The sequence below is a fragment of the Paenibacillus sp. JNUCC 35 genome, from assembly GCF_058269095.1.
The window spans coordinates 57,672-115,342 of sequence record NZ_CM177771.1; the positions used below are offsets into that span (position 1 = coordinate 57,672).

Genomic DNA, 57,671 nt, shown 5'->3' on the forward strand with positions numbered 1-57,671 from the left:
CAACGAAACCACGGACGGGCCGAACTCGCCTATCCAAGCTCTATCTAAGGAGGATTTTATGCAGTTAGATGGACACCATTTTTTTGTCATCACAGGGGGCCCTGGCTCAGGGAAGAGTACGCTCCTCGATTATCTCGAACAGCAAGGCTTCATGCGGTCGGTTGAAGCGGGACGAAGCATCATCCAGGAGCAAACGATGATTGGCGGTGCCGCTCTGCCTTGGAAAGACAGAATACTCTTCGCAGAGCTCATGCTATCTTGGGAAATGCGTTCATACCGACAAGGACTGAAGCAAGGAAATACCGCCCCCGTGCTGTTTGATCGAGGTGTGCCTGACGTCATCGGGTATCTTCGACTGGAGGGTTTAGATGTTCCGTTTCATATCCAGCGCGCTGGCGAATTATTTCGCTACAATAAACGCGTCTTTATCGCCCCGCCCTGGCCGGACATTTATCGAAATGACGCCGAACGAAAACAGGATCTGAAGACAGCCTGCCGAACCTTTGACACGATGGCAGCCGTTTACACCGAACTTGGATACGAATTAGTCGAGCTTCCGCGTTGCAGCATCGAAGACCGCGTCGAATACATCCGGTCGAGCATACGCTGACGAAGAGTGTCGGAGTGTTAGGCATTAGCAATGAAATGTAAGTAGAATAGTACGGGATCAAAAAAGTGAGCATCGGATTAATTGTACACGGGAACGTTAGTTCTGATATACTGAGAAAAAAGGAGAAATGTAGCATGGGAATTTCTGTTTATTACACTTGTATGAGAAACTATAACCTTACCAACAGTGAGGAGCAAGAGATAACGGCCATCATTGATAAATACGATGCGGGTTTTGAAATGAAGGATATTGGAGAAACGTTTTGTGTTTATGACTATGATCAGGATGAACCGACAGTGATCTTTGCAGGTTCAACAAAGCTACCCTTTTCAGATGATTTTGAAGATACATTGCATGCGCTGTTTTATTGGTTGACCTGTTTGACGGATATTAGAAGAAGTATTTCTAATGGGGATTGGCATGTGCATCTAGATGATACGGATGCCATTTGGGATGAGGAAACGGGTTGGCAAATGCCGGAAGATTAGTAATCGTATTCCCAACAAAGTAATGGAGGGATCTTATTTAATTGCATGTGCGAGGCAAATCGAGAATGCTCCAAATAGGGGCAATACCAGCGTAGCTGTCACCAAGAACGTTACCGCATGGCTCGTGAGCTGCATGATACGATTGGCCATACTTTTACTTCCTTGGGTGACAAGGCGCTCAAAATTCAGAAACTTCATAAAGGTGTTGGCATAGCGGTTTCTGGGTTCGGTGGTTTAAGTGATTCCTGTGTAATAGCTGCAAGAAGTATTCTTACAGCCCAAAACAAAGTATCAGTTAATGAATTGAAGAGTTGTTGTTGAATTATTTCAAAGGAACGACATACGAACGGAGTGGTAGGGGAGAATGGAGAACGAACGCGTGCTTCAGCAAAATTTAAATGAAAAAAGTGAGTTTCAGCGGTTGTTTCAAATGTATCTGTTGTTTGAGGAGAAAGCGGAACGTCCGAATGCGGAAGCCGTTCGGAACGCGTTAGTAACCCGATGCGGGAAAACGGATACCGTGTCGGCAGCCGACGCATTGTCGTCGTTTGCCGTAGAGGCTTATAAAGTAGCCTACCAGGAAGGGGAACTGCCGGCTCAGGTGGTGATGGCAGACGTTACTCCTTTTCAACCGGAGACGATTACCGACTTGGAGCGCACCCAGTTTTGGACGATGCCGGATGCGGAGGAAGTTCTGCAAAAATGCCGCTATAAGCTGCTGATCAGCGACTTCATGGCAGCGGGGCTGGACTATAAATCGCGCAGCGCCTTATTGGCGGATTGGCTGGAGGCTGCTGTAAGCCTGTTCCCGACCTGCAAAGCGATCTGGATTCCATCGAGCGGGAAATTGCTGCATACGGCCGAAATTGCGGATAATCCGTACGAAGGAGCCGCGCGGTTCTTGCAGTTCGGCATGAATATCCGCTATTTTACCATTCATGGGACCGAAGACAGCTTGATCGATTCACTCGGACTCTTTGCGATTGGACTTCCGGATGTCCAGTACCACTTTCATACATTGGATCCGAACGACGTGTCACGGCATGCATTCAATGTCGCGGCCTACTTGTTTGAAGCGGATGTGCCGGTAAGCGACGGTGAGACGATCGCCGGTTTGCTGAACGGGGAGATGGCGCCGGACGCGCATTGGCCTTGCAGGTTCGAAATGGCGCTGATCCAGCCTTCCAGAGAAGTGATGGACGTCAGCCCGGGTGAATATTCGGCAGGAGAACGAGAATAAATCTACGGCACAAAAATGAGCTGGCGGTACGTTTCCGCTAGCTCATTTTTAATGCCTTTATTTTCCCGGACATGGCCGCCGCTCCGGCATAAACGTCCCCGCTCCCGGCCGAAAAGGCCGTATCCATGTAGCAGCTAGCCGAAGGGAACCGTTCGGGCGCTGCCCGTATGCACATCGTGACAAAGGCCAAAGCCAATGCGGTCGTCTACGAGAAGCCCGTGAGTCATCCGGACGAGGTTGCCGGCATGTAACGGCAGCCTTGTTGAGCCAACGGGTAGTACCAGACGACGGATTGCTTCTGTAGCCTTTTGTGTTTGTCATGAAAGTTTGGTCATAGTCCTTGAATCGGGTAAAATGTTGATAACACAATACATTGCGGCGAATTTTTCGCCGTTATATCCGTTAAGCTGAACCGTACCATAAGTGACGGCGAAATTTTGTTGGTGGGACGTTTGGAAATCCATTATTTTTCATTTTTGTGGTACGGATGATCTTTCAATGCCTCTCTGCTACTTGCAGCGCATTGGAATACCGAGCGAGCGCCCAATTTGTCCTGCGTTAAAAATGGTGAAGCGAAGCTTTAGCTCCGTGTTGCCTTGAACTCCTTATAACCATGTTGCATCAGGGCCGTAAAATCAACCGTCCGACGGGGCGTACTTACCCACGTCCGGCTCGAATGCCGCTCCACTCACCAGGTCCAGCTCCACGTGGGTGGTTCCGCGATCGTCGGTCAGCACGATCATTCGCGACCCGACGACGGGAACGCGGTCGGCGCTGGTGCGCATGTGTGCTGAGACGACACGAGGAGCACCGTCAATGATATAATTTACCTCAACTGTTAACATCGGGAAATTAAAGAGCCAACTGTTAGTAAAATTCACGGCGGTCAACGTCCCGGTGCATGACGAACCCTCCACGCGGAGTCGCTCGATGTCCGCCTGACGCCGCCGGGCGTGGGCGATAGAGCCGGGCAACCGCAGGAGCGCGATGGCGGCCCAGAGGGCGAAGCTAGCTCCGACGACGGCGCCGAGCTCTGGCGGGATCGTCGGCGATGTCACTATGGCCTCGAGGTCAAAGGGGCGCGACAGGTCGCTTGTCAGCGTCCAGAGCAGGAGGACTCCCGCGACTGCTGCGAGCCCTCCTGCTACCGATAGCGTCGCGAACAGGCCGGCCACCCTGGTCTGTCCGAACTGCTCAATCGATTGCGAGTACACTCCGCCGGTCGCACCGATCGCGACGAACAGCAGCAAAACGGCGACCCCCACTGTGACCGGATGACCTAGGAGCATGCTGATCGCCAGTGTCGGCGCCATGCCGAGCAGTGCGCCGAACGGCACGGAGCCTGTCAGCGCCCACAGTGCAGCGGCTGTAAGCAACCACGGCATCAGCGGAGCCGCGCGTCCGTCGCGACGTCCCGGCAGGAGCATAGTCATCCGTCCGTTCTTATCCGTGGTGGAGAACAGCGGCAGTGTCTCAATATGTGCTTGTTGCTCGTGCTTCTGCTGGCCCTCCGCAGCATCCCTCATTGGCATCGCCCTCCCGTGGAAGATGCTCGCACCCTGAGCGGCGGAGGGGGATTCCCCGCGACGCGGCCGGGACGATCAACTATAAAATGGAGGAGCTTCTTCACTTTTTCTTCCTCATTATTGAACGTTTTTTTGTAGGTGTTATGATATTCTAGGTGCGGTAATAGAAAGTTCAACTTACTATTATCTTTGTACTCAGCCATACACAACTTCACCCCCAATATTCCATATCTATATTTTACCATTATAAGGTTGTCCGCTGTAAATACCCCCAAAGTCACATGCATTTCAGCATGGCGTGAGCAACTAACAGGTACGATAGTTGAACGGAACAAGCAGATCACCGCGCAGCAGCAGTTCCTTTCGTATTTTTCGCCGATAGTATCGTTAAGCTGAACCTTATCATAAGTAGGGCGAAATTCGCCCTTAATTCCAATGACGGTAGTTTTAACGGTTTACAGTGAAGGTCTTCATAATTTGGTATCGGAATAGACACAGAAGAAGCTATTCGTGAACGTGACTGGTAGTGACTTAACTGTCTGTGAACAGCTTGGAGCAAATGTACATTAGGATATAGGGGGATTCATTATGAATTCTTTTATTGCAGAACATTGGAATCATGAAAAGCATGAACTTCCCGGCATTAATTGCATCATCTTTCCGAACGGCATTATAACAATTTTAAATTGTTACAGCATATATAACCCCAACACAATAGAAAGAAAATTGTTCTGCTCTCCCTTGTGTGACACAACCATTGAAAGCATAGCAAAGTATAATGATGATTATTGGACGGTCGTTGATGAATGGGTCAGTATTGATTATCAAGACGGGAAAATCTGCGGCGGTGATGGTCAAATGGGGAATGAAGGATTTATTGCTTGTACGGATGCTGAAAACCGTTTGGTATGGGGAATGTTTTTTGAAAATTCAAACCCTATAAAAAGCTTAGAAATTAAAGATAAAATCCTAATCGCTATTAATGAGCATACCGAATTACAAATTGAAATCAACTTAGAAAACCTCACCCAAATTAAAATGACTTCCTTAAAATCCTAATTGAAAAGAAAGATTACTATAGTTCCAGTGAAATGGTCACGCCTTCAGTCACATTTCACCTTGCAGTTTGACGCCTAGATACCAAGATTGTACTGGTTGCAACAGAAGGAAAAGGCAAAGATACGCTCGGTTCTGAATGATGTAAAGCGGCAGTTTATGGAGGCAGGGTTTAATCCAAGTGAAGCACGGCTTTGCCGGAGAATTTCCGCTCCATCAGAGCTCGAGAGACGGTGTCAATTTCGGTCCAAGGTGCCTCCACTGCTCACTAGATTCATTATATCGATCGTTGCTGTATTTGAAGAGGAAAATCCCGCCGCAACGCAAATGCCTTGAGGCGCAAGTTGCGGCAGTAACGCCGCCAGTGTATCGCCGCCTACCGAATCGATGATCAGATCGTACGGACCGAATTGGCCGTTACGACGCGTGGTATCAAGAACTATTGCTTAAATTCCAGAAATATAACGCGGGCGAATATTTAAATGCGCGGGATGCAGGGGAAGAAATTGATCATACGCAAACCATATTGGCCAAAATCGAAAGCTCCGGCGAGCTAGTTCCCATTGGCTACAGACAGGTATCTATTTCCGCAGGCAGCCGTATATATCCGCAAATTACGGTTTTCTTGCCGGTCGATGCTGCCGCGCGTAAAGTTTTCGAGAGCCTGGGATGTCCTACTGATCGTGAATTCGTTTATTGATGGAATAACTTACCCCATTCATATTAAAGTTAATGCCCCGCCTCGCTTCTATGTATGAAAGGATTGAGATCGGTTGTAAACAGTGTTACTCTAACAAAGGAAAAATTAAAACCTATGTTCTGCAAAACATCCAATAATAGTCACTATTTTGGTTATAAAGAAAGGTAATACTATGATAAAAGTCGAAAACTTATCCTTCTCATTTCCGCAAAAAGAACTATATACAAACATTTCATTTACGTTAGAAGAAGCACAACATTGCGCTTTTATAGGAACAAGCGGCAGTGGGAAAAGTACATTCATCGATATACTGATGGACCCAGAGAGATATCTTTTCGATGGCAAATTAGAGATGGACCCCGATTGCACAATTGGGTATGTAAGTCAGTTCTCTCCACTAGACAGAACGAAAGAAACAACCGTTTTTGAATATATCGGAGATAAATTTATTAAGATACAAAATGAAATAACATCTATTTGCACTGAAATGGAAACATCATCGGATATCGAGCCGCTACTCGAAAAGTATCAATTAGCTTTAGACGCATTTGATTCGATCGGTGGGGAAGATTTTGAAAGCAACATTAATAAGAAACTAAATCTAGCAAACCTCATGAAGTTAAAAGATGTTAGAGTATCCGACCTGAGCGGTGGGGAATTCAAACTCATTCAAGTGATGAAGGAAATGCTTAATAGCCCAGACTTAATGATTATGGACGAACCCGATGTATTTTTAGACTTTGAAAACCTATATGCGCTTAAAAATCTTATTAATGCTCACAAAGGAATACTGCTCGTTGTTACGCACAACCGATATCTATTGAATCATTGTTTCAACAAAATCATACACCTTGAAAACACGGAGATCCAAGAGTTTGATGGGCGATATATGGAGTATAACTTCTCATTACTTCAGACTAAAATTGAGTTACAAGAACTCGCAGTCGCTGAAAAGGAAGAGATTGAGAGAAACGAGAAAATCATAGATCATCTAAGAGCTATTGCAACTTATAATGCAGAAGCCTCTAGAGGTAGGGCGCTAAAAGCTAGAGTTAGTTTTCAAGCGAGATTGGAAGCACGTAAAATTAAAGCGCCATTTGTTGAGATTAAGCAGCCTCATATTCGTTTTGGTATCGATAATGAAATTGAAGATACCACTGTTATACATGTCAGAAATTATAGTGTTGCCTTTGATGAGTTGCTTTTAGACAATGTTAACTTTGAGATAAAATCTACGGATAAAGTGGCTATTATCGGTCCGAACGGTACCGGAAAAACGACTTTACTTCGAGAAATCTTTAACAACAATCATGATTCAATCGAAATAAATGCGGATGCTAAAGTGGCTTATTTATCACAGCTTCAAGGTGAAATGCTAAATGATTCTAATACCATATTAGAAGAATTCATCGATGCTGGGTTTAACACTTATGATGAGGTCAGATCGTATATTTCAAACTATGGCTTTGAAGGAGAAATCGTTAATCAAAAGATAGAATCTTTATCCGGTGGAGAAAAAAATATGCTTCAATTGGCTAAAGTTTCTGCCAGTAAAGCAAACGTATTGCTTCTTGATGAACCGACAAGTCATTTAGACACCTATACACAAATCGCGCTGGAAAAAGCCATTGAAGACTATAAGGGTGCGATTCTTATGATATCTCATGATTTCTATTCTGTTGTGAATGGTATGGATTATGTATTAATCATTGACGATAAGACGATTAGAAAAATGAGTATTCGAAAATTTAGACAGATGATTTATGCTAGTCATTTTGATAAAGACTATTTAGAAACGGAACAGAGTAAAAAATCAGTTGAAATGAAAATAGAATTGGCTTTAAAAGATACTGATTTTGAACTTGCAAAAGGATTGGTTCATGAGCTAGAAGAGCTGATTAAGTTACTTTAGATAATATTAACGCAACGACCGCTTCCCGATATTTTACTGGGGAACGGTCGTTTCATTTTGGGTACATGGTAATTTCGTCGTTAGAGTGATACGGAGAACCGTACCATAAGTAACGGCGTAATAACTGGGATGTAGGAAGATGGCCGACAATAATGTTATTTGGCCCTATAAAACCGATAGCTAATAAAAGTAAGAATCGATGCAGCCAATGCCAGCACGCTCCCCATCCATCCGGTGTGGAGAAGCCCAATGTTGGTCACAACCAGTCCACCAAAGGCAGATCCTGCAGCAATGCCTAAATTAACGGATACAGGAAACAAAGAAGCGGCGAACACCTTGGCTGCGGGAGAGTATTCCCTGGCCAAATCGATCAAGTACAGTTGAAATGTCACGTTAAATAAGTAAACGACAAGACCGATGATTAAGATATTTATCAATCCGAGAACGGCAAAATGTATTGTGAAATAAAGAGAGGCAAGAATTATGGCTTGAATGATAAAAACAAATCGTAATTTGCTCAATCCGTTGCGAATAGCAATTTTACCGGCTAACAATGTGCTGATTATTGAGGCGACTCCATAGATCAGCAAGATAAGGCTTGTATATCTGGCGGGGAAAAGCAACACATTTTCCAATAGAGGCGTGATATAAGTATACACGACATAAGTGGCGGCAATGGTTAGCGTTGGGACGAAAAAAGCCAATACTATTCGGGATTGTGTCAATAATTCGAATTGGCTTTTGAATGAGTTTTGGGTGCCCTTCAGATTTCTTGGAAGTGTAATCGAGAGCATCGCCAAGGCAACGACACCTAGACAAGCTGTGAACCAGAAAGCCATGTTCCAACCGCCTGCTTGCCCGATCCAGGTTCCCAGCGGAACTCCCAGCACACTTGCAATAGTAAAACCAGCGAATATGAGCGAAACGACCGTACTTCTTTTCTCGGCAGGCATTGTCTCGCTGGCAACCGTCATTGCTATCGTCTGCATCAGTCCGCACGCAACGGCGGTAACCACCCTTGCGCCCATAAGCAAAGGATAAACCGAGGAAAGCGCACTGGTTATATTGCCCGCAATAAAGATCAACATGCACGTCAGCATTAGCGGATAAGCGGGATAACGGCTGACAAGAACAGTCACAATAGGCGTGCCGACGGCAACCGCAAAGGCAAACCCGGATACAAGCGCTCCTGCCGCCGAGATTGTTACTTCCAAATCGGATGCAACGTTGGACAGCAATCCGACAATAACAAATTCGCTTGTTCCCGTGACGAATGTCAGTAGAACTAAAGCAAAAACCAGAAGCTTCTGTTGTATGCTCAAAGGTACTCCGGTTGATTTTCCCATCCCCATAACTTACTCCCCCCTAATTGAGATTCATATCTTAACTTTGCAGCTTTCATTGGCTTGTGGTTGCTATTATGAATTAAAAATGTCAATAATAGAAGTACAGACTTTTTAGTGATATAGTCACCAAAAAGAAATAATTGTACCAACAAAGGGGAGTTGAGGAATGAGAACGTACTATTGTACTCTTGAAGTCGCGATGAGTATCATTGGGGGGAAATGGAAACCGCTCATTGTTTATCATTTAACAAAGGAACCCAGAAGAACAAGCGAGCTAAAGCGGATGATTCAGGGGATAACACAGAAAATGCTGATCCAGCAATTAAGAGAACTTGAAGAGGACGGAATCATTATCCGGAAAATGTACAATCAAGTCCCGCCCAAAGTTGAGTATTCAGCTACAGAACTTGGAATGTCAATGGCACCGATCTTACTTGCATTGTGCGAATGGGGAGAGAATTATTTAGAGGAAACCTTCGACAAAGGTGAATACCAAATTTTGAATAAATATTAATTGAACAGGTGATAAAGGAGCAGGAATAGGAGAAGTAGAATGTAAAAACCGCTTATTCGGTTATCGAATGGGCGGTTCGATGGGGTTACGCTTTTTGTTACATGTTCAGCAAATGATGAACAAGGTGTTATCGATCTCATCACGCTCCACATGCTCGTCTTATGATCTTGTGCCCCGAAGCCTTTCTGAATTACTTCGTCCAGGAATCATTGCTTTGAATTGAGTTTTATTTCATTTCATGAGCAGAAACTGTCGATAATCCTGTGATGCGGCAGCTCCTTTCGTATTTTTCGCCGTTAGAGGTGTTAAGCTGAACCTTATCATAAGTGACGGCGAAAAATTGGGGTGTAGAGGGTGAAGAGACGGGCCATCGGGAAGTAAACTGAAACGGGGGAATCATTGTGTAATTGGAAGTTATATTATAAAAATATAGAAGAATCAGCATGAGCTGATTCCTAACTAAGGGCAAGTACTTTTAGCTAGCGCAGTACAGAGGAGATAGTCCATTTCGGGCTATACAATGGTCCCGATAAGGGAATAGGAAACCAAGCTTGGCTTGGTAATGTACTTGTCAAGAGTGAATGAGATGATCAGCTTTAGGGCTACTCAAATATGGCGTGTATGGAATTGGTGGTAATTCGTAAGTAAAAGTAGGAGCCTGCTGAGAAGTGGGAATCTAAATTCATGTTCTGCCTAGTTTCGGGATTCGAGTAAAGCATAGAGGAGGAGCGGGACTAATTACAAACTTGACTTCGGTGAATGATTTGAGAGGGATTATGAAGGAATTGCCCCGCTGCTTCGGCCCTCGTGGTTTTTGGCAGTAATTCGGTTACTTTGCAGAGCTTATGGACTGCAAAAACGCAAGTTGTATTTGAGGCCAGCAATGCCGCCGCGCGGTGCACTTAGGCGCATTTTCCGCCGATAGCCCCGCCGTTATGACAGATTAAATATTCGTTAATGTAAACAATACTTCTCAAGGGTCGCAACAAGTGAAGGCGGAAGGTCGATTTCAATTTTATCCTCAGTACAGCTGTCTCCGGGGATATGAATACCTTTGGAGGACAGTCGTTCGATCTGTGATGCCATTCGAGCGGAAAAATCGGGAGCGAGTAGTTGGGGATTTAGGGCCACAATGAACAGGCCTACACCAGGCGAGTGACTCCCTTCCTCAAAGGATGGAGCATCAAGTGACCAGTTCGCACCTGTCGTACCTGCCGCGAGTATTTCAACCATGAGTGCGATATTAGCACCACGAGCACCCCCAAATGCAAGTAAAGCTCCCTTGATCGCTTCACGCGAATCTGTTGTGTTGTGTCCCTTTTCATCGATGGCCCAGCCTTCAGGGATGTCTTCCCCCCGTTCTGCCGCCTGCCGAATATTTACAAACGCCGTGGCGCTAGATGCTTGGTCGATAACCAAGGGTGCCCTGTTGTCGACAGGCGCGGCGAATGCGAACGGGTTAGTGCCATAAACAGCCTCGCTGCTCTGTCCCGCAGCCATTAAAGCGGATCCATTGGTCGCAGCCAGCGCTACCAATCCTTTACGGGCAAGCCGCCTTACGTAATAGCCCAACTCTCCAGCCGTATAGCTGTTTTGTAACGAAAATACGGTTACACCATAAGTGCTTACCCGTGTTAGCAATTCTTCGAATGCACGATCAAAGCCAAGTTGAGCGATCCCTCCTTTAGCATTGACTTGAATAAGAGCAGGGGCTGGAAAGCAAAGCGCAGGTTCTTCTGTGCCAGCAATGCGGCCACACAAAAAGCCTTCCAGATAGTCGGGAAGATGAGCAAATCCAACCGAACTCCTACCGGAACATTCCGCAGCGACAGTTGCCTCAGCGAGAGAGATGGCTACCGCTTTGCTTGCACCAGTGGCGACACACACGCGAATAGCCAACTCTTTTGCGCTTTTAAGATCATATCGCATTGGCTATTATCCTGATATGCTGCTCAATTACGGCGGGGAATAAAGTTTCCGATTTAGTTATTACTTTCTTGTTTCCTCTTGGCATTTCATCACGCTCCCGACTGAAGTTTCTTCTTTCCATGTGAAATACAAGTTTTCATAAATTATATCATGGTAATATGTTGCCCAGAGAAGTCATCGTGAGCTGAACTTATCATGAATAACGAATAGCTTAAGCTGATCTGTCGCGACCAGCTCTTTTTCCGTTTTTCGCCGATAAACCCGTTAAGCTGAACCGTATCACAAGTGACGGCGAAAAATTTGAGTAGGAGGATGCGAAAATGATCTTCGACAGAGATGAATTTCTTTCGAGCATAGAGACCTATAAACATCAGTTCCTTAATTTCATTGAACAAGAGAAGAATCTTAGTTTTCTACAGAATAGGTTTGAACAGATGGGGATTGTCAACTCCCTAAGCAACCTAACTACTGCGGATTATTTCGAGTTCGAAGGAGATGAAGCAGTTGCGAAGACTGATATCATCCACTCTCTCCATAGCGGACTGATGATTACGACTTGTGGCAGGTTTGAGTACCACCTTATCTTACTATGCGAGGTGGTGCAAAGGGCTTTAGAGATAGGGGTCAGTCATAAAGATGTGAATGGGAGCGGGGTTAGAAATGTCGCCAACTATCTTGATGCACTTTTTAGATTGAAAATAAGCAAGAGCTCTGAGTATAAAAGGGTAATTGAATGGTTAGAAGTGAGCAATTTACTAACACACCATTACGGAACTGCGGAGACAGATAAGCAGTTTGAAAAAATATTTGCCGTGGATATGAATTTCGATCATGATTCAAATATGATTTTTGTGAGTATGGACGATTGCCACAGGCTCCTCAAGGACTTTGAAACTTTCTCATTGTTTCTGTTTACACAGTTGGAGTTAGTTGCTGATGAATTATAGAAGGAAAGCTAGTACCAACTTCTAAATAATCCTTGTTTTTAACTTGAACCTGGGATGTTTTATGTTTCCCGACAGCTCCTTTCGCATTTTTCGCCGATAGACCCGTACACTTCCTCTCCTGCTTCCATTAATAATCCACTACGATCTTCCGCATTAAGTTATGCAGAGCATAATGTCAAACTTTTCATCGAGAAAATGTCAAGGTATTGAAATTCCATTAAGATTTCATTAATAAATGTCGTTTTAATACTTGTTAAAATACAAGGAGTGTAAAAGAAGAAACGCTTAATAACATAGGAAGTGGTGAGTAAGTTGCAGCATTATTTGCGAAGAAGCATGTCCATTTTTATAATCGTCACCTTACTAATTAGTTCAGGGCTATTTGCACCGACTCCAGCTAAGGCGGGTTCGGCCGAAGAAACCTACGATTGGACATTAACAAGTCCAGTGAGCTTGAGAGCTATTGCATATGGAAATAACCTTTATGTAGGAGCAGGGCTAAACGGGCGTATCTACACCTCACCGGACTTAGTGACCTGGACGCAGCAGGATGTGAGTGCCCAGACCAATAAGGGACTCAATACCGTTAAATTTTTAAATGGAAAATTTTATGCCGCAACTGGACGGGAAGATTACAAGACGGGAGCTTCTTTCATCTATTCAAGTGACGGCATAAATTGGAGTGCCGGGACCGGCAGTACAAACTATAATTCCTATGAATTTTCTTCAATTGCTTATGCGAATAACAAGTATCTGGCAACCTCATCTAATAGCGGAGGGATTGTACAATCTTCCACAGGTGCAGCCTGGAGTAATACGACAGTTGGATTGGGTGCTCCCCGTTATGCTGACATTACATATGTTGGTAACCGGTTTGTTTTAGTTGGCAATATAAACCACGGAGTTGGAGTAGTTAGACAGTCTATGGACAATACGGGAACCACATGGGATTCAGACGTATCGCTTACCAATGTGAGTGGTTTAAATGGTATAGCGTCGGATGGCAACCAAGTCATTGCGGTCGGTGATGGCGGAACAATTTTTCGTACAGACGATACAAGTCCTCTTCTACCAACTGTAGCCGTAACCTCTCCTGTCAACAGTACTCTTAATAAAGTGGCCTATGACAGCGGCAACGGCGGGCTCTATGTTGCAGTAGGCATGAGTGGTGCGATTATTACTTCAAGTGATGGTATTAATTGGAAAATTGAAACTGCAACACCCGGGCTAGGGAATTATAGGGACGTCATCTTCGGGAAAAATACTTTCGTTGCTGTGGCAGGTAATGGCGTGTACAAAAGAGGCAGAACAGTTAGCTTTGACAGCAAGGGTGGAACGACTGTGAACAGCCAAGTTGTGCCAATTAATACTAAAGCCAATCAACCGCAAGTGCCGATAAGGAGCGGCTATACCTTCGCTGGTTGGTATACCGATACTGAGACGACGTCACTGTTCGACTTTGAATCAACGACAATAACAACAGATATTACGCTATATGCAAAATGGACGTTATTGCCGCTTTCAGCGCCTGCGAATGTGACAGCAATAGTTGGGGATCAGCAGGCCATGATATCGTGGAGCTCTGTGACCGGAGCTACTTATTATAATATTTATCAAGGAACTGCATCCAATACTTATAGTCACACACCAGTAGCGACTGTATCGGGCACTACTTATCATTACAACGCGATAAATCTAACGAACGGCACAACCTATTATTTTGCAATCAAGGCGGGTAGTACAGTAACCAGCAGCACATACTCCAACGAAGTGGTCGTGACACCGGAAGCGGTTGTGCTCCCTACACTATCAGCAGTTAACGTATCCAGCGATAATCCGCATTCGGATTTAGCTAAAGCTGGAGACACGGTGACATTGACATTTACGGCGAATAAAGACTTAAACGGACTTCCTACCGTTGTAATAGCAGGTCATTCTGCAGACGTTGTAAGTGTTGGCAGCTCTGTTTACACGGCTAAGTATACATTCAGGGGAATTGAAACTGAAGGAGTTGTAGCGTTTACAATTGATTATGCGGATAGGGTTGGGAATGCTGGAAATACAGTAAGCACAACAACCGACGGAAGCAGCGTGATCTTGGATAACGTACCGCCATCAGGGACACTCCTTATCAACAGCGGCGCTTCGTCGACCGCCACGGCAGCAGTCGCATTATCGGTGTCAAGTACAGATGGCAACGGTTCGGGAGATATACAGATGAGGTTTTCCAATGATAATGTCGACTGGAGTGCATGGGAAGCTGTTGCCGCAACCAAAGCATGGACCCTGACAGGCGGCAGCGGTACAAAGACCGTGTATATGGCGCTCAAAGATAAAGCAGGTAATGTGGCAACACAAGTGATTTCGGCTGCCATTGAGTTAAGGGCAACTTCTTCTGGCTCTTCTAGCTCGGGTGGCAACTCTTCACAAATTGAATTCATTACGGCGAATGTTGAAAATGCAGGAAATGCAAATAAAACCGTTGTATCAACAGTGATCATCAGACGTACGACAGACGCAAAGGGTCAAAAGAAGGACGACTTCAATTTCACAACGGAGCAAGTCGCTAAACTGGTGGAGCAACTTGCGGCAGCCGGTTCTTCATCAGCTCGAATCGTGATACCTGATACAAAAGATGAAGTGTCGGAATTGAATGTTACTTTTCCGCAAGCTTCAGCTGAACTTTTGGGAAGAAGTGGCGTAGGGATCGAGCTTGTCACTAATCATGTGCGAATTAACATTCCAAGCCATTCCATGCAGGAATTAAAGGATGATATTTACTTCCGTGTTGTTCCAGTGAAAGAAGAGGAAAAGCGCAAGGAAACTGAGCAGCGTGCAAGAGCGGAGCAGAAGGTACAGCTTGGAACTGGCAGCAAGAGCGCGGACGTGATCGGTCGTCCGATGATCATTGAAACGAATCTGCAGAACCGTCCGGTTACACTGGCACTGCCTTTAGGCGAAGTATCGCTGACTAAGCAGCAATTAGACGATTTGGGAGTTTTCATCGAGCATAGCGACGGGTCGAAAGAGTTTGTCAAAGGCGAAATCGTCACCTATGATGAGTCAGATAAATTAGGCATTCGCTTTGTAATCAATAAATTTAGTACGTTTACGATTGTTTACATGGAAAATTGGAATAAGGCAGCAACAGCCAATACGACATCTCACAAAGCATTCGTTTCCGGATACTCAGACGGATTGTTTAAACCTGATGCCCGTATTACCCGTGCAGAGATGGCGACTATAGCCGCAAGGGTGCTGGATAAAGAAATGAGGGCAACATCCATCTCCTTTACGGATGTTCCAGCGGCACATTGGGCGAAGGATGCAATTGATCGTGTGACGAAAATGGGATTGATGGAGGGTTATCCGGACGGCAGCTTTAAACCCGAGCAAACCATCACACGGGCTGAAATGGCAAGTATGGTTGTCCGAATGAAGGGCGATATTGCAGTTAACTTCAATGGAAGTATGTTCCCTGATGTGGATGACCATTGGGCGCAAAAAGCGATAGTAAGTGCGAAAGCAGTCGGCATTATTAATGGTTATCCGGATGGAACGTTCCGTCCGGAGTCAGAATTATCCCGTGCTGAGGCCACTACAATGATTAGTAAGCTGCTTGAGAGAGGTCCACTAAGCAGTGAGAATCCGAAATGGACGGACGTCCCTGCGACGCATTGGGCGTTTGGCTATATTCAGGAAGCATCAATTAATCATGCAACCGGTAAAACTACGGGCGACGGGGAACAAGGCGTTCAGATACCGTAGAAAGTAATTACATTGCGGAATTCAGTAAGGACACATTCTGTAAGCAAATAGACTCATCCTCCTCCGGGCACTGGGCAACATCCGACATCAATAAGGCCGTACAGAACGGATTCGTGAATGGGTATTTGGATGGCACGTTTAAGCCGAATGCCGTCGTCACTCGGGCCGAATTTGTGGTGATGTTCATGAAGGCGTTGAAGCCGCAAGAGGAAGCAGCGAAGGTTACGTTCACCGATTCGGCGAAGATTGGAACATGGTCGCAGAAAGCGATAGAGCAAGCGGTTCAAGCGGGCATCGTTAGAGGCTACTCGGATGGCAGTTCCCTCCAGATGCAGAAATTACACGCACAGAGATGGCTGTGATCACTAAAGCGCTAGCACTGAAGGTGGAAACCAATACGGTAACCGACTTCGTGGACGACGCAGATATTCCAAGCTGGGCGAAGGGTCAGGTAGCAGTGTTGAAGAAGCTTGGCCTTATATCAGGCAAAGGTTCGAATAAATTTGCTCCTAATGATAAGGCAACTAGAGCGGAGGCCGTAACAATTCTGCTAAAGATGATCAATCAAAAGAGTAAGCAGGGTTAAAGCAAGCGATCACCGTTATCAGAAACATGATTAACAGATAATAGGGCACCTTTTGGGTGCCCTATTACATTACCTATTATGACTTTGATTGTTCACGCTGAAGATTTGGCAGCTGGACCTCGAATACTGTTCTTTCAAAAGGGACACTCGTCAAGGTAATTGATCCGTCATGGAGGGAAATGATTTCTTGGACAATGGATAGTCCAATGCCGAGTCCTTCGCCTTTTCTGCTGCCATCGACACGGTAGAACCGTTCAAAAACATGCTTTTGATCCTGTAAGGGAATGCCGCGTCCTTTATCGATAACCGTCATGAATAGGGCATCATCCTTTTCCGTAAGCCCGACCTCAAGATAATGGCCTTCTGATCCGTAACGGATCGCGTTGTCCAACAGGTTTCGCAGCGCACGTTCGATTAGGGAGGCATCAATCCAGGCTTGGATATCCTCGTCCGGGATATTTACTTCAACAGTGAAGTTTTGCCCCTCAAGAAACATCAGGTATTCTGCAGCAATTTTTCGCATCTTTTCAGATACATTATGCAATTCAACAAGAAGCTCTAAATTCCCCTCATCCTGCCTAGTAATATCTAACAATTGATCTAATAGCTTATCGATATAACGAGAGCGCTGCAGCAAAACTTTGGCACTCGCTTGCAGTTCCTTCTCATCCTTATACAAACCAGCGCGAATCGTTTCTGCGTAACCTAAAATCATCGTTAGCGGGGTGCGTAGATCATGGGAAAGATTGGATAACAGCACATTTCGTCTGGTGTCAAATTGCTTGATTTGTTCGCCTTGATTTTGAATACGGCGAGCCATGGCATTATAATGCGTAGTGAGTTGGCCAATCTCATCCTTTTTCGTATCCTCTAGTACAGTGAGTTCACTTTGGAGGTTAAGCTGCCCAATAGCATGATTGAGCTTATTGATTCGGTTGTTCATGGAAGAGAAAAACCATAGAGCTAGCAGATAGGGAATTAATAAAGCAACGATTAACGGTAGCATAAAAGTAGACATGGCTTTAAAAGTGCGCATGAAAAAATAAATTTGCCCTTGTTTCATGTCGTCACTGGAAAAGCTCATTAGCAAATAATAGGGTTGATCCCCTTGGCTAATGGAATAAGTAAGCGTAACCGGTTTATTGACCCCCCATAGGTTCTGAGGCATATGAAGCATTCGATTCGCAAGCTGCCCAAAATCATAGGTTTTCTTTTCTCCGAAGGTATCATAGATCGTCGATCCATCTGCTGAAATCCATTCATAACGAATATCAGGATGGTTGCTATGAGCATTATCCAGTATTGGTGTTATGTCTTCGATATGAAAAGCTTGACGGGTTGCAATCGTATCAAGGACTTCTTGCGAGATGGCGTTCAGGCTTTTCAGATCATAACCGCTATCTCCTATTTTACCTATAACGAGACTAAGTGAAGAAAACAGAAGAACACTAATGATTGCACTAATGAGCATAAATAGCCAAAGCTTTGTTTGACTTTTCATTGTCCATCTCCTGAGAATTTGTAACCGATTCCACGTATGGTGTGAAAGTAATGAGGCGAGCCCTCCGTGGGTTCAAGAATGCTTCGCAGTCTGCTTATAAAAACACTTAAATTGTTATCATCAAAGTTTTCATGATTCCATACCCGCTTGTAAATTTCTCTTTTGGTTAAAACGCGGTCTGGATTTTGCATGAACAATTCTAAAAGTCGGCACTCTACCGGGGTTACAGAAAATGATTTTCCATCATATCGCAAAAAATAATTATCGATATCCAGCACTAATTTGTTTAAACGTAGAATCTTGGTAGGAAAAGAAGAATGAGGTCGATGTCTTCTTAACTGTGCTTGCACACGAGCAACCAATTCCACTGGGCTAAAAGGCTTTGTGACATAATCGTCTGCACCTAATCCGAGCGTCAGGATTTTGTCCTGCACTTCTCGTCTTGCACTAAGCGCAATTACTAATGATTCCATATTTGCGTCCCGTAGATACTGCAGTACCTCGAACCCGTTGCCATCATCCATCATGAGGTCCAATATCACTAATTCTATGGCATATTCCTGTAAGTATTGAATAGCTTGTCGTCCTGAACTGGCTTCTATGACTTGAAGTTCCGCTTGTTCTAAATGCATCCTAATTAACTGACGAATTTCGGGTTCATCGTCTACTATTAAAATTTGATTGATGGTGAATCATTCCTCCTACTTCAGCGAAATAAAGCCAATCTTGATCACGATCAAATCATATCAATAATAGATAGAGAAATACATATTTACTGCAATTCATTAAGAATCTATTAAGAAAAGTACATCTGTATTTTGATAGGAGAATAACGGAATGATTTTTGAGTCAACTAAAATGAGGAGGTTGGTTTATGATAAAAGCGTATTTCCCGACGGCTTGCATGAAAGTGGAGAACTTAACGATTAAGCTAATGGGTAGATTAATTCAATAGTGAATCTATTACCTGCGTTTGTATTAGGTTATAATTGAAAAAAAAGGATTCAGGTTTTACTTGACATCAAGATATCGAAGAAATTCAAGTAAAGCTTGATTTCGCTATTAATGCAATCAATGATATTGCAGAAGAGTTTGACGAAAATGACAGTGAAATTGAAACAGTTGCGAGAGAATCAATTGCACAAACTGTTGAAGATATTTTAGCCTTTTTTGGTATCGAAATAGATACAGAAGAAGCCATTCGTGAACGTGATTGGTAGTGATGCCGAGGGATTCGTTATACGTAAATTTGCGTCCCTGCGCGTTTGCACCCCTAAAAGAGAACATACCCGAATGACCTTCGTCCCAGTTGAACTTTTTTGCACGTTTCCTTTCGAAGGCGGTTCCATTATATTAGTTACACACCTACAGACTGGAAATAATTGTTAAAAAACGGCGAGGTGGAGGAGATCGAATGGCGATGTTTACGTCAAACGGCATACCGATTTATTATGAGACCGAAGGGAAAGGATTTCCTTTGATCGGCATTCAAGGTAAGGACAGCAATCTAGATTGGTGGCATCCGGCAACGAGGAGCGCGCTGGCGGACAAGTACCACTTCGTTATGCTGGATAATCGGGGTTCGGGACGCAGCGGCAATTCGGCGGAGGAGTACGGGATTGCGGACATGGCCACGGATGTCGTGGGGTTAATGGATGAGCTACAAATAGAGAAAGCCTACGTACTAGGCCAATCGATGGGGGGCATGATTGCTCAAGAGGTCGCGCTTCAGAGCTCGGATCGCGTGGAAAAGCTGGTGCTGGTTTGCACTACTTCCGGCGTAACACGCGCCGCGCTTTCTTCGCAGATGCTTGAGCTCATTAGTGGAAAAGTTGTCCTTTCTTCGCCTCAGGATTCGCTGCGTCTCCTTTTCCCGGAGTGGTTCATTCGAGATAACCCGGCATTGATGGAACAATTGACGAAGCTCATGCAGCGTTATCCCATTGATCAGCGAACCGCATCCATTCATGACGCTGCCTATCAAAGCTTCGATTCTTACGATCGTTTGCCTGCCATCTCCGTTCCAACGCTGGTCATTCACGGAGAAGCGGACTGGATTTTCACCCCCGCCCACGCAGAAATTTTGGCTCAACGCATCCCGGATGCCCAGCTCTTCATGGTGCCGGACGCCGGACATGGGGTATTTTTGCAGGCGCATGAGCGGATCATCGAGCGATTGGCTCGTTTTCTGACCACCTAGACCGAACAGTCCGAAACTCGATCATGACCGGGCATGCAAAGAACCTCAAATCCCACTACCAAGTTGGGATGAGGTTCTTTTTCGAGATGGAGGCGTAGGTGCCTCCTGATCTCAACAATCTCTTTAAGGGTGATTCAAAATGAGCTTTATGGATGCTTTGGAGCAATTAATGGCGGAGCAGGAACAAGAACGTGACCGGCTTCGAGTTAATCAAATTACCGTACGGGCCGACTATAAGAAAAAGAGCAAACGCAACGTTTATCAAAAGGAAAAAGTCATCGAATATGGCTTTGTAGAACGTGATTTGGATGATGAGAATTTATATGGGAGGTTTGAACTTTATTTCGCCGATCGCGACACTCTTCTCCAGAAAAATCGGTTTGGAGATGAAATTGCTTTTGGTGAGCTTACAGATGTACATACAGTTGCAACAGCAATCTTCTCCTATTTAGCAAAGCATTATCCCCATTTTTTGGAGGAAACTCCCTTCGCTATCAGCTATAACCCTATTGCAGAAGCTTGGATTATCGAAGGAACTCTTCCTCCGGGATGTTTTGGCGGTGTCATATATATTGCTCTTGCAAAAGAAGATGGAAGGATACTCATGATATTTGGAACGAGATAAATTGAAAATAAATGAACAAATTTCAATTTTTTTGATTTATCTCACGTAATGCGGTCTTTTTTCAGATATGATGCAAAGTAAGTTCCAGGCTATTGTTATTTGGCACATAAGACGCAGTGTGACAAATCGGAATTTAGACACCATGGAATATATAAAAGAGGTATTTGCACAATACGATAGACAATGTATTCGGGCTTATCAGACTTAAGGCTCCTGACGCCCACATGTAGCGGTAACAAAATTAATAAATATAAGTGTGTCACAAACTGATCCCTTACCTCGTTCTATGTGCAAACGAAGAAGAAGGGATGAGCGATATGAAACCATTCACATGTATCGTTATTGGCGGAGGATATGCGGGGATTCAAGCCGTTACAGCGATTCGCAAAGCATGGAAGGACGAAGCGCATAAGCGAAAGCAGCGTCTAGTTCTGATCGACAAGAACCCGTATCACCTTCGTAAAGTATTGCTTTTTAAGCCTGCGGCCACAGAGGAAGACATTACGATTCCATTAGCAAAGCTATTTCCCGAAGGAGTCGAACTTGTTCAGGCTACGGTCACGAAAGTAGAATCAGCGGATAAAAGGTTGCTCTATCAGGACGCCCATGGGAATGAGAGTTCATTGAACTATGACATTCTCGTTGTGGGCATAGGTAGTGTCGTGCGGCAGCCTGATCCAGATCAGGGAGGCGTAGCACTGGCGAGTCTGGGCGCGGCACAGAAGATTCGGGAAGCGTGGCGTGCGAATTTGCACAAAGCCGTTACTGCACCAGACGCTGCCGAGCGTCAACGACTCATGACCATTGCCATCGCGGGAGCGGGCATAAGCGGCATCGAGACCTCTACCGAGCTCACTTATTACGTCAGGCAAGATGCGGAGCAAGTAGGACTTGACCCGAACGCAGTCAAAATCCATTTGCTGAATGCGAATAAGAGGCTTTTTCCGGAAGGTCCGGCCAAAGTAGGGGTGAAGCTGGAGCGCATCTTGGACGATTACGGAGTCACTGTATCCCATGGAAGCCGGGTGCAGCAGGAGAAGGAGGGGCAGCTTGCCTTGTCTAGTGGCGAGAAGATGTCTGTCGGACTTTGCGTGTGGACGCTGGGACTATTACCGAACCCCATATTGCGAAGCATTGGTTTGCCGGTCACTGAGGATGGGTACATCATCGTAGATGAAAGCTACCGGGTTTATGGCGCTCCGGGAGTGTATAGCATCGGTGACTGCGCGAGAATCGTAGATCCTGCCACGGGACGGGCGGATGGGAAGACGTGCAAGGAAGCGGCCGCTCAAGCAGCGAGGCTTGGAAAGATTGTGCTCGCAGATGCGGAGGGACGTTCTGCTCCTGTGCATAAGGGATTTATGGACTTTTTCTGCTTTGGGTTAGGTCCGGAGCGAGGAATGGCATGGACGCGGGCGTGGGGGCTGGATTTTATGTTCACAGGAAAAATGGGCTGGCGATTGAGGAAATTTACCTGGGACTCGGCAAGTCTGGTCAAATCACAGAGTCACTAGGCTCAGGACGGATGTGGTACGATGCTAGAGCTATATAAGCAGTACAAAGGGTTACTGTTTACGCTTGCCTACCAACTGACAGGCTCGGCGTCCGATGCGGAGGATGCGGTGCAGGACGTCTTCCTGAAGGTGCATGATGTGAAGCCGCAACGGCTGGCAGAACCTAAAGCCTATCTGTGCAAAATGGTAACGAATCGCTGTCTGGATCTACTCAAATCGGCGCGGAGAAGGCGGGAACAGTACTTCGGGGAGTGGCTTCCCGAGCCGATTGTTACGTCCTACGATGAAGCGTTCGAATCGGTCGCTCGTGGTGAACTGCTGTCCTACGCCATGATCGTGCTGCTGGAAGAGCTATCTCCTGTGGAACGGACGGTGTTCGTGCTTCGTGAGGCGCTTGGTTTTGACTATGCGGATCTTGCGGAGATCACCGGTAAGAACGAAGCGAACTGCCGTAAGCTGTTCAGCCGTGCGAAGGCCAAGATGGGGATCGCTGACGAGAAGCAGGCCCGTTCAGAGTCAGGGAGCGAAGAGTGGATTCGCCGGGTGTTATCGGCTCTTGAACAGGGGAATGTGGATACCGTTATAAGCTTGCTCGCCGAGGATGTTGTGCTGGTGTCCGATGGAGGAGGCAAAGCGGTCGCAGCCTTTCATCCGATCGAATCGCGTGAACGTGTGGCAAGGTTCCTTTTGGGATTGGTGCAAAAGGTTTTTTTCACCGAACAAGGTGTGCAAGTCGTTATGACGCAACTAAACGGCCAAACAGGAGTTGTTGTGCATTCGGGTGAGGGGATCGAAACGGTTATTCTTCTGCATGTTGAGGACAATGCGATACGCAATCTGTATTTTGTAAGGAATCCGGATAAACTGCGGCATTTGGAAATAGATGAACGAACGTAATGAAGAGGGGCGGTGAGCCCCTCTTTTTGCTTGTGCAGGCCAATGAAGTCTAATAGATAGCGGGAGGACTAGATGGAAAAGCCAGTCGTGATTGAAGCATACAGCGAAAACTGGGCTTTAGAGTACCAACAGGAGGAAAGGAAAATAAAAGAACATGTTTACCATCAAGAGTTTCCGAACCGGAGATTTTTTAGAAAAGGTCAATGGAGAGCAGGAACGCATCATTTGCATATCTACGTTTATGGAAGCGAAGAGTGGAGAAATAACTTGGTATTCAGGGATTATGTAAGAACGCATCCTGATGTACGACAGCAATACAATCAATTGAAAAAAGAATTAGCAGACAAATATCCTAATGATCGGGTTGCTTATACGAACGCTAAGCATCCATTTATCACGGATGTGATTCAGAAGGCTACTACGGAGTGAGCTATGCTAAAGAGTATAGATACCTGGCGTTTTGGATTATTCTGGGGGGAACCGTACCATAAGTGACGGCGAAAAACCTAGATGGCGCTATGTCTAGAATTGTTGTTGAGCATGTTGAATAATGGAATATTAGGGCTCCTGAGGCCATTTGGCTCGGGAGTTTATTAGTTTTTTCAAACTAGAAATATACCCATTATTTTCAAGAATGTGATAGGAGGGTAATTGGTTTCGGATGCAGGGCTATAATGGGGGTTTCACGAAGTTAGCAAGTTTATACAAAATTTATTGAAACACTAGCCTATCAAAAGTTCCATAGCAAAATTGAAATTCAGATGCAACACAGTCAAATGGTTGATGTATCTAAGAATGAGCGAGATAGCAGGCAAAAACATAACTTTATAATGGGAGGATCAACTCATGGCAAATCGGACAGGAACCTATGTCACCTTTGATGGTTTAGGAGAAAGAGACCCTATAAAGTCTGACTTTAAATACTATGCCACTCTTCAAGCATGGAGTGCGAACAAGAACATCGAGTTTTCGCTGACTAACAGTCATGAGAAAACTCAATGCGGTACGCGATACAAGTAAACGGGCAACATTGTATGCGCGCATTCAGGAACGGCTTAGGTCATCAAAAAACATGCTCATCATCCTTACGAATAAGACTTGTTATACCGGTAGCGTTTTATCCTATGAGATCGAGCAGGCATAGACACATACAAAATTCCGCTTATTATCGCTTATCCCGAATTTTCATCCATTATCGTGTCGCCATCATCACTGCCATGGACATAGAATGCCGAACCCCTTTCGTCAGTACGAAGGGGAAATGATACACCCTGTAAAATAAACATGCTATCATCCTTTTCTTATTTATTTTCATCTTATCGCCCTATTACGCATGCACATTGCAAAAAAACAGCTTATTAACCGTATGCCAAATTATATTTTTTCAGTAATTTCTTAAACGCCTCATCTTTACGTTTGCTGCCAAAAGCGCCGCTCATTTGTTTCATGCCCTGTTTTTGCGCAATAAATTCTAAATCTTCAACCTCTGGTGGAGTAGCACAAATTCCAAATGATCTTAGATTTGGAATTAAAGAGACATTAGAAATATCAGTCAAACGCTTACACCCGACAATATTCACTCGTTCTAAGCTATGGCAATCTTGAAGATTAGGGAAATAAGTAATCAGAGGATAATTACAAATACCTAAATCGTTAAGACAATGAAGTTCAGCAATAAAATCAAGATTATCAACCCATCTGTGCAACCTTCCATTTAAAAATAGTTTTTTCAGCTTTAAAAGTTTTCCTAAAGCTGAATAGTCACCAATCTTCCCGCCATAGATATCCACTTCTTCTAAACAACTACATTCCAAAAGAAAATCTAGGTTTGTTAGTTTTTGCCCTTCAGCCCATATTTGAACTCTCGTTGTTTCTGAATGTGTTTTAAGAAGAGCAAAATCCTCTTCCGTAAAGGATTGAAGAACAACGCCTGCTTTTTCATTATAATAACTTTTTTCTGACATAAAAAAGAAAGCACCTCAAAATATTAAATTTTCTGCGTTAGGCTTTGTTGTACTATAAGATACAGAGTATGCTCTTATTTTGAACGTATTGACTTTATCAACTTTTCGCAAGCCCTATGATTACTGTAAGTATAATATAAAAACGTTATCAGGAAACATTAACTAACCCCTGACAGGAGATGCTAAATTGGAGGACTTTACGTGGAGTAAAACTATAGTGGTTTTACAGGCTTGATTAACACAGAGCAGATGGCTCGTGATGCTATTTATGGCTGTTTCAATAAAAACTAATGCTCACCCCATAATCGCTAAGGTGAGCAATAGCTATGAAAGCGTTCTGATGGACAGTTACTCATGGTTCTACAAGGTAAACCAGAAGAAGAGAAACGATGGTCAGTGCCGTCTGGAGGGAAAGAACAAGATGAAACCCTGGAAGAATGCTGTATTAGGGAAGTTTACGAGGAGATAGTGAATAAAGCGAGAGCAAAGAAGGGGCCAGGGAGTGCGGGAGTCGTGTTGCTTTCTATAAGCTATTCCCATAAAAAATAAAGCTCACCCTAATGGTGGTTAGGGTGAGCATGATCTTTATCTATGACAAGCAGACGGACCGTTGGAGTGGACCCAATATATATATATATAATGGAATCACTTTCAATAGCTTATATAATATAAGTATCTTCCCGTTCCGCACCTATTTCGCTTTGTTTAAAACTTTGTCCCGGTACTTCTGGAATCGCTCCCAGAGGTGTTAAGCTGAACCGTACCATAAGTAACGGCGAAAATTTGGTGGCAAGAAGGGTCTTAAAGGTCTGTAGGAGTAATGGAGGAAGGTGCTATAAGATATCCCCCTAGAGGTTGCGCCCCTGATGGGGGGTGGTAGGAGCACTCGGCAAGCGAGGGGAGGGCGCAGTGAGGCCGGGGCTAATCGATAGGTTTGTCAATGTGGTCCCGATAGTAGTCAAAATACAACTGATTTTGCGTACCTCTCACGGCATAGAACACGTCGGATACGGACTTGTTCCGCTGCCGCAGCACCTGCTCCAGCCATTGGACGGTCAGCCCGTTGTGGGCGAGATTGTCTTCCATGATTATGCCGTCCATAATCAGCTCGACAGGGAAGGACTGGACGGCCGCTGCGTGTAGCTTCAGATCTTTACGCGTCACCCACTCATACTCGCTTTTTTTCTTGACGGACAGCTTCCCGTGATCCTCCAAGCAAGCGTACTCGACCTCCGCCATATTGAAAATATCTTTTTCACGCAAAGATTGGGCCAGGGAGTCCAACGTGTAACGGATTTTTCGCATGTTGTCCTCGAGAATTTTGCCGTTCTCGATGACGACGGTCGGAGTGCCGGATACCAGCCGGTTCCACGCCCGGTTTTTGAGCGCGATCTTGGACACGAGGAAAGAGATGCCGAAGAACATCAGCAGCGATACGACGATGAGCCAATGGTTGAGCTTATCGTTAAACGCCAAATTTGCCGCAATGGCGCCCAGCGTGATGCCGCTCACGAAGTCATGGAAGGTCATATTGGATATCGTCTGCTTGCCGAGAATTCTCGACGTGATCATGAGGAGGACAAAAGCGGAGATCGTTCGAAAAATAACTTCCACGTATGCTTGCAATGGGCGGACTCCTTGTTCCAATTTGTGGGGGCTGTCGCACGGCTCGATAATAACACTATTGACGGTTGGAGCCGGTATTATAACTTTTCGCATTGTGGGCTGCAAAGAAAGGTCATACCATAAGAATGGCCTTAAACTTGCTGTTATAGACAGCGCGAAGAACCTTAAAAATAAATTCCGGACGAATACAATGATGAGTTCAGAACGATTGACGAAACAATTCTTAAGTTGATTCAGAAAAGGAAAGACCTTTCTTAATGGCAGAAGAATTTTTTCCGCCTCAGGATATCATTCAGGAGTTTGCAGCTCAGTATTACCGGGATATTGAGTATTGGTTAGAGCTAGTGAAATAGCAGTAAATCGAAAGAAGGGATGTTAGATGAGAGTTTTATTGGTCGACGACGAACCGCTAGCGTCTATTGAACTTCAAGGAGCCCTTGAACGCGAAGTCAGCGAAATACAGATCGTCGCCGCGTATTCAAATCCGACAGAAGTGATTGCTGGCGTATTAGAGCATCGCCCCGATGTGGTGTTCTTGGATATTGGAATGCCCGAGATTGACGGGCTGGAGCTTGGTAGGCAGATCCAGGCTGTCGTTCCGGGCATCTATATCGTGTTCGTGACCGGTTACGACCAGTATGCCGTTCGTGCTTTCGAGCTTTATGCCTTGGATTATTTAGTAAAGCCGGTGAACGACAGTCGTCTTCGCAACACCGTCATGCGGATTCAGGAGAAGCTGAACTTGAAAGGTTTGAGGAAAGTTCCGGTTCGGAATGCGCCACTGATAGGGTGCTTCGAACAGATCCTTTTCCACCCTCCGGGCATGGAAGCACAGACTGTGAAGTGGAGGACGAGCAAATCGCAGGAATTGTTCGCTTTTTTGCTTTACCATCGAGAGCGGGTCGTCGGCCGAGGCGTACTCCTCGAGCTGCTATGGCCGAATATAGAGGAGGCGAGAGCGACTCAACACCTCTATACGGCTATCTATCATATCCGTCAAACTCTGAAATCCTACAAGATGGATTCGATATCCATACGCATCGGCGAACTGCAAGCAGGATATCAATTGGATATCGGGGGAGCGCAGGTTGACACGGAGCTATGGGAAAGCGAATTAAAGCAATTGGGTTCTCTCGATGTGGGCACCGCCGACGTCTATGAACGCGTGCTAAGGATGTACACGGGCCACTATCTCGGGTATTACGATTACTTGTGGGTGGAGCACGAACGGGAACGCTTGCAGTTGCTATGGCTATACCAGATGAAGAGATTGAGCGAATATTACGAGGGGCAATGCGTCCTAGACAAAGCCATTCAGATCAACCTTGACATTCAACGGATATGTCCGGATGAGGAAGAATGCTATTTTTCGCTGATGAAGCTCTATCATGCGGTAGATAATCATATGGGCATAGAGGAACAATACTATCTCCTCAAAACGAGAATGGAACGTGAGCTGGAGCTTCCGATTAGCGAGGACATCGTCCGTTGGTATGAACAATGGAGATTGGGCCAACACAAGCTCATCAGAGAATTAAAGGGAAATTCGACGCTTTTATCAAAGTAGGCTATATCTGAAGCGAATGCTCATTATTTCATGTTTAAAGGCTGCTCCGATGGGGGAATTCGATTCCTCTTCCACGAGCGGCCTTTTTGTCGTTTCGGGAGTTGTCTAGGTATTGTCTAGGTGTTATCTAGGTGTTGTCTAGGAGCGTGTGCTAAAGTTATAAGCGTTTATTGTGGAAAATTGACGTATTATGTCATCCCGTAAATGCCTTGCACTTGACCAAATTTTCGAACCTAGTTTTCTGCATTTTTCTTTGATTATTTCACGATTTCTCTTGTTTATTACATTGTTCAGCAAGCCCTAAATAACAAGAGTGAAGGGGGGGGGAATAAGCGCGGTATAACAGTACTAAGCGTGAGAAAAGTCAGCCGGATAAGGTTTACACGAACGGGCCAGAGATTAACTTCTCGCTTTTTGATGATGAGCCTGAAGTATGTATTGATTACGTATGTGTAGATTGCGGTTGCATTGATCCAGTACCGGAGTTTGTTGTTGGAGAGTGCGCTTACGATTTTGAACCAGGTGAATCACCTGAGTTTATATGTCCTGAATGTAACGGAACATTGGTAAGAAAGCAAAAACCAACGGACTAGTGCACCGTTGGCAAGAAGACCAAGTCACCCGTAGGGTGATTTTGTCCATTGAGATCAATCGGATGGTGTTTTCAGAAATTGTTTAGTTTCAAACGTTAATACTTAGCGGAGGAATTATGTAGAGATTTGCCAGAAGATGTCGCTAGAACACTAGTTTTCTATAATAGAGAGGATGAAGAGACACGTGTTGTTACAAGGGGATTATTTCAAATGGAGAAAGCAGCTTATGGTGATGCTTATCTTTGTGCTGGTATTCGGGAGCTTCTCAACTACATTCGTACCTAAGGTATCAGCGGCTAGCGGTCCTACTCCAGGTGGTTTGAGTGGATCTCAACCTGTACTATGGCTTAAAGCAGATTCTGATGTAAATGAAAATAATGGGCTATTGACGGGGTGGGCAGATCAATCTACTGACCCTGTGCAGTTTACTCTTGATGTTCCGTCGGCGCAAGAAGCGAAGACACCCAAGTATAATTCAAGTGGGGTGAATTTTAACCCAAGCATTAAATTCGATAATACGATGGCCGCTAATCACTATGCAAGTTCGGTGAAGCTGATTGGAGATAAACAGATTACATTTCAGTCTGGATATGCTGTCTATAAATGGCCAGCTACTGGCAATGTCGGATCACTTGTCGGATCGACTCAAACAATAAATTACGGAAGTCAGATTTTGGGTGGAAATGCGAGCGGTTTTGCAGTTGGAACTGGCGCGAACTCTACATGGAGTGCTTTTGGAGTGCCTGACAGAGAGAGATTCCAATTGGCCAATTATGAAATCAATACAACGAACCATAGTGCAAGAGTTAACGGGAAAGCAGAAACTATTAAAGGTGCGCCTACTTATGGTACCTTTACATTCACTCCTGTAATTGGTGCTACTGCAGGCACTAGTGGCAGCAACTGGTATGGTCTGCGCGCTGAAGTTGCTGAGATTATCTTGTATGATAGCAAAACAAGCGCTGATGCCGCTAAAATTGAAACATACTTGGCAGTGAAGTATGGGATTACGCTTAACAATGGTACGAACAATTATATTTCCACAAATGATTATACCGTGTGGACTGCAGACAGTATCTACAAACACAACATTGCGGGTATAGGCCGAGATGATGCAGAAGCATTGGTGCAAAAGCAAAGCCGCAGCGTTAATGCTGGAACGCAAATTGCAATTGGTGTAAGTGACCTCGTGTATTCAAACGCGCTTAATACGGGGACACTGTCCGACCAACAATACTTAATCTGGGGCGACAATGGACAAGCCTTGACGTTCGACCAACAGATTGGCAGCACGAACGAGTATCATTCACAGCGCGTTTGGAAGGTACAGAACACGAATGGCGTTGGTGAGGTTCAAATCGCGATTCCGACATCCGCTATTCCTGCAGGGAAAAAACTACTAGTTAGCAGCAACGATACGGATTTTACTAGTGCAACTCAGACGGAATTAGAAATTATTGATCTTAACGGTGTACCGCATTACGCGGCTAAAACAACACTAAATAATGGACAATTTTTCACATTTGGTGTATTGGCTCCAGAAATACAAAGCGCAAAGGTTGAAGAAATAACAGCTGCTGGGGACGAGATTATTCTTACCTTTGATCAAGAAATTGGTCTAGCTGATCAAACTGGCTTCAAGCTTGAAATCAACGGTGTAGAGGTTACGATTGATAGCTTTGAAACAGGAGTAGATGGTAAGACATTGAAGCTGAAGACGAGTGAGAAGATTACACAAGTTGATGCTGTTAAAGTGTCTTATGAGAAATCAGTTGGAAACTTAAAAGGAAAAAATGGTGCTCCTGTTCACAGCTTTGATTATCTCATTGCACCACCAGCTTTAATCATTACCGAGCCAAGTGGTGATACTGTATTCGTGAAAAAGCCTGAAATCAAGGGCACGACCACTCCAGGTGCCACGGTATCCGTAGAAATCAAGGATGGAAGTGGTGCTGTAATTGCTACGCCAACTGTCACTGTAAATCAAGATGGTACGTGGAGTTTCATCCCTTCGGCTGATTTAGTAGATGGCTCTTATACAATTGAAGTGACGTCTACGAAAGATGGTAAGACAGCTAAAGAAAACAAAATCATTACGGTAGATACCACAAATCCAGCTTTAACTATCACTGAGCCTAGTGGTAGCACAGTATTCGTAGCAAAACCTGAATTCGAAGGTGCGACTGCCCCGGGTACAACGGTAACTGTAGCAATCAAGGATGGAGCAGGCCAAGTGGTTGGATCAGGACAAGCAACGGTAGATGGAAGCGGAAACTGGAGCTTCATTCCATCCGCTGACTTGGTAGATGGCGACTACACAATTGAAGTGACAGCTACGAAAGATGGTAAGAATTCTACTGCAACAAAGAACATCTCTGTTGATACAGTAGACCGATCTGGGCTTAATGATTTGAAACTGCTGGATTTGAAGGGGAATCCGATCGGGCTAACGCCAAATTTTGATCGGAATTCACTGATCTATGGGGCTTCCGTAACGAATAGCGTCTACAGCGTAGCTATTAATCCAATGACGCTTGACCCGAACGCGAGAATTGAAATTTCTGTAAATAAGGGTGCGTGGCAGGATGTGGCCAGCGGTGCAACAAGTGATGAACTTCTGCTGAATGTCGGCACGAACACTATCATTGTTAAAATCACAGATCAAGCTGGCAATGTTAAAGAATATACATTAACGGTGACAAGAGCATCCAGTGGTGGTAATGGCAGCAACAGCGGGGGTAATGGCAGCAACAGTGGGGGTGTCACTCCGACTCCAACAACCCCAGATAAGACCGGTATTAATACGTCTGTTAACGGTACGGATGTTCCATTTGCGACAGGAAGCTTAACGACATCGGGAGACCAAAAGCTCACGTCGGTTCAAGTCGATGTTGATAAGTTGAAAGGGAATTTGGCGCAAGGCAATGGACAGAGCCTGGTCATCCACTCTCCGAATGAAGGCAATGTACAAGTGGATGGTTTAACGGCAGCAACGGTCAAGCAATTGGCTGATAAGGGTGCGAGTCTGGAAATCGGAAACCTGCTGGCGATCTACCCTGTTCCTGGCGGAAAGATGGACTTAATCAGTGTGTCCAAGCAATTGGGAAATGCAGCACTTGAGGATATTGCAGCCCATATTGATATCCGACGGTCTTCGAAAGCACTGATTGACAGTGCGCGGAGCAAGGCAAAGGCAGCAGGGTACGAGTTATTGGTTGATCCGGTCGATCTTGACATGACCTTCACACATGACGGTCAGACGATTAGATCGGGACAATTAAGCGGATATGCTCCGAAATACATCGCTCTGCCTGAAGGCATCGATCCGAACCGTATTACAACAGGCGTTATCGTGAACCCTGACGGTACTGTGTTCCATGTACCAACGGTCGTTACGAAGATCAACAGTCGCTACTATGCTCTGATCAACGATTTGCGTAGCCACGGTTCCTACTCTGTTATCTGGAATCCGCAGGACTTCGCCGACGTGAAGAATCATTGGGGCAGAGCAGACGTGAACAACATCGCCGCCAGGCTCGATCTGGAAGGAACCGAAAACAATACGTTCTCGCCGGATCGTAACGTCACGCGCTCGGAGTTCTCGGAGATTGTCGTAGCTGGTCTCGGCTTGATGCGCCAGAACGTGCCAAACAGTATTTTCCCGGACGTTCCGAGATCTGCTTGGTACCAGGATGCAGTCACGATCGCGAATGAATTCGATATCGTTCGCGGCTATGACAACGGCAACTTCTATGGCGACCAGCAAATTACAAGAGAACAAGGAATGGCGATGATCGCCCGGGCGTACAGCCTCATCGACCCGAAGACCGAGCTAAGCGAGGAGCAGATCACTTCCCTGCTGGCGGGTTACAAAGACGCAGCGAGCGTATCCGGCTGGGCGAGAGAGGATGTCGCTCTGCTGGTTGGAGCGGGAATCGTGAAGGGCAGCGGAACGGAGTTGCTGAGCCCGAAATCCAATATGACACGTGCCGAAGTAACGGCATTGATCGCAAGATTGCTCAAAACGACTAATCTGATCGACAAGTAACATCAATTACCCGACAACCATTGCCGACTTTCAAAGTCGTCGATGGTTGTTTTTTCTTGTACGAACAGCTCTGACTGGATATCGGTTAAGGGGCAAAACAAAAGACACCCGAGCGGATGCCTTTAGATTTCGTTCTATGAATGATACGGTGGCTGTGGTCAGATACATGCTTAACTATGCAGTACCTGCAGGCAAGAACCCTGGATTCCCGGGTTCACATAACGAGGCGTAAGCACAATGCAGTAATACCAAGGGATTTGGTCATTGGAAACCACAAAATTCATCGTCACGGATTGGTACTCATAACGAGAATCCATTCCAGTATTTATGCGGTTTTTAAGGATATCTCAAGCCTCAAAATAGAAATTAGACCGACTACTTCAATATCTGGAACGAAACGATTGTTCCTTCGTTAAGTCTGCTCTCAATACGCAGCCCTTGTCCGTAAAGCTGCTTCAGCCGCTGGTCGGTATTGATCAGCCCGATCCCCTGCTGCAGCTTCGCGGAACTGCGAATCAGAATGTGCTGGATGGTCGTTTCGTCCATTCCCACGCCATCATCCTCGATGTAAACCTCCGCTCTATCCTCATATTCGGCAATCCGGATTAGGAGGGTGCCTCCGCGAACTCGTTTCAAAATTCCGTGCCTTGCCGCGTTCTCAACCAGTGGCTGAATGGATAGAGGTGGTACAAGCATCTCCAAGGATGCCTTTACGTCCCACTGCACCTCGAGGCGTTTATCAAACCGTTCCTTCTCAATCGACAAGTAGGCTTGAACCAGCTCCAATTCGCTACTCAAGGACACGAGCTTGTCCGAGTTCTTGAAGTCGAAGCTGGCGTGCAAATATAAGCTGAATGCATCTGCAAGCTTGCGCATACGGTGCGTATCGATCTCGCTGAGCGCAACGATGGAGTTAAGTGTGTTGAAGAAAAAATGCGGCTTGATTTGCGCTTGCAGCCACGCTGCCTCCATGTATATTCGATCGCGGACAGCCAGCGTCAGATCGGTAAGTGCCCGAATTCTCGATTTTAGCTCCAGCGTGTTCATTGGCTTAATAATGTAGTCGTTGGCCCCCGCGAGGAAGCCGGAATGAATATCCTCCGGCTGACTGCGCGCTGTAAGCAGCAGCACGGGGAGCTCAGCTAGCGAATAGCGCTGCCGGACTCGCTTGGTCAGCTCGTAGCCGGACATGCCGGGCATCATGACGTCGATAATCATAATGTCCCACTTGACCGTATCCAACAGGGCAATAGCTTCGTTTCCGTTTATTGCTGTGCCGACGATATATGGCTCGGAAGCCAGTGCATGAGTCAACACCCGCAAGTTGACCGGATCGTCGTCGACTGCCAGTATGCGAATTTTGTCAATGGCCGGAGACGACGGCTCCCTGACTGCCGGCAATTCGGTAATATCGGCCACCTTGGAGGCCGCGGTAGCTGCGTCCACTGTGTGCGCGTGCAAAGGTGCAGCATCCGGCGAAGGGTCATCCCTCCTCGTTGTGTCTGCCGTCATGGCAAGCGGCAGCGTAAAGATGAAGGTCGATCCGTGATTGGGAACGGATTCGACAGAAATGGTACCTCCCTGCAGCTCGACGAGCTGCTTGCAGACGCTCAGTCCAAGCCCGATGCCGCCGCCTAACGAAGTTACGCTCGAATCGGCTTGCTCGTAGGGGAGAAAGATTCTTTGCAGCGTCGCTTTATCAATCCCAATACCCGTATCAGAGACGGTTATGTGCGCATAGCCATTCTGTATAGTGGCGCGGAGTTCGATGCGGCCTCGCGTCGTAAATTTGACCGCGTTATGCAGAAGGTTGAATAAAATTTGTGTCAGCCGATTCTCGTCCGCCTGCACCAGGGGGAGCGACTCCGGGATTTCGTTGACGATTTGGATCGGCTTGCCCTCCGACATGAAGCCCAGCATGTCGATGACGCCGGAAGCCACTGCCTGTACGCGGATGGGAGCAGGATGAATGTGAATGGCATTCTCCTTGAGCCGGTTGATGTCGAGCAGATCGTTAAGCAGAAAAGACATATTGCGGCCGACGGAAATAAGCAAACGCAAGCTTTCCTTATGTCTGCTCTCTCTCCGGTCGGCTTCATCGTCGAGCACCGCTTGGGCAATGTTAAGCATGCCGTGAAGCGGGTTGCGAAGCTCGTGGGACGTATGGGCAAGAAAATCGTCCTTACGCTTGTCGGCCTTCTGCAGCTTCTCGGTGAGGAGCCTCAATGCTGTCATGGAGTTGAAATGGCGCTTGAACCAATAGGCGGTTACAGCCAGTATGGCGAATATGAGGTCAAACGGATAATAACCGAATTCGGGAAAGTAAAATGTGATAACGATGCCCCATATCGCGTTGATGGCAATCGTTATTCCTCCAATCAGCAGGAACATCGCATCCCGGTTGCCTTTTTTGGCTGCGCGAAACGCCAGGGTTGGAACGGCCACAATCGTGAACAGGTATAAATAAATATTAAAATAGCCCAATTTTAACAGCGGTTGCAAAGGCAGAAACAAGACAATGCCGGCATAAAGCAAGCAGATGTAATTGAACCAGCGGTAACGGCTGGATGATGTGCGTTCCACCGTAAGCAGCATGGAATTTTTGAACAAAAAATAGAAGACGCCAAGATAGGATAGATGGAACAGCCGGCTTATCCAATCATAGTTTATCGGCAGCCAGATTTGCAGCAGCCGCTCATCATCGATAAGAATCGAGATAATGGTGCTGACGATCAGCAGAAAGAAGCTTAATAGTCCAGGAATCCGACCGCCAATGAACAGGAGCAGGCAAGCATAGAAGGCGTGTATCAATAGGACGGCGCAAACGAGCATCTGCATGCTGCGGGAGTACCATACGTTCTTCTCAATCGCTTGTTGAGTGCCGATCAGGACGGGAGAAATGAGGCCCCCATTGAAATAGTCATAATAATTGGCAACTTGGATGACAACTTCTATGGTTTCCCCCTCGGGATAGAAATTGGCGTAATAAGGCACTTTGCGCGCTGTGAAAGAATCAATGTCCTTCCCCGGAGTTCCGGAATAAGCCAGTAATTGTCCATTGATATACAGCTCGGAAGCGGTGGGAATGGGCGGCACCCGAATGCCGAGCAGCTGCTTCTCGTTTGCATGAATGTGAATGAGAAGCCGGTAAGAGCCGTAGCCGATCGGCGAATGCCCTGCCGGGTTTAACGTCTTTCCCCAGTTGCTTGGCACGTGAATATAATCAGGCTGTGGCGGCGTCGGAAGCTTGCTATAATCATTCAAATAGAATGCATGCGTGTAGAACTCCCACGCCCCATTCAAAGGAATCACCTGATTCGACGAATAGTCCCAGGCGGTGAGATCGATGGTGCCTTGAACGGCATCGGGATGGGGTGGAGGGGATTTCCATGCAACCCAGATGAGACGAATGCTAGTTACAATCAGTAGGTATATGCCGAGAATGAGTAAGATCCGCTTTATTTTCATAAATATCCATATTCGACAATTGATGAACATTTCCTTTGTAAGGGAGGGCGTCGTTTAGGCTCTAAGGTAAAGAAACGGGCAGAGCTCAGGCAGTTCGGCAGAGAAGGTAGACAGTCGGATAATTTTCTTTTGTTTAGGACTTTGCTCCCTTAACTGCTTCACTTCGTCTTTATAGTCAGTTTTTTTGCTTAGTCGGCCCTAATATGACATTGTCCTTGCTTCCTGTGAGTTGCGCTTCGATACCTCTCTTTGAGCATTTTCCCCAGTTTACTAACCGCCATTTTGTTGTTCCTTCCTTAGATCCTATACTTTTATATTGTCCATATAGATTGACAATGAAAATCATTATCAATAATCTAAAAATAGACGAGAGTTCTCATGTCCACCTTTCTTTATTCCAACGGCAGATTTTTGATTGATTCCGAGTTTACATAACCCGGTTAAAGAAGAGATTCGGATTAAGGCCCCTATTAGATTGACTTATGGCAAGCATTACGTGGTGGGAAACTGACCTTAAAATCGGTTCTTGATGCCAATGGGTCCATCCTTGAACACTATGATTGTATTTTACTGGATGCTTATACATGGAGGGAAGGATCTGCTTGTGGTCAAGAGCTGCACAGGATGTACAACGATTGATCTCAGGATTATCGGTCAATAACTATTGAAAATGAGGTATGCAATGTGAAAATCGACGTTAATCAGTTAGCAGAGCATCTGGCACACACTCCTTTTCAAGTACAAGGAGTATATCGATACGCTAGAAATCCAGGTGTGCCTCACGCTGACTATACAGATTCTTTTCCTGGATTTGTGTTTCCACTTACAGGTAAGGTGCAATTTGAATTTAATGGAACGCCTTATATCTTTTCGCCAGGGAAAGTTGTACATGGGGGTGCAAAAATGAAACTATCCCAAAAAGTGTTTGGTAAAACCGACTGGGAATATATTCTTGTTCTATACCGGATATGTAACTCAAAACTAGCAGAGTCAAGCTTTTCTCATCAGCATTTTGAATTATCAACAGGACCATCTCCTCGTCTTATTGAATTAATTATGCGTCTTTGGCATGTGTATAATCAGCGTGGAGGCATTTCGATGTTTCAGACCGAAATGCTATTTCGTGACGTACTGAATGAAGCCTTAGTATGTGTTGATAATAGGCAAAATAGTTGTGAATCGCATACTTTATTCGAACGGGTATCTAATTATATTCATGAATACTATTATCAAAGCCTTACAATCGCATCGCTTGCAGAACAACATAACGTTAATCGAAATCGACTTTCTTACATATTTAGAAGACATGCAGGTATGGGACCAGCAGAATATTTATTAAAATATCGTATAAACGCGGCACAAGAAATGCTATTTACAAGTGATGCGCCTGTACAACAAATTGCGCATACGGTTGGAATAGCTGACCCCTTTTATTTTAGTAGAGTGTTCAAGAAACAATGTGGCATTTCTCCTACTGAATATCGAGAGAGAAGTTCACCAATAATCCATGCTGATTTCAGCAAGCATCCATTCTAATCTAAAAATTACTTTACTATAATTATGGTTAACCAAAGAAACGATTATGTTGGAGGAATTTCGTATGCAAAAGATTAAAGGACTGCTAGTCTCAATGCTATTATTAGCAGGCATACTAGCAGGTTGTAATGAAGCACCTGCTGAAAATAAAGGATCAACTAAAGAAGGCGCATCTACATCAGCAGTTAATGTAGATGCAACTGATTGGCCAAGAACATTTAAGGATGCCTTAGGCAAAGAAATTGTTATCAAGAAAAAACCAGAAAAAATAGCCTCACTATGGTATTTTTATCCTGAAATATTAGTTGCATTAGGTGAGCCACCTGCTGCTTCGACTGAAAAAGAGTATCTATCTTCTTTATCTTATTTAAAAGGAAAGCTGGATTCAGCTGAAGAATTAGGCAATAAAGTATCTCCTAGTATTGAAAAAGTTTTATCTATTAAGCCTGATTTTATTTTAGCAACAGAGCATCATGAAGCAGTGTATGATTCACTAGATAAAATTGCGCCAGTCATTACGTTAAAATACAAGGACATCTATGAAGATTGGCAATATGGACTCCGTACAGTAGCCGAGATTATTGGAAAAGAAAACGAAGCAGAAAAAGTAATTGATAAAATGATGAAAGAAATCACAACTGGGCGTGAAGTATTAAAGTCGATGGAAGGAGAGTCAGTAGCACTTATATTGTCTTGGGATGGAAAAACTTTTAATGTTCTAGGTGAAGGAAATCCGGTCTATAAAATTGCGTTTGATAAAGAAAAGGGACTGGGGCTTACACCAGATGATACATATACAGGTGCTAATAATGAATTTACTACGTTTGAAGGAATGTCAATTGTTCAAGCAGACCATATTTTCCTTATAGGTGACATTACAAAAGAGGAAAAATTAATGAATGGCTTAAAACAAAGTAATGTATGGAATGCTATGAATGCCGTAAAGAAAGGCAATGTCTATTTAATGGATAATTCCGCTATTACTGGTGGGCCATTAGCTACTGAATACGCTATGCAAAATATATTAACTGCCTTGCGTAAGTAGATAATGGCTAGCTCTTGCCTGTTCTCTGTAACGGTAGCTTGAAGGCCAAAAAATAAGGAGTGATTACTATCCACTACCAAGCGATTAATCTAAATGAGAAACTATCTGAACTTAACGATCTTTGGTCTCTGAAAGTCATTGGTGAAATGAATGACTATCAATTTAAACTCATTAAGATTGCCGGGGAGTTTGAATGGCATAGTCATGAAGAGACCGATAAGGTATTTATGGTGATCGAAGGGGAGATGATCATTGATTTTCGTGATGGTCAGGTTAAAATCTCCAAGGGTGAGATGATTGTTCTCCCGAAGGGGATCGAAATGAAGCCTTCCGCCGAAAAGGAATGCCATATCATGTTGGTGGAGCCTAGAAGCATAGTAAACAATGACGGTACTGAGTCCGAATTAACTGCAGCCAATGATACTTGGATTTAGTGTTTGTTACTAGTACGAACTCAATGTATGAGAAAATGGTTCACTTGACATTCCCACGGCTAAAGCCGCAAGCTCACTAACGTGACTGGGATTCTTGAGTAGTTAACGCCCTCAATCCATTTCTGCTTTGGACAACTCTCAAGATTAGGACCTGTCATCGCCCCTCCTAAGACAGTGCATGTTGCATCTTAGGCTGACAGACCGTTACCATCTGCCACAGGTGCGTAGCGAATGTTCATCGCTCCCACAATATCACGATGTTTCTCAAATCCACATTGGCACTTGTATGTTCTATCTAACTCTATAATCATTACCATAAGTGACGGCGAAAAATGTTGCTGTGGAAAGTTGGAGAGCGTTGTAGAGAGATATGAATAGTTCGACAGAGGGTGTCCCAAAAGTCATAAAATGACGGAGGGACACCCTCTTTTATTTTAATGAGGGAGCGAAGCGCGCAGGGAAGGAGTTGGAGATTGTGCTGAACGGACAAGGCCATATCTTTACTCTTGCAAAGCTCATTTCCAAAATTCGGGTTAAAAGTAGGTAGACTCAGGACAAACGATCACTATAATGGAAATAAGAGACAAACATAGAACCAATCTATAGGATATAAACAAGAATCAGGCTGAGTAAGAAAGTGATTAGAGGAGGCCATCTCGTGGGAAGATCATTTGCAAATTTGCATATCAAGTCGAAAAACCTTGAGAAGACTGTCGAAGCATTAAGAGAGCTAAGCGAAGCGCATGGCAATGTATTAGGCAAGCCAAATAATGAGGCCCAAGAGATCAAAGATGTCATGTACGTAAGCAAAAGCAACGAGAACTGGATCAGCGTGCTCCACGACTATTTTGTATGGGGTACGGTGAAGGAGATCGGCAAAACGTTGTCCCGGCTTATCGAGGAGCCAGTGATGACCGCCGCATATATGAATGAGGAAATATTCGAGTTGTCGTTTTTCGAGAATGGAGACATTCAAGCCGAAAGAATCTTTTGTGAACAGTGGACGAGGGATGAATATGAACAACTCAAAGAAGAGCGTCTTAATGATGACTACTTGCGGAAAGCGTTGGATATCCGTAATGAGGATTTTGACGGCTTCATTAGCATTACAAGTCCGGCACAAGCCGTAGATAAGCTGTCAGAACTCGTAAGAATGTCTTTATGGAGTGATTCGGAATGGATACCGCACGAAGAAACTCTCAGAGAACGATTTGAGAAATATGAATTTTGAAATGCTGTGAAGGAGCAAAAGCCTTCTGTGCGTATAAGCCATGATGCGATTCACGACTTGAGCGGCGGCAACCAAGTAATTGTCCAGTTCTCTCACCCGGATTTTTATGGCTCCATATTGGAGGCTGAAGCAACTAGAAGACGGCCTGAGCTGATCGACTAACGGAAAGGAGGGCCATTGTCATGAAGCCGATGCAAGAAATAGAGACGCTGGCGATAGAGATCGCCGATGCGGCCAGAACGTCTTTTCGCGCTCTTTTTGAAAATGGCGAACGTTACTATTACTGTACGCTATATACTACTGGCGAGGGACATGCGCCAAGCATCTCCGCCTGGTCGTGGGAAGCTTTGGAGATGGAATCGGCCAGGCAAGGAGACGAAAGTGACACACCGGGATCGACGATTGCGGAACTCATCAAATGGTCCTATGCCGATTCGCCCTATTGTTGTTTCGGGGATGAGAACTTCGATCACGTTAAACAACGATTTATCGAGCGTCCTTTCATTGCGGATCTTGAGAATGACGAAGGGAATCGTGAGTTTGATTTGAGGCTGAAGGCCATGGAGCTGGCGATGAAAATGCTCGATGATGAAGGCTTGTTTGCCTTGAATCAACTGCGAGAGTCAGTATGCGTCCTTGTCGAAGTCATGCCGCCGGATGAGATCAATACCGAAATCGCCCTACGTTTGAATCGGGCGGAATCTCCGGCTATGCAAGTATGGTTGGCGGAAGCGGCGGAATAGAAGCATCCGCTTTCGGGAACTCCGACCGTCTACTATGTTCCGATTCAATAAGATAGTCGAGATTAAGCAGGATGTAAGCCTTGCGGCCTCTAGGGGAGCATGCTTTTCGTTACCGTTCATAATCGAATTCGCCCTATAGATGATACGGTGAACCATACCATAAGTGACGGCGAAAAATTTATGCTGGGGCTTTTCTTTTTATATGAATCTGAGTTTATGGTAGATATTCAAAACGGTAGGCACTATAGTAGCGTAGTAACACAAAAGGTTGAAAAACGCTTCGTTTCATTCTTTATGTACAACGGTGGCGAGGAGTGATGTGTATGTTTTGGAGAAGACGAAACAAAAAGGAACAGGAACTTGAACCGGTACCCGATCTCTCATTGAGCATCTATACCGTATCTGAAGAAGATCTGTCGCCAGGTTTCGAAGAGGTTTATGTTCCTTTTCTTACTATTTCGCTTAACGGAGATGACGTACTTGTCTTGGCCCGGTTTATTGACGGAACAACAATGCTCTCACTTGAGGAGGCATGCGATGAAGTAATCCAGTATGTGGAGCGGAGGAACAACAAGGGCCGATTGGCTTACTGCCGTCTATCATGCAACAGCATATCATCGGAAGAAAAACAGGCGCTTGACCGCGTCGAGCAGCAGCTGCGGCAGTGGATTCCGAAGCAGGTTTGACGGACAGGAGGATCGGATGAAGAAAAAAAGGAGAAAAGGGCAGCAGGAAGCTTGGATGGCCGACCAAGTGTTTCAACACGAGTCACCTTCCAAACGTTTACTCGAGGTCAGCAAATCGAGTATGCTGTTTGCGGGTATGCTCTATGTCGTACTGCTCGTGATCGGACTGTTGGCCTCGATCGGATCGTGGAATGGAAACTACCTGTTGGAGGCACAGCTTTTCCTTGTTCCGTTTTGCTTTGGCGTTTTTGTTTTGGGCGTGATCCTCGGTTTTCGGCGCGGGAAGAAACGCTTTCAACCAGAACAAATGTGTTTTGAGAACGGCGTGCTGCGCTTTCGTCTCGGTGGTGAGGAAGTAGAACTGACGAGCAGATGTATTCTGGGGGTCAACCAGCATTATCGCCGAAACCGTGACGGGAATATCATCACGTGGTTGGCTGAATATGAGGTTTTCACTGCAGATGGGGTGCACCATATTGATCTGTCATCCTACGAGCGAAACAATGGCGCGGGTAATTGGCTGCTGCACTGCAATCGGGAGCGCAATACGGAAAAAGTGCGTCAATGGCAGGCAGCGGAGCAAGCGTTTCGTACGTCGGACAAAGTGACCTTTGGCACGAAGCGGCAGCCTGTTGTGCTGGAGCAGCAGCCTCCCTCCATTCGATTGGGAAAGAAGCAACTCGATCTATCGGCCATCAGCCGTATCGTGATTGATCCGACCGTTAGCGGGAGAGGGCGGTTGAATCTGTGTATTTCCTTTTTGCAGCATGATGATCCCAAAAAACCAATCGCATTGTTGCCCTGCCGCGTGGTGAAAGACGATTGGGATTCGTTTCTGCAGCATTTGTTTGCGATTGCGAAAAGAGTCAATATACCTGTGGAGTTGAAAACGGAGGAACGGCGGGATGTCTCTACAGGTCCAGCATATAATTAAACCTGTTTGATTGAGCGTAATATGATGAGTCTGCTTACGGTTTACAGAGAGACCTCACCGAGTGCCAAATGAATTGCATTTTTTATGAGTCGGTTAAAGAGTTCTATACAAACAACCGAAGGAGCTGCCACGGCAGGCTCCTTTCGTGATTATCGCCGCTAGATCCGTTAAGCCGAACGAGACGATAAATCAATAAAGAAAATTTGAAGGCAGCCCACTCCTTGTGATAGGCTGCCTTTTCTCAACGTACAGTTTAGTTCAATAAACTTTCTGATTTTTCATGTTCACCAGGTTTGGCTTTCCGCTTCGTCTTCCTGTTCAGCCCTTAGTTGGTTGAAGTAGTCCTCGACCTGTACTAGGAGCGCTGGAGGTAGGGACATGTATAAGTTCAGATTGGTCTTTAGTCTCAATGGGTGCATGCGGGAGTTTTAATAAATGCTGATCAATATGTCATGACCTTGGGCAAGGCTTTGTTCATAAAAGTGGGTTAATTGGTTGAGTTCCGTTATGAGCTCTGTGAAACGTTCCTCAGCTTCATCGTCCGCCCAAATATCCGGGTAAATCTGTTTTGATCTAAAATCGGCCGGGTTGAAATGTTGCTGCAAGACGGTCCTATCCACAGAATGAAGAGCTTCAAGAATGCGGGGAAGCTCATCAGAACCAATGGCGCTTACGAATTCTTCCGTATCCAGCACGTGGACTCCGACAATGGCCTCGCTTAATGGGTGGTCCTCGATCGGCTGTGAGGCAGAGTTTCCGGTTAGCAGACAATGCAATCCGTCCCATAATTTATCCATCTCATATACGGGACAGCGTTGTTTTCCCATAAGTTCCTCGATCTTCTCGACGATATGGGCATTGTTTAACTGGGCAACTTCATCCGCTAAAGCATCGTTTAATGATAAGAAACATGCCATGATTCCCATATTCATTTTCTCCTTTATTTTCGGGGTGATTCGACAAACATGATCAAATCAGGTGTATGAGGCGTATAAAATATTTTATCAGTATTTTACAATACAAGCAAAGCTCGATTACCATTAAGCCCCAGATGTTCAGTTTTGCTATCGACATGCGCTTATGGTTGCCGCCGCTGTCGATTCAGCCGTTGGTCGAGAATGCCGTGAAGCACGGCCTCCTGAGCAGGACGAAAGGTGGCACTGTCTTTGTCAGGGTGGCTCGTCAGAATTGTAGTGTTTTCGTTGAAGTGAAGGATAATGGAATCGGCATGACTGCGGAAAAGGCGGCGAAACTGTTAGGTCCGGCTATGAAGGAAAATGGTGGTATTGGCATTTCCAATACGAACCGGCGATTGATCCAATTGTACGGTCAGGGCCTGTCGATTGTCAGCAAGCCCGGAGAAGGAACGACGGTATCTTTTACCATCCCGATAAAGTAGCGGGATCTTGCAAAAGATTTCTTATTTGAAATCGGTAATGTAACTAAGCTCGGAAGGTTGCACTTGAGAGAGAACGCTGAAAATGTCGTTCAGTTCTCTCTGGCGGCAGCCTTTTTTGTCGTTACAGGAGTTGTACAGATTTTGTCTAGGTCGGGGTGATAGACTCTTTAAAGATAAATTGTAGAATAGTGGCGTATTCTGTAAATTGGTGTGGATAGAATTCGTCGTGGGTGATGCTTTTTGGACTAAAAGCAACAGCTCCAAAAAAATAGGGGGAATACGAGTGATAAGGATCTTTAAGCAACAAAAGTGGATAAATCGTCCTTTTGCGGCGATATTGTCACTGACACTTGCGGCAAGTAGTTTCTCGATGGTGGGTTTTACTTCAAAGGTAGAAGCCGCAGTTGATGCAGTTCCAGGGGGCGGAGCCAGTAAGCCAGTTCTATGGTTGAAAGCGAACGATGGCGCAACGGCTGATGGAACGAATACAATCACTGATTGGGTGGATAAAACGGGCTCAGTCATATTTAATTTGCAAGGAACACCACCGAAGCTTACAGCGAATGGCGTAAATTTCAACCCTGTCGTTACAATAAGTGGGAATAGCGGAGCACTTGAAGCTGGGCAAAAGACAAAATTTGTAGGAGATAAACAAATCACCTATGCGGATGCCTATGCGGTCTTTAAGAATCCAGACGGGGTTATTGTTGGTTCCACTTCCAGCAGTAATAATTATGGACCGGGCATCTTCAGCAAAGAAGGCAGCACCTTCTATGGCACGGGTAACGGAATTAACAGTACATATTCTACGTTTAATTATCCGATTCCCGTCACTCAACCCGGGATGGCAAATTTCGATATTGGTGGTTCTGAACATGAAGGTCGATTCAATGGACAAGATCAAACCCTGGCTAGAAAAGTGGCGTTTGGTCCATTGAATATAACGCCTGTTATTGGTGGTACCGTATCTAATAATAATGGGAGTAATTTTAAAAATTTCAACGGCGACATCGCCGAAGTCATTGTTTATAACAGTAGTACAAAAACTGAACGTGCCAAAATTGAAACCTATCTAGCAGTGAAGTATGGGATTACATTAAATACCGGGAAATCAAACTATATTGCATCAAGTGGCGATGTAGTATGGACTGCTGACGGCGTATACAAAAACAATATTGCAGGTATTGCAAATGATAGTGCCGAAGCCTTGCTTCAGAAACAAAGTCGCAGCGTCAATACGGGAGATCAAGTCATTATCGGGATAGATACACTATCTGACACAAATGCGGCAAATACGGGTACACTTGCAGATGGACAATACTTACTCTGGGGTGACAATGGCAAGACCTTACTATTTAATACGCCACTGGGCACAACCCGGAAAAACTATGCAGACCGTATTTGGAAAGTGCAAAATACCAACAACGTTGGTGAAGTGCAGCTAACTATTGCGAAAAGTGCCATTCCATCTGGCGCAACATTAGTAGTAAGCAATAGCGCGACAGATTTCACAGGCGCTAAGGAATATCCACTCACTGAAATTTTATCGAATGGTGTCGCCTATTATACAACTACAACAAAAGTGGCACTAGCTCACGACCCATACTTTACCTTCGCTGCTCCAGCACCAGTATTAGACAATGCCGCGCTTGAGCAAGTCGTAGGGAGCGGGAATAAAATTACGCTTAGTTTCGACCAAAATCTAGGTGATTTGCCGAATCTGAATGGATTTGAAGTTAAAGTTGACGGTAATCCAGTAACGATTAATGCTGGGGACTATAAAGTTGATTCCACGGACCCTACAAAGTTGATTCTCATTTTGCCCAACGGAACGGATGTTACTGGTAAAACAGTCAATGTATCTTATGATGGATTGGGTACCTTGAAAGGCACAAATAGTGTACCTGCCCATTCATTTAATATGAATACGATCGATTCATTTGCCGCTGCTTTAAATATTACTCAACCCAGCATTAATCCGGTAACCGTAGGCAAGCCAACGATTGAAGGCACCGTCGAACCGGGCTCTGCGGTGAATATAGTGATCAAAGATTCAAGTGGCAATCCGGTAACAGGCGCAGGCGGTACAGCAACTGTTGATAACAACGGAAGCTGGACGTTTATTCCAAATGTGAACTTGACAGACGGCAGCTACACGATTGAGGCAACCGCTGCTAACAATAACAGGACAGCAACAAAGTCAGTCGGGATAAATGTGGCGTTAACAGCGCCAGTATTGACCGTCACTGAACCAAGCAGCAATACCGTTCCCGTGTCTCAACCTGAATTTAAAGGAACAACCGATGCGGGTGCAGCCGTAACTGTGACAATTAAAGACAAAGACGGTAACGTAGTAGCTTCCCAGGCAGCTACTGTCAATCCAGACGGTACTTGGGGTTTCAAGCCAACTGCCGACCTGGCGGATGGTAACTATACCGTTGAGGTGACCGCTACAAAAGATGGGAAAACTGCAAAAGAAACAAAGTCTGTTACCGTCGACACTTCACTTCCAGCGTTGACCGTCACTGAACCAAGCAGCAATACCGTTTCCGTGTCTCAGCCTGAATTTAAAGGAACAACCGATGCGGGTGCAGCCGTAACTGTGACAATTAAAGACAAAGACGGTAACGTAGTAGATTCCCAGGCAGCTACCGTCAATCCAGACGGTACTTGGAGTTTCAAGCCAACTGCCGACCTGGCTGATGGCAGCTACACCGTTGAAGTGAATGCTACAAAAGATGGGAAAACTGCAAAAGAAACGAAGACGATTACTGTTGATACTGCAAACCATTCTTCCCTGACCGGGCTTCAACTCAAGAGTTGGGACGGAACGCCAATCGGACTGACTCCAGTCTCTGGTGGAAGTTTGAACCAGTATACAGCTTCCGTAAGTAATAATGTTTATACTGCAACACTTCTTCCAACGGCGCTTGATCCGAACGCGAAGATCGAGGTCTCCGTCAATAACGCGGTGTACCAAGAAGTTCCTAACGGTCAGGTAAGTGGTAATTTGCTCTTGAAAGAGGGTCAAAATACAATCGTTGTAAAGGTGACGGATTCCAAGGGCAACATAACGTTGTATACGCTGACCGTAACTCGGGAATCTAGTGGTAGCGGAAATTCCGGTGGAAATAACGGCGGTGGCACTAGTGGAGGCACCACCACGCCTACTACTCCTGTAACGCCAAAACCGGAAGAATTGGGCATTGAAACCTCTATAAACGGCAAGGATGGCACGTTCGCAACCGGCAAAACAACGACCAGCGGCGACCGCAAGCAAACTTCCGTTCAAGTGGATTTGGACAAACTGAATGATACCTTGTCGGAAGGCAACGGGCAGAAGCTTGCGATTCACTCCCCGAACAATGGCGATGTGAAGGTTGATGGATTGACAGCGGCTTCCGTTAAGCAATTGGCAGACAAGGGTGCGAGCCTAGAAATCAGCAATCCGCTAGCCATTTATCCGGTTCCGGGCGGAAAGATGAATTTGGGCGGGGTGTCCAGCCAATTGGGCAATGCCGCGCTTGGCGATATTGCGGTTCATATCGATATCGCGCGTTCTTCGGATTCCTTGATTAACAATGCCAAAAACAAAGCGGCAGCGGAAGGCTACGAACTGTTGGTCAGTCCCGTTGATCTTGACCTGACCTTCTCGCATGACGGCAAGACAGCAAGATCGGAGCAATTGAACGGATACGCGGCGAAATACATCGCTCTTCCGGAAGACATTGATCCGAACCGCATTACGACAGGCGTCATCGTTAATCCGGATGGCAGCGTGTTCCATGTGCCGACAATTGTAACAAAGGTCAATAGCCGTTATTATGCATTGATTAACGATCTGCACAGCCACGGTACTTACTCGGTCATCTGGAATCCGCAGGATTTCGATGACGTGAAGAAACACTGGGGCAAAGCGGATGTGAACAATATCGCCGCAAGGCTTGATCTTGCGGGAACCGGGAACAATACGTTCTCGCCAGATCGTAACGTAACGCGCTCCGAGTTTTCGGAGATTGTTGTCACGGGTCTAGGCTTGATGCGTCAAAATGCACCACAAAACAAATTCCCAGATGTGCCAGGATCCGCTTGGTACCGGAATTCGGTAGCGATTGCCAGTGAATTCGATATCGTGCGCGGATATGACGACGGCAAGTTCTATGGCAACCAACAGATAACAAGAGAACAGGGAATCGCCATGATTGCCCGGGCCTACAAATTGATCGTGCCACAGCAAACTACGCTCAGCCAGGAGCAGATTCAGTCCCTACTGGCACAATACGGAGATGCCACAAACGTATCCGCATGGGCGAGAGAGGATGTCGCGAGGATGATCGAAGCAGGCATCGTACAAGGCAACGGCCCGCAGCTTCTGAGCCCGCAGTCGAATATGACACGTGCCGAAGTGGCAGCATTGATCGCAAGATTACTCAAGACAACCAATCTGATCGACAAGTAAACAAGTTCAGCAACCACTACCGGCTTTCAAAGCTGGCGGTGGTTGTTTTTTGGTTAAATGGCTTGCAACAATCTGCGTATTTTAGTGTACTGCCGCTATTGTTAAGCTGAGCCATACCACAAGTAACGGCGAAAAATTTTGTTGTGAGGAACGAGGCTAGGAGGCAGGCTGCTTAAATCTTTTTAAGAATGGTTTATTGGCGAACTAATTTCTCGCCGGACTGAGAGCCAAATGACCCGAAGGGTGAGTACGGTGTTATATGAAGTTCCACGTTTATTATTCGGTTGATAATCAAGTCGGCATAGAAGAACAATATTTGCCACTGAAAACGAGAATGGAATGAGAGATGGAGCTTCTGAATCAGCTGGGGAAATCATCCGTTGGTAAGAACAGTGGAAGTCGGATGTATCGACATTCCCGATACGAACCGACGATTGATCCAATTCTACGGTCAGAGGCTGTGTAGTAGAATATAGATTGAGAATGAAGCTGCGTATAGAAGGTTGCTCTTCAGGAGACCGGGACTTATCCGTCGACCTCTTTAGGAGCAGACTTTTTTGTCGATGCGTAAGCTTCCCATTGTTTTTTGAGTCTCCTAAGAAAACCTCGTTGTTTTTTTTTCTCCCCGATGCTCCGCAAATATCTCATTAGCAGACGGTATCTCTGCTCATCATCATGGCTAAGTTTATGCATTTCGTTGAGAACGTTCCGATTCATCGTATTCCCCTTCATATAAATCATAAGTTTGATTAATTTATTATATACGACAAAACTTTACATATTCTGAACAAACCCGAATTTCCAATACGAACCGGTGATTGATTCTTTTATACGTCAGGGGCTGTTGATTTCTTGTAGTAGCCTGCTTGCCGTTACAGGAGTTGTAGAGATTTTGTATAGGTCGGGGTGATAGACTTGGATGCACGATACCGCGGAATAATGTTATATTTTGTCATTTTGTGTGCGATTTTGCGCAGAGCAAGGGTAATCAAATTCGAGATCGACCGTGAAGATTTTTTGACCATCGCGGAAGCCATGCATGCGGACTTCGGATGAGAACGGAGAAAAGAATCGTGTTACGTGAATTACTTGGATTGCTAGGAGCTGTCGCGTCGCGATATGCTCCTTTTATATTTTCCCCGATAGCTCCGTTAAGCTGAGCCATGCCACAAGTAACAGCAAGTTTTTCTGGTACCCATCGAACCGCTTAAACTCGATTCCCCCGATTTACATTTTCTACATGCTATAATTCCTTCAAAAGCCCATCATCTCTCCTGGAGTGAGGTGAATGATTGAAAGGGGACCATCAGGACATGACCCAAATTCTTGTCGCAGACGACGACGCGCATATTCGCAAGCTCATCACCTTGTATTTGCGGAACGAAGGGTTTGACACTGTCGAGGCGGCAAATGGGATCGAGGCGCTCTCCATCATGGAGAATTCGACCGTCGATACCGTGATTCTCGATATTATGATGCCGCATATGGACGGATGGGAATTGTGCAGGGAGATTCGTCGCCTCTATCCGGAGATTCCGCTGCTTATGGTAACGGCCAAAGGAGAATCGGGGCAAAAGGTGAAAGGCTTCCAGCTCGGCACGGACGACTATGTGACTAAACCTTTCGATCCCTTGGAGCTTGTGATGAGAGTAAAAGCGCTGCTAAAGCGTTATCGAATCGTTTCCTCTCAGATCGTTCAATTAGGCGGAATCGTGTTGGACCGGCGGGCTCACAAAGTGATCCGTGAAGGCGAAGAGCTCATTTTGCCGTTAAAAGAGTTTGAGCTTCTGTTCAAACTGGCCTGTCACCCTGGACAAATATTGACCAGAGAACAGCTAATCGTGCAAATTTGGGGGATGGATTACGAAGGCGACGACCGAACCGTCGATGTCCATGTTAAGAGAATTAGGGAGCGTTTCGCCGAGGATGCCGAGCATTTCCGCATCGAGACGGTCCGCAGTCTCGGATACCGGTTAGAGGTGAAGAAATGACAAGGTCTTTATACGTCCGCGTCGTGCTAACTTTTTTGGCTGCCATGGGAATAGGCCTGCTTGTCTCCGTTCTGGCTGGGCTCGCCCTATTCGAGGAAAAAATAGACCGAATCGGGCAGAACGATTTGGCAGCCGCGGGCGAGGAGATCATTCGCGTCTACGAACAGACGGGGCCGGCAAATTTGGATCGATTCATGGAAAGCATGGTGAAGCTGACCTCCTACTCCGTTCAACTATACGCCGGCTCTGGAGCCATGAAATCCTTCAAGTACAGCTCCGACGCGGACGATCTTGCGATTTCGCAGGAATCCATTCGGAAAGTAAGGGAAGGCGAGATATACCGATCTTCCTCCAAGGATAAGGAGACGTTCATCGGGCTTCCGTTCCAAATCGGCGGTGAGCGTCAAGCTTTATTTTTGCGGCCCTCATCCAAAAACGAATCGACCCTCACTCACTTGATGATAACCATCCTTTTATTCGTTCTGGTTACGGGAAGCATCTGCATTCTCATAGCCGCGATCTATGTTGTAAAACCGATCAAGACGCTTACTGCCGCGACTAAACGACTTGCGAAGGGCGATTTCGACGTGGGATTGGGAGTGAAGCGCAAGGACGAGCTGGGAAATTTGGCTCGAAGCTTTAACGAAATGGCGGTTGATCTTAAGCAATTGGAGCAGATGCGCCAGGACTTTGTCTCGAATGTGTCGCACGAGATTCAGTCTCCGTTAACGTCTATATCCGGTTTTGCGAAAGCGCTGAAGGACATGAATGCAATTGCCGAAGACGAGCGCATTCAGTATCTGGATATCATCTTGGCGGAAAGCGGCCGATTATCCAGGCTCAGCGACAATTTACTCAAGCTCGCGTCCCTCGATTCCAATCACCATCCACTGGAGTACGCCACGTTTAATCTGGACGAACAAATCAGACGGGTTGTCGTGAACTGCGAACCCCTATGGTCAGAGAAAAACATGGATATTGACCTGGATCTGCCTCAGGCTGCTGTAATAACGGCCGATAAGGATCAGCTCAATCAAGTATGGACGAACCTGCTCGGCAACAGCATCAAGTTTACGCCGGAAGGCGGACTCATCCATTTTCAAATAAGGACTCGCATGGACGGATATTCCGTGACTTTATCCGATTCCGGGATCGGTATTGCACCTGAACAACTGGGCCGCGTTTTCGAGCGTTTTTACAAGACGGACCGGTCCCGGAACTGCAGCGGCGGCAACGGACTTGGACTCGCTATCGTCAAAAAAATTGTCGCTCTTCACCAAGGCGATATTTATATGGAAAGCAAAGTCGGACAAGGCACGAAAGTCGTCGTTCATCTGCCTGCCATTCCGCCTGATAAATCGTAAATCGGTTCACGCTCCGTTCATATTTCTCCCATACTCTTTCCAATGTATCGCAACGGTGGCTGCTAGGAGAAAATGAACGGAGGAGACGGAAAATGAGCGTTATCGGTACGATCGATTCGGTAAAATGGCTGACGGTTTATGAGTTGGTTATGTGCATCATCAGTTTATTCGTATTGACGGTTTACGCGGTACCTATCAAGAAGTATTACAGATGGGTTGATTTTTTACCCAGTGCGGGTGTGCTCGCAGCCATTGCAAGTGTCCTGTCAGGGGACATGACCCTTCTGGCTCTGATCATCGAGTCGCTGATGCTGCTCGTGTTTTTATGTACAATTAGGAGACTGTTAAAGCCTAAAGTCTGGATGGCTCCGAAGAAGAAAGCATTCAGGATCGTTAGGAGCGTAATCTGCGTATGCGGAGTTGCTCTCATTGTGTTTGCGGTAGCAAACGCGGGAGTATTGCGGTACAACCCGGTTAGCGATTTTAGCGGCATGAGCTACTCCAGTGCGTTCGTCGCCATGAATGAAAGATTGTCGCGGGAATATCCGTTCGGGGAATGGAAGAAAATCGACTGGAATGAGCGCCGAAGCAAGTACGAGCCAATCTTCAAACAGGCCGAGAAAGACAAAGACTTCGATTTGTACTATAAAACGCTAAGAGAATATCTGTTTTCTCTGCGGGACGGACATATCAAAATCGTTAACGATAATGTGTACGATGGGAATACGGTATTTAAAAAGGAAGTTGGCGGCGGTTTTGGACTAAGCACCGTTCAGTTGGATAACGGCAAAGTTCTCGTAAGTCTGGTTTTGGAGAACAGCCCCGCGGCCAAGAGCGGAATGAAGCTAGGTGCGGAAATCATCGCGTGGGACGGAAAAACGGGGAAGGAAGCGTTCGACCAGACGACTTGGAGCGAGAACAACATGGCTACGGATGAGGTGAAGAGGTTCAATCAGGGACGATTTATGGTGCGTGCGCCCATCGGCAAGGAAGTACAGGTCGAATTTCGCAATTGGGGGGAGCCCGAGCCTACCCGTACGAAGCTGACGGCTTATGACGATCAATTCGAGACGTTGAAGAAGACGAAAATCAAACTCACCCAAGCCGATCTGGATGCTTCCCCTATTGAAGGGGAAATTCTTGGAAATGGCTATGGATATGTGAAAATCAAGCATTTTCTCCCCAATTCAAACGTCGCCTCACATGAAAAAAGCCTGGCGGACCTATTGAAAATGTTCCAGGATAGGCACGCAAAAGGCTTGATCATCGACCTGCGGAACAATCCCGGCGGGGACGATCAGCTTGCCGCCAATCTGGCCGGTTTCTTCGTCAAGGAGATGAAACACTACGAATATGTCAGTTATTACAACAGATACACGGGAAAGTTTGAACTGAACCGGAATGAAGTCGTCAAGGTCAAGCCTGCAAAGCCTTATTTCGACGGGACAGTGGCCATCTTGATCAACGGCAGAACCGGAAGCTCGGGAGAAGGGATGCCTCTTGTTCTAAAAGGCGTGCCCAATGTCAAAATCGTAGGGTTCACCTCAACGGCCGGTTCGTTCGGACTCATCAGCAGCCCGATCGAGATCAAGATGCCGGAAGACTACGTCATCCAGTTCCCCGATGGGAGGTCGCTCGATCAGGACAAGAAGGTCCAGGGAGACGCCGACCAAACCGGAGTGGGGGGCGCGGTTCCCGACATCAAAATCCCCCTAAATGAAGAAACGTTCAAAGAAAGCGTGATGGACGGGCAAGACGTCGAGTTGAAATATGCGATCGAAGCGATGAAGAAATAATTAGACGACCGGTTTGGTTGGCCTTGTCCGCTAGAGATATCTCTTCAAACCCCTGTCCCGACAATGAAGGACGCTCAATCAGGGCGTCCTTCATTTCGCCCTGTAGATGTTACGCCGAACCGTATCATAAGGAATGATAGGGGCAATTTGGATAGAAATGATACAATTGGGGCATCCGAAACCTAAACCGTTTATGTGAGTACTATTTTCAAAGGGGCCATGCGTGGCATGTAGTATTTTAAATGGCTTGATATGGTTTAGAAGAAAGGATGATAGACAATGCCAAATGATGACCAAGCTCGTCCTCCCGTTGGTTCTATTAGAGAAGCTGGACGTTATCCCATCGACCTGACAGGTCCGAGCAGTCACACTCTTGTTAGACAAACCGGTGTGGGCAGTCTATCGATTGGACCGTCGCATTTGGGGAAAAAGACAGACCTTCACGTCGCGCCGGATGCACACATCGATTGGACTGTATTCGATGCCTTTTCCACGCCGGCGGGCTCACCCTGGCCGCGATTTCTGCATTATACAGGAAGCGACGCAGGCTTCTTTGACTGGGCGCTGAAACGTCCCATTGAAGAGATGACATGGGCTCCGGTCCTGTCTGAAGACACGGTGGTGGATGTCGGCCAGTCCATTTTGCATGGCTTGACTATCGAGTTGGGTCCGTCTGGTGGGCGACTAAGTCTGAAGCTTCCGAGGAGGCTTTTCCGTTTGAACGTGTCCGGCGATCTATCACGTTTCTCGGCCACTGGCGATATGCCAGCTTCTCTGACACTAGCGCCGCGCACCAGCAGACGCAAGAATGATGCCCCCTTCTTGATGCCCGACCTAGGTGAATTGCACCAGGTGACGAGCCTGGCGCTACAGAACGCGCCGCTGGGACAGCCCATCTCGCTAGAGTGTCTGAACCGGTTCCCGAACCTAAACTCACTGAGTTTGTGGGGGAACTTCTGTGACGTGGACTTGTTGGCCCGGCATACCCGGTTAACGAATCTAGAGCTGCGCTTCATGCCTGATCTGGAGGACCTCCCGTCCTTGAACGTGTGGCCGTTGCTTGACAGTTTTATCGCATACAATGTGGAAGAGTTCACGGGTAAGCGTCTGAAGCAGCAAATGAAAACACGCGCTAAAACCCGGCCTTGGACCGGCCATGCTTCAGTGAGCCAATTGCGAAAGCCTGAGTGGTGGTCGACCGAGTTCGGACGCCCGTTCTCGTCCTGGCCTAAACGTCTGGCTAAGCTGGCTAACGAAGCTTACAACGTTGCACAGGCAAATTTAGCACAGGCCCGCAGCTTTGCCGATGCCGAGGCGGTTATTACCGCTTTCACTTTGCGTTTTAATACGCTCAAAGGCATCGAAACCACCGAACGAGAAGACCTTGGTGAAGCGGTTTGGCAACTCAGCCAGTCTGATCACCTGATTGGCCAGCCTATAGCGGAAGAAATGGCTCAACACTGGTTCGATGCAGCGCGCAATTACTGATTGAAATGATCACAAAGTGGCCATGAATTGAAACGTGAGAAACAGTATTTAAAACGCCCAAAACACCTCCAAAGAGAAGGCGTTTTGGGCGTTATAAGCCACGGGCATTTTTACTTATTTGGACTCAGTGAGTCGGCCTACAAGCAGCCCGTACATCAATAGAGCGAACAAGGTAATTGCAGCAAGGATCCATAACACCGTTCCAAAAGATACTACATCCATTAGAGATGCGGTATAGGTGATGCCTATAGAAACGGCCACATTCAACACCAAGTTGTAGAATCCAATGGCTGTTCCTGACCTTTCTACAGGAATGGAACGTATACATGAATCAAGCATAGGTGCGTACATGAATGCGAATGACCCCGAGAACAGCAGCATGGAGAGAACATATACAATAACCGAGCCTCCAATAAGGCCGGGCAAAGCCAGGCTGCATACGATAATGACCATAGCAATGGAAACCGCTTGCTTGTTGGTCAATACTTTTGCTATTTTTCCAGACAGCGATCCAACCAGTATCGCCGTTACATAACCTGGTATCAGCAGCAGTGAGATCGTGTCGAGCTGAAGGTTATACATCTTCTGAAGCAGGAAGGGGAAAATAAAGATGTAACCCAGTTGAACGGAATAAATCACAAAGGCGATGGCAAGAACGGCTGCAAACCGTTTATTTTGGAAAAAGGAAATCCCGATGAACGACTTCTTACTCTTGCTGATATAGCCAAAAAATAGTCCTGCTGCGGCTACGAAGATCACAATAAAGATCCAGTTGAAATCCGTTAAATACATCATGACTGAAGTAGCAATGGCGGATATTAGAAGCAGACCGATTACATCAACATGACTCTTCCGGGATTGTTCCTTAGGCAAATATTTAAGAATGAAGGGAAGCAGGATTAAGGACAGCAGCGGGATTAAGAATAACGTGGACCAATTTAAATAGGTGGACACGTAACCCCCGGTAATGGAACCGATAACAAGAGAAAGCGAATAGCTGCTTGTGCTGAGTCCCAGGAACTTTTTCTGCTCCTCTTTGGGCAGGTGTTTCGTTACATAGATAACATATAAAGTTTCAGCCGCGGCCAGGCCTGCTGTCTGGATCATACGAGCAATAATAACGAGCAGATAAGAGTGTTGAAAAATAAAACCAAGAATAGAACCGATGCAGATTAAGATAATCCCTGCACTCAGCAGCTTTCTAATACTGATAGTGTCGGCCAAAGAAGCATATATGACAGCGCCAATTCCAATCACAAGTCCCGCTAATGAGGCTTGCCAGCTAACCGCAGCTGCCGAGATTCCCAGATCATCGGCTATAGCTACCGAAACCAACTTGAATGAGTTATCGACGATCAAGGCAAAAACGAAAAAGAGCAGAATCACAGGCACTGCCCTTTTCGGCTGAAAGGCTGGGGTAGTTTGCGGTGTTTGTTCAGTTAGAGCAGCCATTAGCCACATTCCTTTCTTGGAATCGAATGATTAAGCAAGTTCCAGTGCAATTTCCATCATTTTAGTGAAAGCAGTCTGTCTCTCTTCAGTGGACGTGGATTCATGTCTGAAAATATGATCGCTGATCGTCAAGATACACAGTGCGTTAACGCCCGCATGGGCTGCGTTCATATACAGGCCTGCAGATTCCATCTCGGCGCATAGGATGCCCATTTCACTCCATCTCTTCAGCGCCGTTGGATCCGCATTATAGAAGATATCACTGGAGAGCACATTGCCTACATGAACCTTCTGCCCCTGCGCATCCGCTATTTTCTTGGCTTTTTCCAACAGCTCGAAGGATGCCGTAATCGAATAGTGACCTGGGAGATTGTACTGGTGTCCATAATTGGAATCGGTTGCAGAACCCATTGCGAAAACAATGTCATACAGGTTCAAATGATCTTGAATCGCCCCTGCGGAACCAATTCGAATGAGATTCTTAACAC

Annotated in this window: 43 protein-coding genes and 6 pseudogenes (1 of these 49 only partly in view); 34 read left to right on the forward strand and 15 right to left on the reverse strand. The window is 45.9% G+C overall.

What is annotated here, in order from left to right; genetic code table 11:
• Positions 1 to 58: 58 nt before the first annotated feature.
• The 4 genes from AC2TF6_RS00315 to AC2TF6_RS00330 all read left to right on the forward strand — a co-directional run bounded on the left by AC2TF6_RS00315 (position 59) and on the right by AC2TF6_RS00330 (position 2,338).
• Positions 59 to 610: an AAA family ATPase gene (locus AC2TF6_RS00315; protein ID WP_491309476.1), complete on the forward strand. Its 552-nt coding sequence runs from the start codon at positions 59 to 61 to the stop codon at positions 608 to 610.
• Positions 611 to 744: 134 nt separating this feature from the next.
• Positions 745 to 1,098 carry a hypothetical protein gene (locus tag AC2TF6_RS00320; protein ID WP_491309477.1) on the forward strand — a complete coding sequence of 118 codons (354 nt, stop codon included), beginning with the start codon at positions 745 to 747 and terminating at the stop codon, positions 1,096 to 1,098.
• Positions 1,099 to 1,215: 117 nt separating this feature from the next.
• Entirely contained in the window at positions 1,216 to 1,419 is a 204-nt protein-coding gene (locus AC2TF6_RS00325; protein WP_491309478.1) for a hypothetical protein, read from the forward strand.
• 43 nt (positions 1,420 to 1,462) lie between these two features.
• The gene (locus AC2TF6_RS00330; protein WP_491309479.1) at positions 1,463 to 2,338 is read left to right on the forward strand and encodes a DUF4261 domain-containing protein; all 876 of its coding nucleotides are present in this window, start codon (positions 1,463 to 1,465) and stop codon (positions 2,336 to 2,338) included.
• A 635-nt stretch (positions 2,339 to 2,973) separates the two neighbouring features.
• Here the strand turns inward: AC2TF6_RS00330 and AC2TF6_RS00335 are convergent.
• Positions 2,974 to 3,864 (reverse strand): hypothetical protein, encoded by an 891-nt coding sequence (locus tag AC2TF6_RS00335; protein ID WP_491309480.1) that lies wholly within the window; start codon positions 3,862 to 3,864, stop codon positions 2,974 to 2,976.
• 588 nt (positions 3,865 to 4,452) lie between these two features.
• On the opposite strand from AC2TF6_RS00335, the gene AC2TF6_RS00340 reads away from it, so the two are divergent.
• Positions 4,453 to 4,923: a hypothetical protein gene (locus AC2TF6_RS00340; RefSeq protein ID WP_491309481.1), complete on the forward strand. Its 471-nt coding sequence runs from the start codon at positions 4,453 to 4,455 to the stop codon at positions 4,921 to 4,923.
• A 169-nt stretch (positions 4,924 to 5,092) separates the two neighbouring features.
• On the opposite strand, the pseudogene AC2TF6_RS00345 reads toward AC2TF6_RS00340, so the two are convergent.
• Positions 5,093 to 5,333 (reverse strand): annotated as a pseudogene (locus tag AC2TF6_RS00345) (zinc-binding dehydrogenase); the annotation flags it as partial.
• Between the two features lie 29 nt (positions 5,334 to 5,362).
• Between AC2TF6_RS00345 and AC2TF6_RS00350 the strand changes: the two are divergent.
• Entirely contained in the window at positions 5,363 to 5,620 is a 258-nt protein-coding gene (locus tag AC2TF6_RS00350; protein WP_491309482.1) for a hypothetical protein, read from the forward strand.
• Positions 5,621 to 5,792: 172 nt separating this feature from the next.
• Positions 5,793 to 7,532 (forward strand): ABC-F family ATP-binding cassette domain-containing protein, encoded by a 1,740-nt coding sequence (locus tag AC2TF6_RS00355; RefSeq protein WP_491309483.1) that lies wholly within the window; start codon positions 5,793 to 5,795, stop codon positions 7,530 to 7,532.
• A 155-nt stretch (positions 7,533 to 7,687) separates the two neighbouring features.
• Here AC2TF6_RS00355 and AC2TF6_RS00360 read toward each other — a convergent pair whose 3' ends face one another.
• Entirely contained in the window at positions 7,688 to 8,884 is a 1,197-nt protein-coding gene (locus AC2TF6_RS00360; RefSeq protein ID WP_491309484.1) for an MFS transporter, read from the reverse strand.
• 160 nt (positions 8,885 to 9,044) lie between these two features.
• Between AC2TF6_RS00360 and AC2TF6_RS00365 the strand changes: the two genes are divergently transcribed.
• Positions 9,045 to 9,392: a winged helix-turn-helix transcriptional regulator gene (locus tag AC2TF6_RS00365; RefSeq protein WP_317957346.1), complete on the forward strand. Its 348-nt coding sequence runs from the start codon at positions 9,045 to 9,047 to the stop codon at positions 9,390 to 9,392.
• A 954-nt stretch (positions 9,393 to 10,346) separates the two neighbouring features.
• On the opposite strand, the gene AC2TF6_RS00370 is transcribed toward AC2TF6_RS00365, so the two are convergent.
• Complete coding sequence (locus tag AC2TF6_RS00370; protein ID WP_491309485.1) at positions 10,347 to 11,321, reverse strand: Ldh family oxidoreductase; 975 nt, start codon at positions 11,319 to 11,321, stop codon at positions 10,347 to 10,349.
• A gap of 320 nt (positions 11,322 to 11,641) precedes the next feature.
• On the opposite strand from AC2TF6_RS00370, the gene AC2TF6_RS00375 reads away from it, so the two are divergent.
• The 4 genes from AC2TF6_RS00375 to AC2TF6_RS00390 all read left to right on the forward strand — a co-directional run bounded on the left by AC2TF6_RS00375 (position 11,642) and on the right by AC2TF6_RS00390 (position 16,622).
• The gene (locus tag AC2TF6_RS00375) at positions 11,642 to 12,268 is read left to right on the forward strand and encodes a hypothetical protein (RefSeq protein WP_491309486.1); all 627 of its coding nucleotides are present in this window, start codon (positions 11,642 to 11,644) and stop codon (positions 12,266 to 12,268) included.
• Positions 12,269 to 12,580: 312 nt separating this feature from the next.
• Positions 12,581 to 16,036: an S-layer homology domain-containing protein gene (locus AC2TF6_RS00380; protein WP_491309487.1), complete on the forward strand. Its 3,456-nt coding sequence runs from the start codon at positions 12,581 to 12,583 to the stop codon at positions 16,034 to 16,036.
• Between the two features lie 113 nt (positions 16,037 to 16,149).
• Positions 16,150 to 16,398, forward strand: a complete 249-nt coding sequence (locus AC2TF6_RS00385) for an S-layer homology domain-containing protein (protein ID WP_491309488.1) — start codon at positions 16,150 to 16,152, stop codon at positions 16,396 to 16,398.
• Positions 16,395 to 16,622 (forward strand): S-layer homology domain-containing protein, encoded by a 228-nt coding sequence (locus AC2TF6_RS00390; protein ID WP_491309489.1) that lies wholly within the window; start codon positions 16,395 to 16,397, stop codon positions 16,620 to 16,622. Before AC2TF6_RS00385 ends, AC2TF6_RS00390 begins: the two co-directional genes overlap by 4 nt.
• A gap of 76 nt (positions 16,623 to 16,698) precedes the next feature.
• On the opposite strand, the gene AC2TF6_RS00395 is transcribed toward AC2TF6_RS00390, so the two are convergent.
• The 4 genes and pseudogenes from AC2TF6_RS00395 to AC2TF6_RS00410 all read right to left on the reverse strand — a co-directional run.
• The gene (locus AC2TF6_RS00395) at positions 16,699 to 18,123 is read right to left on the reverse strand and encodes a HAMP domain-containing sensor histidine kinase (RefSeq protein ID WP_491309490.1); all 1,425 of its coding nucleotides are present in this window, start codon (positions 18,121 to 18,123) and stop codon (positions 16,699 to 16,701) included.
• Positions 18,120 to 18,314, reverse strand: coding sequence for a winged helix-turn-helix domain-containing protein (locus tag AC2TF6_RS00400; RefSeq protein ID WP_491311726.1), 195 nt, complete (start codon positions 18,312 to 18,314; stop codon positions 18,120 to 18,122). Before AC2TF6_RS00400 ends, AC2TF6_RS00395 begins: the two co-directional genes overlap by 4 nt.
• A 131-nt stretch (positions 18,315 to 18,445) precedes the next feature.
• Positions 18,446 to 18,551: pseudogene (locus AC2TF6_RS00405) on the reverse strand (DNA-binding response regulator); the annotation flags it as partial.
• Positions 18,528 to 18,755 (reverse strand): annotated as a pseudogene (locus AC2TF6_RS00410) (response regulator); the annotation flags it as partial. The pseudogenes AC2TF6_RS00410 and AC2TF6_RS00405, both read right to left, overlap by 24 nt.
• A 447-nt stretch (positions 18,756 to 19,202) precedes the next feature.
• On the opposite strand from AC2TF6_RS00410, the gene AC2TF6_RS00415 reads away from it, so the two are divergent.
• The 6 genes from AC2TF6_RS00415 (at position 19,203) to AC2TF6_RS00440 (ending at position 23,788) form a co-directional block, all read left to right on the forward strand.
• Positions 19,203 to 19,343 (forward strand): DUF5713 family protein, encoded by a 141-nt coding sequence (locus tag AC2TF6_RS00415; protein WP_491311727.1) that lies wholly within the window; start codon positions 19,203 to 19,205, stop codon positions 19,341 to 19,343.
• A 194-nt stretch (positions 19,344 to 19,537) separates the two neighbouring features.
• A complete protein-coding gene (locus tag AC2TF6_RS00420) occupies positions 19,538 to 20,323 on the forward strand; it encodes an alpha/beta fold hydrolase (protein ID WP_491309491.1) in 786 nt (261 codons plus the stop codon).
• A 139-nt stretch (positions 20,324 to 20,462) separates the two neighbouring features.
• Positions 20,463 to 20,948: an NTF2 fold immunity protein gene (locus AC2TF6_RS00425; RefSeq protein WP_491309492.1), complete on the forward strand. Its 486-nt coding sequence runs from the start codon at positions 20,463 to 20,465 to the stop codon at positions 20,946 to 20,948.
• Between the two features lie 317 nt (positions 20,949 to 21,265).
• Positions 21,266 to 22,462, forward strand: a complete 1,197-nt coding sequence (locus AC2TF6_RS00430; protein WP_491309493.1) for an NAD(P)/FAD-dependent oxidoreductase — start codon at positions 21,266 to 21,268, stop codon at positions 22,460 to 22,462.
• Between the two features lie 21 nt (positions 22,463 to 22,483).
• Positions 22,484 to 23,359, forward strand: coding sequence for an RNA polymerase sigma-70 factor (locus tag AC2TF6_RS00435; RefSeq protein ID WP_491309494.1), 876 nt, complete (start codon positions 22,484 to 22,486; stop codon positions 23,357 to 23,359).
• A gap of 72 nt (positions 23,360 to 23,431) precedes the next feature.
• The gene (locus AC2TF6_RS00440; protein ID WP_491309495.1) at positions 23,432 to 23,788 is read left to right on the forward strand and encodes a GrpB family protein; all 357 of its coding nucleotides are present in this window, start codon (positions 23,432 to 23,434) and stop codon (positions 23,786 to 23,788) included.
• Positions 23,789 to 24,717: 929 nt separating this feature from the next.
• Here AC2TF6_RS00440 and AC2TF6_RS00445 read toward each other — a convergent pair.
• The gene (locus AC2TF6_RS00445; protein ID WP_491309496.1) at positions 24,718 to 25,323 is read right to left on the reverse strand and encodes a hypothetical protein; all 606 of its coding nucleotides are present in this window, start codon (positions 25,321 to 25,323) and stop codon (positions 24,718 to 24,720) included.
• A 354-nt stretch (positions 25,324 to 25,677) separates the two neighbouring features.
• Between AC2TF6_RS00445 and AC2TF6_RS00450 the strand changes: the two are divergent.
• Positions 25,678 to 25,818, forward strand: a pseudogene (locus AC2TF6_RS00450) (NUDIX hydrolase); the annotation flags it as partial.
• 426 nt (positions 25,819 to 26,244) lie between these two features.
• Here AC2TF6_RS00450 and AC2TF6_RS00455 read toward each other — a convergent pair.
• The gene (locus AC2TF6_RS00455) at positions 26,245 to 26,949 is read right to left on the reverse strand and encodes a DUF421 domain-containing protein (protein WP_491309497.1); all 705 of its coding nucleotides are present in this window, start codon (positions 26,947 to 26,949) and stop codon (positions 26,245 to 26,247) included.
• A gap of 379 nt (positions 26,950 to 27,328) precedes the next feature.
• On the opposite strand from AC2TF6_RS00455, the gene AC2TF6_RS00460 reads away from it, so the two are divergent.
• Together AC2TF6_RS00460 and AC2TF6_RS00465 are read left to right on the forward strand one after the other, a co-directional pair.
• The gene (locus AC2TF6_RS00460) at positions 27,329 to 28,516 is read left to right on the forward strand and encodes a response regulator (RefSeq protein WP_491309498.1); all 1,188 of its coding nucleotides are present in this window, start codon (positions 27,329 to 27,331) and stop codon (positions 28,514 to 28,516) included.
• 777 nt (positions 28,517 to 29,293) lie between these two features.
• Positions 29,294 to 33,157 (forward strand): DUF8202 domain-containing protein, encoded by a 3,864-nt coding sequence (locus tag AC2TF6_RS00465; RefSeq protein ID WP_491309499.1) that lies wholly within the window; start codon positions 29,294 to 29,296, stop codon positions 33,155 to 33,157.
• Between the two features lie 375 nt (positions 33,158 to 33,532).
• Here AC2TF6_RS00465 and AC2TF6_RS00470 read toward each other — a convergent pair whose 3' ends face one another.
• Positions 33,533 to 36,625: a hybrid sensor histidine kinase/response regulator gene (locus AC2TF6_RS00470; protein ID WP_491309500.1), complete on the reverse strand. Its 3,093-nt coding sequence runs from the start codon at positions 36,623 to 36,625 to the stop codon at positions 33,533 to 33,535.
• A 684-nt stretch (positions 36,626 to 37,309) separates the two neighbouring features.
• Between AC2TF6_RS00470 and AC2TF6_RS00475 the strand changes: the two are divergent.
• The 3 genes and pseudogenes from AC2TF6_RS00475 (at position 37,310) to AC2TF6_RS00485 (ending at position 39,640) form a co-directional block, all read left to right on the forward strand.
• Positions 37,310 to 38,139, forward strand: a pseudogene (locus AC2TF6_RS00475) (helix-turn-helix transcriptional regulator).
• 86 nt (positions 38,140 to 38,225) lie between these two features.
• Positions 38,226 to 39,206: an ABC transporter substrate-binding protein gene (locus AC2TF6_RS00480; RefSeq protein ID WP_491309501.1), complete on the forward strand. Its 981-nt coding sequence runs from the start codon at positions 38,226 to 38,228 to the stop codon at positions 39,204 to 39,206.
• A 68-nt stretch (positions 39,207 to 39,274) separates the two neighbouring features.
• Positions 39,275 to 39,640 carry a cupin domain-containing protein gene (locus AC2TF6_RS00485; protein WP_026010820.1) on the forward strand — a complete coding sequence of 122 codons (366 nt, stop codon included), beginning with the start codon at positions 39,275 to 39,277 and terminating at the stop codon, positions 39,638 to 39,640.
• Between the two features lie 188 nt (positions 39,641 to 39,828).
• Here AC2TF6_RS00485 and AC2TF6_RS00490 read toward each other — a convergent pair.
• Positions 39,829 to 39,936, reverse strand: a pseudogene (locus AC2TF6_RS00490) (zinc ribbon domain-containing protein); the annotation flags it as partial.
• Between the two features lie 362 nt (positions 39,937 to 40,298).
• Between AC2TF6_RS00490 and AC2TF6_RS00495 the strand changes: the two are divergent.
• The 4 genes from AC2TF6_RS00495 to AC2TF6_RS00510 all read left to right on the forward strand — a co-directional run bounded on the left by AC2TF6_RS00495 (position 40,299) and on the right by AC2TF6_RS00510 (position 43,234).
• Complete coding sequence (locus AC2TF6_RS00495) at positions 40,299 to 40,871, forward strand: hypothetical protein (protein ID WP_491309502.1); 573 nt, start codon at positions 40,299 to 40,301, stop codon at positions 40,869 to 40,871.
• Positions 40,872 to 41,053: 182 nt separating this feature from the next.
• Entirely contained in the window at positions 41,054 to 41,614 is a 561-nt protein-coding gene (locus AC2TF6_RS00500; protein ID WP_491309503.1) for a DUF4303 domain-containing protein, read from the forward strand.
• Positions 41,615 to 41,937: 323 nt separating this feature from the next.
• Positions 41,938 to 42,300, forward strand: coding sequence for a hypothetical protein (locus AC2TF6_RS00505; RefSeq protein WP_491309504.1), 363 nt, complete (start codon positions 41,938 to 41,940; stop codon positions 42,298 to 42,300).
• A gap of 16 nt (positions 42,301 to 42,316) precedes the next feature.
• Positions 42,317 to 43,234 carry a hypothetical protein gene (locus tag AC2TF6_RS00510; RefSeq protein WP_491309505.1) on the forward strand — a complete coding sequence of 306 codons (918 nt, stop codon included), beginning with the start codon at positions 42,317 to 42,319 and terminating at the stop codon, positions 43,232 to 43,234.
• A 428-nt stretch (positions 43,235 to 43,662) separates the two neighbouring features.
• Here AC2TF6_RS00510 and AC2TF6_RS00515 read toward each other — a convergent pair whose 3' ends face one another.
• Complete coding sequence (locus AC2TF6_RS00515) at positions 43,663 to 44,160, reverse strand: YfbM family protein (protein ID WP_491309506.1); 498 nt, start codon at positions 44,158 to 44,160, stop codon at positions 43,663 to 43,665.
• A gap of 56 nt (positions 44,161 to 44,216) precedes the next feature.
• On the opposite strand from AC2TF6_RS00515, the gene AC2TF6_RS00520 reads away from it, so the two are divergent.
• From AC2TF6_RS00520 to AC2TF6_RS00545, 6 genes are all read left to right on the forward strand, one after another.
• A complete protein-coding gene (locus AC2TF6_RS00520) occupies positions 44,217 to 44,633 on the forward strand; it encodes a sensor histidine kinase (RefSeq protein WP_491309507.1) in 417 nt (138 codons plus the stop codon).
• Between the two features lie 283 nt (positions 44,634 to 44,916).
• On the forward strand, positions 44,917 to 49,092 hold the full coding sequence (locus AC2TF6_RS00525) for a DUF8202 domain-containing protein (protein WP_491309508.1): 4,176 nt from the start codon (positions 44,917 to 44,919) through the stop codon (positions 49,090 to 49,092).
• Between the two features lie 1,313 nt (positions 49,093 to 50,405).
• Positions 50,406 to 51,083 (forward strand): response regulator transcription factor, encoded by a 678-nt coding sequence (locus AC2TF6_RS00530; protein ID WP_491309509.1) that lies wholly within the window; start codon positions 50,406 to 50,408, stop codon positions 51,081 to 51,083.
• Entirely contained in the window at positions 51,080 to 52,447 is a 1,368-nt protein-coding gene (locus AC2TF6_RS00535; RefSeq protein ID WP_491309510.1) for a HAMP domain-containing sensor histidine kinase, read from the forward strand. Before AC2TF6_RS00530 ends, AC2TF6_RS00535 begins: the two co-directional genes overlap by 4 nt.
• A 92-nt stretch (positions 52,448 to 52,539) precedes the next feature.
• A complete protein-coding gene (locus AC2TF6_RS00540; protein WP_491309511.1) occupies positions 52,540 to 54,243 on the forward strand; it encodes a S41 family peptidase in 1,704 nt (567 codons plus the stop codon).
• 279 nt (positions 54,244 to 54,522) lie between these two features.
• Positions 54,523 to 55,731 (forward strand): hypothetical protein, encoded by a 1,209-nt coding sequence (locus AC2TF6_RS00545; RefSeq protein ID WP_491309512.1) that lies wholly within the window; start codon positions 54,523 to 54,525, stop codon positions 55,729 to 55,731.
• Positions 55,732 to 55,845: 114 nt separating this feature from the next.
• On the opposite strand, the gene AC2TF6_RS00550 is transcribed toward AC2TF6_RS00545, so the two are convergent.
• Entirely contained in the window at positions 55,846 to 57,183 is a 1,338-nt protein-coding gene (locus tag AC2TF6_RS00550) for an MFS transporter (RefSeq protein ID WP_491309513.1), read from the reverse strand.
• 30 nt (positions 57,184 to 57,213) lie between these two features.
• Positions 57,214 to 57,671, reverse strand: partial view of a purine-nucleoside phosphorylase gene (gene deoD / locus AC2TF6_RS00555; RefSeq protein ID WP_491309514.1) — the 3' portion only. 259 nt of this gene lie beyond the right edge of the window; 458 of the gene's 717 nt are visible here — the last part of the coding sequence; its start codon lies beyond the right edge, outside the window; the stop codon is at positions 57,214 to 57,216.

Coding starts and splice junctions, on each gene's coding strand:
- AC2TF6_RS00315 (WP_491309476.1), top strand. CDS start 59: ATGCAGTTAGATGGACACCATTTTTTTGTCATCACAGGGGGCCCTGGC.
- AC2TF6_RS00320 (WP_491309477.1), top strand. CDS start 745: ATGGGAATTTCTGTTTATTACACTTGTATGAGAAACTATAACCTTACC.
- AC2TF6_RS00325 (WP_491309478.1), top strand. CDS start 1,216: ATGGCTCGTGAGCTGCATGATACGATTGGCCATACTTTTACTTCCTTG.
- AC2TF6_RS00330 (WP_491309479.1), top strand. CDS start 1,463: ATGGAGAACGAACGCGTGCTTCAGCAAAATTTAAATGAAAAAAGTGAG.
- AC2TF6_RS00335 (WP_491309480.1), bottom strand. CDS start 3,864: ATGAGGGATGCTGCGGAGGGCCAGCAGAAGCACGAGCAACAAGCACAT.
- AC2TF6_RS00340 (WP_491309481.1), top strand. CDS start 4,453: ATGAATTCTTTTATTGCAGAACATTGGAATCATGAAAAGCATGAACTT.
- AC2TF6_RS00355 (WP_491309483.1), top strand. CDS start 5,793: ATGATAAAAGTCGAAAACTTATCCTTCTCATTTCCGCAAAAAGAACTA.
- AC2TF6_RS00360 (WP_491309484.1), bottom strand. CDS start 8,884: ATGGGGATGGGAAAATCAACCGGAGTACCTTTGAGCATACAACAGAAG.
- AC2TF6_RS00365 (WP_317957346.1), top strand. CDS start 9,045: ATGAGAACGTACTATTGTACTCTTGAAGTCGCGATGAGTATCATTGGG.
- AC2TF6_RS00370 (WP_491309485.1), bottom strand. CDS start 11,321: ATGCGATATGATCTTAAAAGCGCAAAAGAGTTGGCTATTCGCGTGTGT.
- AC2TF6_RS00375 (WP_491309486.1), top strand. CDS start 11,642: ATGATCTTCGACAGAGATGAATTTCTTTCGAGCATAGAGACCTATAAA.
- AC2TF6_RS00395 (WP_491309490.1), bottom strand. CDS start 18,123: ATGAAAAGTCAAACAAAGCTTTGGCTATTTATGCTCATTAGTGCAATC.
- AC2TF6_RS00400 (WP_491311726.1), bottom strand. CDS start 18,314: ATGCAAAATCCAGACCGCGTTTTAACCAAAAGAGAAATTTACAAGCGG.
- AC2TF6_RS00420 (WP_491309491.1), top strand. CDS start 19,538: ATGGCGATGTTTACGTCAAACGGCATACCGATTTATTATGAGACCGAA.
- AC2TF6_RS00425 (WP_491309492.1), top strand. CDS start 20,463: ATGAGCTTTATGGATGCTTTGGAGCAATTAATGGCGGAGCAGGAACAA.
- AC2TF6_RS00430 (WP_491309493.1), top strand. CDS start 21,266: ATGAAACCATTCACATGTATCGTTATTGGCGGAGGATATGCGGGGATT.
- AC2TF6_RS00435 (WP_491309494.1), top strand. CDS start 22,484: ATGCTAGAGCTATATAAGCAGTACAAAGGGTTACTGTTTACGCTTGCC.
- AC2TF6_RS00440 (WP_491309495.1), top strand. CDS start 23,432: ATGGAAAAGCCAGTCGTGATTGAAGCATACAGCGAAAACTGGGCTTTA.
- AC2TF6_RS00445 (WP_491309496.1), bottom strand. CDS start 25,323: ATGTCAGAAAAAAGTTATTATAATGAAAAAGCAGGCGTTGTTCTTCAA.
- AC2TF6_RS00460 (WP_491309498.1), top strand. CDS start 27,329: ATGAGAGTTTTATTGGTCGACGACGAACCGCTAGCGTCTATTGAACTT.
- AC2TF6_RS00470 (WP_491309500.1), bottom strand. CDS start 36,625: ATGAAAATAAAGCGGATCTTACTCATTCTCGGCATATACCTACTGATT.
- AC2TF6_RS00480 (WP_491309501.1), top strand. CDS start 38,226: ATGCAAAAGATTAAAGGACTGCTAGTCTCAATGCTATTATTAGCAGGC.
- AC2TF6_RS00500 (WP_491309503.1), top strand. CDS start 41,054: ATGAAGCCGATGCAAGAAATAGAGACGCTGGCGATAGAGATCGCCGAT.
- AC2TF6_RS00505 (WP_491309504.1), top strand. CDS start 41,938: ATGTTTTGGAGAAGACGAAACAAAAAGGAACAGGAACTTGAACCGGTA.
- AC2TF6_RS00510 (WP_491309505.1), top strand. CDS start 42,317: ATGAAGAAAAAAAGGAGAAAAGGGCAGCAGGAAGCTTGGATGGCCGAC.
- AC2TF6_RS00515 (WP_491309506.1), bottom strand. CDS start 44,160: ATGGGAATCATGGCATGTTTCTTATCATTAAACGATGCTTTAGCGGAT.
- AC2TF6_RS00520 (WP_491309507.1), top strand. CDS start 44,217: ATGAGGCGTATAAAATATTTTATCAGTATTTTACAATACAAGCAAAGC.
- AC2TF6_RS00530 (WP_491309509.1), top strand. CDS start 50,406: ATGACCCAAATTCTTGTCGCAGACGACGACGCGCATATTCGCAAGCTC.
- AC2TF6_RS00535 (WP_491309510.1), top strand. CDS start 51,080: ATGACAAGGTCTTTATACGTCCGCGTCGTGCTAACTTTTTTGGCTGCC.
- AC2TF6_RS00540 (WP_491309511.1), top strand. CDS start 52,540: ATGAGCGTTATCGGTACGATCGATTCGGTAAAATGGCTGACGGTTTAT.
- AC2TF6_RS00545 (WP_491309512.1), top strand. CDS start 54,523: ATGCCAAATGATGACCAAGCTCGTCCTCCCGTTGGTTCTATTAGAGAA.
- AC2TF6_RS00550 (WP_491309513.1), bottom strand. CDS start 57,183: ATGGCTGCTCTAACTGAACAAACACCGCAAACTACCCCAGCCTTTCAG.